Genomic DNA, 57,671 nt, shown 5'->3' with positions numbered 1-57,671 from the left:
GCTGGAGGTAAGCGGATTGCCGGACGGAATCAATTTCAATGCTTCGAACCGGACCGCGAGTGGAAAACCGCAAATTGCCGGGGATTATACGGTGACGGTAAAAAGCACGGGCTCTGATCAGAAAAGCAGCAGCATTACGTTCAGACTGACCGTGCGGGAGCCGCAATTGACCGTTCAGATGATGAAAGCGGGCAATGCCGCATCCCGCCAGATTATTCAGGAACTGACCGACAACAGCTCGATTGGTATTACTAATTTGCCCGAGAGAATCAATTTTTTCTGTACGTCCAATGTGCCGGTAGGCAGTATCTCGTTTGAATTGACGGGCAGCACGCCGAATAATTACGTCGATAATCAGGCACCGTTTGGATTGTTTGGTGACGACGATGGTTTCAAGCCCCAGACCGGCGCGTATGTGCTTCGGCTTTCGGCTTTCACGGGGGCCAACGGTAGCGGAGAGCTGATCATTACCCGGAACATCGCCTTCTCGTTTGTGCCGGGTGGTGGCCGGATTGGCGTTCAGAGCGATTTGACCAGTGCCGAAAAACCGGGTGATGTCTGGAACGTTTATCCGAATCCGGTTCGGGATGTCATCAACCTGACGCTCCCCGATCGGTCGGGTTCGGCAACGCCCTACCGGTATTCCTTGTCGTCCGCAACGGGAAATCAGTGGGAATTACAGGGAAATCACGTCGATTCCAGCCAGCTTAAAACCGTACTTGATGTCAAAAACCTCCATCTGCCCTCCGGTTTATATTTCCTCCAGGTTCTGGGCGAAGGGGGCGTTTTGAAAGTGATTAAAGTGCTGAAACAGTAATTTCTTAGGATATTATAGATACGAGAAGTTAGAAAAAAGACTTTATCCAGTTTCGGGTAAAGTCTTTTTTTGTGGGATGAAAAGCAGTTTTTGAGAAATTATGTTTCCTGGCAACAACTAGGCATCCTGATGATAGAGCGTCAATCCGGCGATGGGCGTTTCCAGAATTCGACGCACCGTCAATCCTTTGTCGTTGGCAATTTGCCGCAAGATATCGCTGTAATAAAACGCCACCGAACCGACAAAGTGAATCGGAAGTTGGGCCGCATCCGGAAACTTGCGAATATACGTGTCGAAAAACAGCGAGAAAGCGTCGTGAACCAGCTGGTAAGCCACCGGATGGCTGCGGTTATCGAACAGAAATTTTGAAAAGGAAGCAAAATACCGGTTCGGAAAGGGCTGTTTATAAGCCTGCTCCATCACCGTGATCCGATCAACTTTGGGGAACCGTTTCCGGAATTTCTCCGCCAGTTCAACGGGCAACTGGTCGTGTAAAAACCGCACCACCAGCGTCTTGCCCAGATACCCGCCACTGCCTTCGTCGCCCAGCCAGAAACCCAGCGAACCGCTCAGTTGGGCAATATCGCGTCCGTCGTACAGGCACGCATTGGAACCGGTTCCCAGAATACAGGCAATCCCGGCTTCGTGGTGGCACAAGGCCCGGGCCGCGCCCAGCAAATCGCTGTTGACCTGCACATTCTGCGCATCCGGAAAAACCGTCCGAATCGCCTGCTCGACCACCCCGCACGAATCGACACTGTTGCAACCGGTGCCGTAATAAAAAACCTCTGCTACCGTTTCTTTAACGGTTGGCAGCAGAGCGGTTTGCAATTCGGCAGCAATCGCGGCACTATCCTGGTAATACGGGTTGAAACCAATGGTTCGGGCCTGATTGACCTGGCCCTGGGTGTCGATGGTTCGCCAATCGGTTTTGGTGGAGCCGCTATCTGCAATGAGTATCATTTTTCGGACTGGAATTTGCGGGTTAACTGATTAATTTTCCGACGGCCTGGAAACGCCCGAAAACCCATTCTCCGTGGGGCGCATCGGGCAGTTCGTCGGTGAGATCCTGACCGGCCCAGTGTTCGTAATGTTTGCCATTGCGCCAGAGCCGACTCGGAGAAACATCGTAAATAATACCCTGGTAAGCACACCAGATTTCGTCGCGGTCGGAACCGTTGCGAAGCGCCAGTTGCGAGCGGGTGTATTCTTTTAACCGATCGTTATTACCGATATACATGGGCATTTAAACAGTTCAGTCAGCAAAAATGCAACTTTACGGATAAGTTTGAATAGGGTTTTCGTAAAAACGCTTAACTTTATCCGCTTACTAATGAACAGGAATCGAGTCTATAAATTTTATTTTTTATGAAAAGAACTACTCTTATCGCCTTTTTTGCCGTGCTGGGACTCTTCACGGTTTTGACCGGCTGTAGCAAGAAAAAGACGGCACCGCTTTCGGACCGGATTAAAAAGGCCTGGACGGCGCAGAAAGTGGAGGAAAACAATGTGACGGTTTATACCAAAGGAGGAGCCAATAACGTAAAACCGGGTTATTCGCAATATTCGCTGGATCTGAGCAACCCGCCCACGGTCGTTATCAAACAGGTCGATGGGTTTACCTCGACCGGCCAATATGAATTACAGGGTGATACGAAGCTCATTCTGAAAAGCCTGAGCCCGGCCCCCACCGATGGCCCAACGATTGAGTTTACGATTGGCACCGTTACGGATAATTCGCTGGAAATCACCCGGACAACGGCGGATCGTAAAACCGGTGGCACCACCAATAAATACACGTTGGCCAATCCGTAAGGAAACCGCCGAACGGTTTTTGCCGTATAAATTTCGCCGTTTTCGAACCGAAGGCGGCTTTTTTGCTTTTATATCGCTATGAATACACGTACTGAACTGGATTCGTTGGGTGAAATTGCCCTGATCGAACGCATTAACCAGACTTTTGGCTCCCCGTCGCTCCCCGAAACCGTGCGCGGCATTGGCGACGATGCCGCCGTAATCGATACCGGCGGCCCCGACTACTGGCTCATTTCGACCGATATGTTGCTGGAAGGCGTTCACTTTGACCTGGCCTATTCACCGCTGAAACACCTCGGTTTCAAGGCCGTTGCGGTCAACGTCTCGGATATTGCCGCCATGAACGGAACGCCCCTGCACATTACGGTCAGTGTCGCCCTCAGCAACCGGTTTTCGGTCGAAGCCGTGGAAGAGTTATACGACGGAATCAAAGCCGCCTGCGAAGCCTATCAGGTTGATTTGATTGGCGGAGACACGACGTCTTCCCGCTCTGGTTTGGTTATTTCCGTAACGGCCACGGGGCGCGTAGCCAAAGATAAGATCACCTACCGGAGTACCGCCCAGCCCAACGACGTCCTTTGCGTAACGGGTGATTTAGGTGCGGCTTTCTGCGGATTGCAGGTACTCGAACGCGAGAAACAGGTTTTTTTGGCCGACCCAAGCATGCAACCGGAAATCAACGAAGAAAAGGCTTATTTGCTGGAACGTCAGCTTCGGCCTTCGGCCCGCACCGACATTGTTTACGAACTTCAGGACCTCGGCGTGGTGCCGACGGCCATGATCGATATCTCGGACGGACTGGCCTCCGAACTGATTCACATCTGCAAGCAATCCAAAACCGGAGCGGTTATTTTCGATGAAAACCTGCCCATCGACGACGCCACCTATCTGGCGGCTACCGAATTGAATATCAGTCCCATAACGGCGGCTCTGAACGGTGGAGAAGATTATGAACTGTTGTTTACCGTTCGGCCGCAGGAGTTTGAGAAACTAAAAAACCACGCCCGCATCACGCCCATCGGCTACCTCACCGACAAACCGGAATCGATTTTGCTGGCCACCAAAGCCGGGCAATATACCGATATTAAAGCCCAGGGGTGGAAACACTTTTAAGGGAATAAACAATTAACAATGGATGATTGAGCGCGCCTGCGGTTCATTATTCATTGTTAATTGTTCATTTTATTTGTCTACACAAAGTGCGTCCCGTGATGCTTGGCATCGGCGACGAATTCTTTTACTTTCTGCTCTTCATCTTTGGGGCAAATCATCAGAACACCGTCGAACTCGGCAACAATAAACCCTTCTAATCCACTGATCACGACGAGCTTGCCTTTTGGCGTTTTGATGATGCTGTTATTGGTATTGTACAGCATGTGGGTGCCATCCGTGACGTTTTCGTTCTCGTCTTTTTCGGATACTTCATACAACGATTTCCATGTTCCCAGATCCGACCAGCCGAAGTCACTCAGCACAACGTACACATTCTTGGCCTTCTCCATAATGCCGTTGTCGATGGAGATGTTTTTGCAAAGCGAGTAGGCCTTATTGATAAATGCGTGTTCTTTTTCGGTAAAATACCACTCATTCCCCTCCGCAAAAATCTCTGCCGTTTCGGGCATGAAGCTTTCAAACGCCTGGCGGATGGCCTGCACGTTCCACACAAAAATCCCGGCGTTCCAGACAAACTCACCACTATCCAGAAATTGCTGGGCCAGTTCCAGGTGCGGTTTTTCGGTAAACGTCTTTACTTTTTTGATGCGCTGCTCGCTGGCGTCCTGAATATACTGGATGTAACCGTAGCCGGTGTCCGGACGGCTGGGCTGAATACCGAGCGTAACCAGAACGTTCTGGTGGGCAGTGGCTTCCAGGGCAATGCGGATTGTGTCCCGAAACTCTTCTTCTTTCAGAATGATGTGATCGGCGGGAGCCACCACTATATTGGCTTCCGGATCCTGCTGAGCAATTTTATAGGCTGCGTACGCAATACAGGGTGCGGTATTGCGACGGACGGGTTCACACAAAACCTGGTCGTCGCTGAGGTAGGGAAGCTGCTCTTTGACCAGGGATTGATATTCGGTACTTGTTACCACATAAATATGCTCCTGAGGACAGATACCGTCAAAACGATCTGCCGTTTGTTGCAGCAGCGACTTACCGGTTCCGAGAACATCGTGAAATTGCTTGGGGTTGTTCGTGCGACTAAATGGCCAGAAGCGGGTTCCAACTCCGCCCGCCATAATTACTACATAGGTATGGTTCATAAAAAAGAAATTCGTATACAGCCTTAACCTGCTAAATTGAAAAAGGGGTTCCTAAACTACTAACGAATGCACTAAAAAGTTAGAGATAGAATCAATTTCTTATCAAAACCGCCGGTCAAAACGGTTTTTGAAGCAATGAATGACACAAAGGTATCAAATCGGGTAATTTGTTCGGAAATGAAAAGGTCAAGGGTTTGTTCATTAAAACCGGCGGGACTGATCAGCATCGGGAAAGCCCGATCGGGTAGAACCAGACAGAACCGGCTACACTTGTTCCTGCTTCACGAAAATTAATGCATTGAAAGCCAAATCGTAACGAATATTTCCAATCATTTTACGGGTACACCGGTGGTAGTTTTTAGCAATTATCGTAATTTTCTTCCCATCATACTGATTCCCTGATTGATCGTAACGGCTCCCCGCTTATGGAAAAACGATATACCCGCATCGCCCTTTTTGTTGGGTTAGTTCTCGTAACGTGCATAGAATGCTATGCACAAACAAAAATTACCGGAAGTGTCACCGAAAATACCACCAAAAAACCGCTGATTGGGGTGAGCATAACGGTAAAAGGCACCGTTGCCGGCACCATTACCGACAACCAGGGCCAATTCGCCTTAACCACCACCGCCCCGTTGCCGCTGACGCTGGTGGTTTCGTCGGTCGGGTTTCAAACCCGGGAAGTGGCGGTTCAAAGCCAGTCGGCTCTGGCCATTGAACTTCAGGAACAGGTAATGCTGGGGCAAGAAGTGGTTGTATCGGCGTCGCGGGTGGAAGAAAGCGTGATGAAATCACCGGTTTCGGTCGAGAAAATGGACATCCGAACCATTCAATCGTCGCCAGCCGCTACCTTTTACGACGCTCTGCTCAACATGAAAGGTGTGGATATGAGCACTCAAAGTCTGATGTTCCGCTCGGTAAACGTGCGCGGATTCAGTGCCAACGGCAATACGCGGGTGGTGCAGCTGGTCGATGGAATGGACAATCAGGCTCCGGGGCTCAATTTCTCCGTAGGAAACATTGCGGGTCTCTCCGAACTGGATGTCGAAAGTGTTGAATTGCTGCCCGGTGCGGCTTCGGCGCTGTACGGTCCGAACGCGATCAACGGTTTGCTGCTGATGACGAGCAAGAATCCGTTTCAGTATCAGGGCCTGAGCGCCTATGCCAAAACCGGTATTATGTCGGCCAGCAACCGCAGTAAAGCAACCACCCCGTTCTACGACGCGGGCATTCGGTACGCCAGAGCATTCGGCAACCGGCTGGCTTTCAAACTCAGCGCATCCTACATCAGTGCCGACGACTGGCAGGCCAGCGACACCCGCGATCAGGGTTTTGCCAACGGATTTACACTCGGGACCGGTAACCGCCAGAATAATCCGGGTTACGACGGAATCAATACCTACGGCGATGCCAGCGCCAATTTGAGCGCCTTCCAGAGCACCGTTGCGCAGCTTTTGCAGCTTCCTCCGGCCCAGATCGCCCTCATTTCGCCGGATCTGGCCCAGATCATCGGGGGAGTCAATCAGCTCTCCGCAGCCACGAAAATTCCGGCAACCCAAATCATCAACGATGTGTTGTTGCCCAACGTAACGGTTTCCCGGACGGGCTATTCGGAGAGTCAGCTGGTTAATTACAAAGTCAGTAGCCTGAAACTGAATGGTGCATTGCATTACCGCATCAACGACAATCTGGAGGCTATTCTGCAAGCCAACTGGGGAACGGGCACGACGGGCTATACGGGGCAGGACCGGTTTTACATCAAAGGGTTCAGCATCGGTCAGTACAAGGCCGAATTGCGCGGTTCCAACTTTTTTGTGCGCGGCTATACCACCCAGGAGCGTTCCGGCGATTCGTTTTCCATTGGCATTTTGGGGCAAGGCATCAACGAAGCCTGGAAACCAAGTCTGGACGCGAACAATTTAGTGGGGTCCTGGTTTCCGCAATACGCCTTTACGTACGCCGGTGGTGCTTTGCAAACGTTCAGCACGGCACTGCAGCAGGCGTTGGCAACAAATCCCGCAACGGCCTACCAGACGGCCGTTAATGCCGTTAATTCGGTATCGGCAAACCTCCACACGGCCGCCCGCGCATCCGCCGATCAGGGGCGGTTTTTGCCGGGGACACCGCAGTTTGACCAGGCAGCCGCCACGGTTTCCGGCCGGCCGCTGCCCGGCACCCTGCCAAATCTGGGAGCTAAATTTCTCGACAAGACGAGCCTTTACCACGGCGAGTTTATGTATAATTTCAGCAAGCTAATCGACCCCAAAACCGTTGAACTGCTCGTTGGGGGTAATTACCGGCAATACGCACTGAATTCCGGGGGAACCATTTTTGCGCTGGACGAAAAAAAACAGGAATACAACATCACCGAATACGGCGGCTACGCCCAGGCCGCGAAGACCATTGCCGACATTCTGAAACTGACGGGTTCGGTTCGGTACGACAAAAACATGAATTTCAAAGCCCAGTTTAGTCCCCGTCTGTCGGCGGTTTTAACGCTGGCGAAAATCCATAACATCCGGGCGTCGTTTCAGCGCGGTTTCCGGATTCCGACCGCTCAGGCGCAATACATCGACCTCAACACGCCTACCAGCCACCTGATTGGGGGTTTGCCGACGTTTCAGCAGAAATATAATTTTGCGTTCAACCCGGTTTACACGCTGGAATCGGTTCGGGCGTTCGGCGCAGCTTTGCAGGGCGGAGCGGCTGTGCCGGTGGCGGCTCAGTCGCTGCAGCCATACCAGCGCCAAGAGTGGAGCCCGGAGCGGGTAGAAACCTACGAAGTCGGCTATAAGGGATTACTGAGCAACAAACTGTTTATTGATGCCTATTATTATTACAACCGGTTTTTGAATTTCGAGGGTGCGCAGGTGGTCGTGCAGGGCCTGCAACCCGCCACGATCGACAACCCGGTTTCGTTGCAGCAACTCGTCAGCGGAACAACCCGTACGATCTACAGCTTTTACGTGAATGCGCCCATTCAGGTCAAAAACCACGGCTGGGCCGTTAGCGCCGATTACCTGCTGCCGGGCCATTTTACGATCGGTGGCAACGTGTCGTTCAATGATCTGGCCAATCGCGGCTCCTTACCGAGCGGTTTTGTCACGTTCTTCAATACGCCCAAATACCGGTATAACCTGTCATTCGGTAACCGAAATATCCGCAACAGCGGTTTTGGCTTCAACATCCTTTACCGGCATCAGGACGGATTTTTGTGGGAGTCGAGCTACGCCAATACAGAAGCGACGCTGCGCCAGCAAACCACCATACCGGCATTCGGTTCGCTCGACGCCCAGGTGAGCAAACGCATTCCGGGTATCAAATCCATTCTGAAAGTGGGTGGCACGAATGTACTCGGCAAGCTGTATACGCAGGCGTGGGGCAATCCGAGTGTGGGCGGAATGTACTATGTTTCGCTGACGTTCGATGAACTGATGAACCGCTAGGCCATTTTTAAAAACCGGCATCCGTCGAACCTTATGTAGAAAATGGTGCTGTTTTTAGGCACTCGCAATGCGAATCAGATCTTCCGTTGTGTTGATAATCAACGTATTGGAAGGAGTACGAATATCCTGCCCAACGACCTGATAGCCCGTCAGCAGCAGTTGTGCTTCGGGAAAAAGGCTGGCTAACCGATCCACGTAAGGCTGCACTTCGTGATTGCTTGGCGAAGAGGTGATGGACGCAAAAAGGTAATCCGGTTTGTGCTGCCTGTACGCAAATTCCAACTCGTTCAGCGGCAGACTTTGCCCCAGGTAAATAACCCGGTTTTGTCGCGCCCGGATCATGTAACTGGCAAACAGCAAACCGATTTCGTGTAACTCACCTTCCGGTAAAAACAGCAGGTATTTTTTTCCCGTCGGTCGTTGTTTATGCACCTGCCCGTCGATGGCGACAATGATTTTCTGGCGAATCAGGTTCGACATAAAGTGCTCCTGCGCCGGACCGATGGAACCGGTTACCCAGAGTGTACCAATCCGGCTGAGAAAAGGATAGATGATGTAAATCATCGTCTTTTCGAAACCAAACTGAAGAATATTTGTGCTGATGATTTTTTCAAACCGATCTTCATCCAGATCGATCATCGAAAGGGTCAGGGCGTGAATCTGGTCAGGATAATTTAGTTTTCGGTCTGAGATCGTGACGACTTCGCGGGTCATTTCGACCATCGACATTTTCGAAATCTCGGAAATTTTAAAACCGTGGTCCTTCAGCAACGATATATTCAGAACCAGTTTCAGATCGAGGTCATCATACGTACGGATGTTGGTGTCCGTCCGTTTGGGTGAAATAATGTTATAACGTTGCTCCCAGATCCGAAGCGTATGGGCTTTGATTCCAGAAAGTTGCTCCAAATCTTTAATTGAGTAATTACTCATGGGAATTGCATAAATAATAGTTATCCCAAATCCTGCGTCCTTAAAAAGAGGCTATTGTTATTCCGCAAACCGCATAGATGCGGTACAAGATACCTAAAGATTAATTATATGATTACAATGGTGACTAATTTAGAATTGTAATAATCGAATAAGAAACTAGCGTTGTTTAGCCCTTTATAACTGTAGGCAGTTCCCAATTGTTTAGTCTCCAGACAGGAAAATGAGTGCATTGAGAATCGCGAAAAATAAGAATTGCAGAGTGAGTAAGGGCAACGCCAGGCGGTTTTGCTTCCGAAACGGTAACCCGTACCAGATCGCCAGCAAAACCAGCGATACGATCCACCAGCCCAAATAATTCCGGATCGGAACGGGGGCTCCGAACCAGTTCCAGAAATCCAGCCGAATGGCAACGGGTTCGATCAGCAGATCCAGCAAGACCATCAACGATGCCGCCAGAATCGTCTTTAAATAAACCGGTACCAGGAATCGGTCAAAAATCACCCCGCAACAATACGTCAGCATAAGCCAGTTGAAGCCAATCACCACTGGAACCTCCCACAGTTTCCAGCCCAACGTTTCCCCATAAACGTAATTACCAAAGACAAAACCGGTATGAACACCCAATACTTCGATCAGAAAACCGAGTTTGATGGCCAGAATACCGTAAAAAAGAAAAGACGGTTTCCAGTCGGTATGAAAAAACAACAGCAACAAAAGCGAACCCAACAGGTTATACGGCACCAGACTCCGGAACAGCGGGGATAGCGACGGCATTTGCAAACCGATGATGCCAGCCGTATAGGCCAGGATCAGGAGCGTCAGCACGGGGCGGTAAAATCGATCGGGCATGACCGGGCTCTGGGTGGAAAAGGCTGAAACGCGAATGGTAAAGACGTAAAAAAGGCCCTGTCAAAAAACAGGGCCGATAAGAGGGAGAAAGACGGGTCTTTTAACACCCCCTTTAAAACCGCAAAAAAGGCGGTTTTCTCCTTGTCCCTTTTGTCCCTTAAAAAACAGGTTTTTCTTTAAGCCCTTATTATAGTGTAAAATATTTATAATCAACGAGTTGTCTTGGGACAAAAGAGACAGATTTAACATCTGCTACTTTTTTGCAAGGCTCATTAAAATTTCAATCATTTGTGTCTTCTCAAGTATTAGTTTATCCTTTTCTAAAATCCGATCATCTAAAATCTTGTTTATTCCTTTCAGGTGTTTAAGATCTTTATCTAAATCGGAAATCTTCTTTTGATATGAACTAATGTCTTCACTACCTTCTAGTTCCAATTCTTTGATTTGAGCTTTTAATCGCTCGTTCTCTTTTTGCAATGAATGGATTTTTGCAACGAGTAGTCTTGGATCTTCTTCTAGAAGATTTTCTCCCTTTTGAATGATTTGTGTACCATCTACTTCAAAGATTGCCGCAATTTGGTCTAAACGTTTTAGAGTCAATTCTGTCTCCCCTCTCTCTAATCGGGCATAGCTTCCTTGGTTAATTCCAAGCTTCTCAGCCATATCTTCTTGAGTTAGACCCTTTTCAGCTCTAAAGCTGCGGATATTTTCGTAGATGTTTGCCACGATGCAAATTTAGATTTGACACCCCTATAAATAAAACGACAAAATACATTACGATAATTTGCATATTAAGTAGTGATTATGTTATTTAGCACCACATCTAAATAACATAACACTATGACTGCGCAACATACGCACAGTAAAATTGCAGATGCAATTTTATCACAATTCCCCGAAGGAATTGATTTCAAGCCTCAAAAGAGCTTTTATGAATCGGTAAAAATCAATAAGCACCGGTTTGCGAAAATTTATCGTGGTGAAACAGTTCCCACGCTGAAAGAAGCTAGCGCAATAGCGTCGCACTTTAAATTCAGTATCACAGAATTAATTTAAAAAAGCACCCTGCCAAAGTGCAACAAAGAATTATGTGATTATTAAATAAAAAAGGCACTTGCCCCCTAAGCAAGTGCCTTCACTAATTACTCACCAATAACCCCAAAACAATGAGCAAAAATAATAATGAATCGCAAGAAAACAAAAGAGGACCAATTCTAAAATATAAGCAAATTCAAAGTTATTTGTTTGATAAATATGATTTAAGATTTAATTCAGTATCAGTTGATATTGAATACAAATTGAAGGGAGAAATTGAATGGAAAGTAATGAATCCTGCCCATCTATCGCATGAGCTTTACATGATGGGTTTTACTGGATTTGACAAAATGCTTTCTACGCTTATTACTTGTCCGGAGGTCGAAAAATACGATCCTATAAAAGAATACTTTGAATCTTTACCTGCATGGAATTCTACAATGCCAGATTATATTGATGAATTATTAAATTACATTGAAGTTGGTAATAATCAAGATGAGATTAATTTCTTTAAGCATCAATTTAAAATGATGCTTGTAAGAGTAGTAGCACTAGCATTAGATAAAATAAGTTTTAATAAACATTGCTTCACACTTGTAGGGCCACAAAATGACGGAAAAACGTCATTTTTTCGATTTTTATGCCCTCCTAAATTGAAAAAATACATGAAAGAGAATATTGAATTTGAGGGTAAAGACGGTGAACGGTCTTTAGCTGAGAATTTATTTATTAATCTTGACGAGTTGGCAACTTTTAGTAAGTACGATATTAATAAAGCCAAATCTTATTTTACAAAGGATCAAATAAAAGTGCGACTTCCTTATGATAAAAGTGATAGTTATATGAGAAGAAGAGCATCTTTTTTTGCTTCAACAAACCAGCAAGAATTTTTAACTGATAGCACTGGAAGTGTTCGATGGTTAATATTTGAAGTTAAAACTATCAAACACGATAATGGAGGTCCGCAAGGATACTGTTCTTTAGATATTAATAAAATTTGGAGTCATGCGGTGGGATTACTTAAATCTGGGTATAGGTATAATTTAACCCAAGATGAAATAACATACTCTGGAAAAAATAACGTACAATATCAGAACCAAACAAATGAAATGGTTTTGATCTCAAAATATTATATAGGTGCAGACAAAAACACTCCTAATGCCAGATTTATGACTGCTACTGAAATTGAACTTGATCTAAGGGTCAAAACCGAAAATAAGATAAAGTTAGGTAGCCAATCAATTGGAACTGCACTCTCACAATTAGGTATAAAGAGAGACAAGAAAAGAATTGGACCACTTACCCCATTTGGATACTATTTACTTGAGCAAGTTCAAACGTAATTTTTAGCTTGCTTTCCAAAATTAAAAGTTTACTTACTTATACTTACCACAGTTACCACAACATCTTAACTGCTTGATTATTAACGTATAATATGTGGTAACTTATACCTACCACATAGTTACCACAACCTTACCACAAATGAAGGAGAAATTTTAAATGTGGTAACTTGAAATTTCCCACTTACCACATATAAATATCTGATTATCAAACAGAAATGGCTGTGGTAAGAGTGGTATGCATGACTTGAACATTTTTAATTCTCTAGAATGATTCATGTAATACTAATAATTGAATTATTCTAATATTTAGCCGATAAGAAAAAAGAATTGGTTTTTGGAAATTTCCATTCTGAGTTACATCGATCAACATGTATAATCTTTTAGCATTACTCATATGATTTCATTAAAAGAAATAGCGAGAATTAAGAAAGAGATTTCAATCGTTGCATACTTACAAAAGCTCGGACATGAACCGGTTGCAACTGGAAGTAAGTTTCTTTATCGCTCTCCACTCACAAATGAACGAACAGCTTCCTTTTACGTCGATCCAGTTGCTAATACCTTCGCAGACTTTTCTTATGGTAAAGTAGATGGGTATTTAGGTGGTGACATTATTGATTTGGTCGCGCGGCTGAATCGCTTCAGTTTTCCCCAAGCAGTAGCCGCTTTACAAGCAGACTCGAATAAGCCTTACTTTTTCCTTATCGGCCAAAACTCTTATAGCGTCGAATCAGAAACCAAACTTGAAATCGTCGCTATAATCCATCTCCAGCACCAGGCATTACTTAAATATCTAAATCAACGCGGCATTCCTGACGCCTACGCATCGAACTACTGTAAAGAGATACATTTTCTAAGTAAAGGACAAAAACGCTTTGGTATCGGGTTTTCGACCAATTGTGGCAGTTGGGCAATCAGAAGCGAAAAGTTCAAATGCTGGATTGGAAAAGGTGACTACACTTTTATTGAAGGAGCCAGCAGCGTGAACGCAAATGCACTGAATTTATTTGAAGGATTCTTTGACTTCCTGTCGTGTCTGGTTTACTGCAAGACTAAACAGCTTCACAATCCATCGCTCATTCTCAATTCCACAACTCATTTAAACAGGGCAATGGAACAAATACAACTTGCACCGGTAGTCAATTGCTTTCTTGATAACGATAAAGCAGGTGATAGTGCATATCAAAAACTACTTGAAAAGGGAGTAAATGTGATAGATCACCGAGGGATTTATGCGGGGTATAATGACTTCAATGACTTCCTAATGCGCTACACTAATACATAGACCGCTTTTTAGGCGCTTTTAGACCGCTTTTTAGGCGCTTTTAGACCGCTTTTTAGGCGCTTTTAGACCGCTTTTTAGAGCACTTTTCGACTACTTTTAGGGCACTTTTAGGACACTTTTTGACCACTTTTAGGGCACTATTTTCGACCATTTTGAAAGCAAAATCATAACCTACAAAAAAGACCATGAAAACTAGCAACACCATTCAGACTAGCACCCAATTTCAATCTAATTCTGCAAACGAATTAGTCAATATTTATCAAGAGATTAATTCATTTATGAAGTCGATGGACAATCGTTTACGGCAATTGCTTAATGGACAAATATCAATTCCTGACACAATCACGCAACCAGATACAGAAGTTGTTTCAAATGAGCCAACGATCATTTCTTTGATGGATGATTTTATACTCTCTCGACGGAATGTAAAACGTGCTGAATCAACTGTAAAAGGCTATCGTATACGGGCAAATGTAGTTGCCTTTTACGCCCAAAAATCAGGTATGGAATTGGTCCCTGCAAGGAATTTAAAGGCAGGTTTCATGCGTAAGTTTACAGAATGGATGATAAGTGAAAATTATGAAGGAAGTACAATAAACAGTGTACTCGCATTTGTTAAAACCGTTTTCCATCATGCCGTTGGAACCGATATTTTACCAAGCTCTCCAATCCTAGGATTTAAGCCAGATAAGTTTACCCGCCCTGAGCCTGAGCCATTATCCAGCGATGAATTATTAAAAATGTTCACTACTAATTTTCCAGAGGATTTGAGAGATGCTGTAGAATGTTTCTGGTTTCAACTTTATACAGGGTTCCATTATGCAGACGCGAAATCGCTTACTAATAAAAATATAATAGAGAAAAACGGACAAAAATACCTTAAAAAAAACAGACAGAAAACCGCTGTTTTAGCCGTCGTTCCCTATTCTGAACAAGCGCAAGCAATTGCAAGATACTATGGGGGGATTGATAAATTGCCTTTTCCGTCGCGTGGATCGGCATATAATAAATTGCTTGTAAAAGCTGGAAAAATTGCAAGCACTAAACACCTATATTGTAGTCGAGCGCGAGATACATTTACAGATTACTATTTAAATACTGAAGGCTATACGCTAGAATCGGTAGCATTGATGTTAGGGCATACTGATACTGATTATGTCAAGAAATATGCAAGACTCAGGGAAAACCGCTTAATTAATGAGTTTGAATCAAAACAAGTCTAAAAAAACTCTAAACTTTTTGATAGCTACAACTATCAAAAAGTTTAGAGTTTTCTCTACTAAAATAGAATGTTATCGGATATATTTTACTGGAATTCAAATATTTTTGATACTTTGTAATGCTATAATGTGTTTGTTATCAGTTCATTAAGGAATATTGTCAACTTTTAAGACAATTTAATATTTTTGAATCAACTAAAAAATATTGGATGAAATCTCTAAAATTTACTTGATAACGCTATTAATTATTTGATTATCAGTTCCTCTCTTGTTAATGGCTCTCCCAAATAATCGAATATAATCCTGACAATCTTTGGCGAGAATAATTGTTTCCCTTCTTTCCACCCAATTTGTTCCTTTATTGGCTCAATCGCTAAAGAAAAAGAATGATAGTTTGTGCAGTATAGTTGAACAAGACCAGCTTTAGAGATAAAACTTTCTGTTTTCATATGTATGATATTTGCGAATAATGATATTATAAAAATAGTGTAAATTATTTAAAATTGTGAAAATTTGTATATTTACGTGTTATTTTTGTCCATTAAATATCACATTCATGGCTATTCGATTGTTTGGAAAGAAAATAGGTAAAGGCAAAGTAGTTGCTGATATATTCAGCAAACCAGAAGCCCCTAAAGTTACCTTAAAAGATGCAAGTGGAACTGTTGTTGCCACTATTGATCCAGCTAATAAAAAGAATCCATTTACGGTTATAAATCCACAAATTTTCTATAAGCCTTTACTCGGTATTGATCCTGTTCAACAGCATGAAATTGCAGAAATGGATTATGGTAAAGGGAAGTATGAAAATCGTAAAGTATTTGTCAATGCACAATTAACAAGGATCAAAAACTTAGCTGATCGCTATGTCATAGAAATTGACAGAGTTGCGAACAAAGCACAAGTCCCAAATTGGCAAAGTTATGCGGGGTCGATTGTTGGTACCGTTGGAACAACTGCACAATTAGCGCAACCATTCGGATTATTAATTAAAGGAGCTGCTTACGTGTTGTCTAGAACTGGGGCAATTAAACAAGGCGAAGCTCAAAGCGAAGCTGCGCAGGCTATACCTTATTTAACGGGACAAATGGAATATTTGCAAGCTGAATTCAATGCATATAAAATCGAATTGGAAGATATTGAATCAGAAGCAGCAGGAAATAAGGCTTTAGATAATTTAGTGCCGATGTTCATTATTCTATTATCTTTTATTATTTATAATAAAAAGCATAAAACTGCCAACCATTAGACTTTTTGATTATTTGCCATGATTGATTTTAACCCCCAAGTATCTAATTACTTGGGGGTTTTTGTTGTATCGGGCCGAGTTAACTGTGAATTATCGATCACGCCCATAGTCCGGACAATCACATAGCTGAAATTTTCAACACTGCAACTTGACCTTCTAATTTGCCCCAAGTGAATTATATAAGTTTGTATCATTACGGCAGTTCTGGTAATATTGCCCAAATTGAACGTCTAAAGCCAAAACAAATGAGAGTCTATCTGTCTATCATATTCTTCTGTTTCGGTATGTCTGTCGCAATAGCGCAACAATCAGCAATCTATAGTGGTAAAGGTCCAGACGGAAATACATACATTATTACATTCAAATGTTACAGTCCTCAATACGCTTTAGCTGTTTTAGAGCTGGGCAATTCAAATAATGCAATGACACCGCTCTTTTTTGCAGGGAAAGAGAAATTCTTAGGATCAGATGCATTTAAGTTCTCTTCTAGTATAAATCCGCGAGATTCTGATTACATATATATTCTATTCACAAGTATTGAATCCATTCGATTTGTCGCTAATAATGGCCTGAATGTAGAACTTTCTCATACTTATAAACCGTATGTGAAATTGGCTACCCCTTGTTTGTGTATGAACCCAAATCAAGCGTTGATAACAATTAAAAGTAGCTTGGAAGGTATGTTAAAAAGCAATAATTACCCTTCCAAATAAATTCAACAAGTACTTGAATAATCATGTTTTTTAATTTAACTCATAATATAAATTTTGCTTCTTATGAAAAATAACATATTGCGCAGAGTAACATGTTTCTATGCAGGCACAATAAAATTACCTACTTCTAAATTATATGCATTAGATAATATTAAAAAAGATAAAATTGAATTTGGTATATTAAGAAATTTTAAAGCATTAAATACTATTGATTATGAAAAAGAATATAGCCTAAATGGAGACTCATATACTATTAAAACGAATAATTCAATTATTCCAGAAGGCACAATTGAATTAACTGGAAAATTTAATAACTCGTCAATTGCTATGGTGGCTCAAGTGCCGATCCCAATTAAAGGTGTTATGGCTAATGCTAGGAAAATATCATTTAATATAAATCAATCAGAATTAGTTTTGTTACATTATTTATTTAATGTTGATACTAAAAATAATTCTCTTGCAGATATAGATATTAAATTTTATAAAAATGCCTTTACTGTAGCTATTGATAGTTATATAAAGGCAGCTGCTGATTATCGTATAACACCAATGTCTAATTCAGGTGATCCATTATATTTCGAAATTGTTGAATATATATTTGACACCAATGTTTCACAAAATGAAATGCGAAAAAGATTTGGAGATGATCCGTATGGTACAAAAAAATTTGAAGGCTACAGAGGCCAATTTGATGAAAATGGATTTTTTACCAAAATAAATAGAGATATTCCTATTGAAACTCCTAATGTAGAAAATAATTTTATGGCTGTGATAAGTAGTAACGACCCAGCTGGAAAATTAGAGCTTTCTGATATTTTTTCTAGAGTATTGAGAGAAATTCATATAAATAACAATTATAAATATGCACTATTAGAAGCTTTCACTTTTGCCGAAAGTGTCACATATAGATATATAAAGATGTTTAAAATAAGAGCAGGTATAGATGAAAAAATAATTAAAGAATTCGATAGACCAGAGGTAACATTTAACTATAAACTTAATTTAGAAATTCCAGTATTATTTAGCCTTACAAAAGAAGAAAAAGAAATAATAAAGGAAATTGATAAAATTAAAGGCAGGAGAAATAAAATTATTCATGGAAGCGAAGGAGTCTTGCCTGTTACAAAAGCAGAAGCTTTGAACTCTATTGCAAAAGCACATGATTATTATTTAATTTTACAGAAAAGATTTCAATAGAATTTTTGTATTTTAATCGCCCGGAAATCATAAATAAAGTGAACAATAAATATAAAAAACACATTAAACCCGCTTTTAATACCGTAACCTTTTATTAAGAAATTGTTGGAAAAAAATTCAATAATGCTTCACTTTCTAATGCCCCAAGGCCTTTTAAATACTTGTCAGTTTCTTCTAACGAGTGATGTCGCATTTGTAACTGAAGGGTTTTTATATCCTTCGTTTGCCGATAGAACATTACTGCTCCTGTGTGTTTCCAACTATATAATGAATAATTTCCAGTAATTCTAAGCTCCTTTATTATAATGCGGAAAGTATTACCAAAGTGATTTTTCCCCCTTCTGAATTTATCGGGTTTACCATCTTTTCCAAATAAGAAATAGTCTCTTGGATATTTATCTACCCCCCAACTTAATAAATTTTTTCGAAGCTGGGAAGGTATTACAACTTGCTCACTTTTTTTATTTTTTGATATCTCACCTCGTAATAAAATTGTATTTGATTCTAAATCAATATCACCTATTCTCAAATCTCGGATTTCTTTTGGTCTAATGAAGCAATAGTAAATAAGTTGAATACAAAGCCACATTTCAGGATATTTAGCTGAAACGTGGCTTTGTAGCTGATTCCGTAGCAGGGTAGAAAAATACTGTTTTGGAGTCTTGGTAGTGGGTAGTTTCTTAATACCTACAAATGGATTTGTTAGTATAACCTCTTTCTCCATCAATAAGCGGAACAAGTGACGCATATTAGCTGTGTAAGCGTTTACTGTTGTGTTATGTTTTTCTAGCTCTCCAACAAACTGCTTTGCATGCTCTTTCGTCAACTGAGTAATTTCTAAGCTCCCATATCCACTTTTTTGTAGCCATTCCTGGAATATTCTGATTTGTGACTGATAGGCTGAAAAGGTTCCTTTTCTAATTCTCTTCTGCTCATCCTTCAGTACAGTAAAGAGGTGTTCGGAAATTGTAATTTGTGGTTGCTTAAACTCTGGTTCTTTTGGCCCTGATTCCTTGTATAAGACCTTTTTACTATCTAAGTAGGGATTCCAACCATTGTTGAGTTTTCTACGGTAGAAATTGAGCAATTCTTTCACTCGCTCCATCCGTTTTTTATCGTCTGAAATCTGGTTAAGATTGTCGTATACCTTTTTTCGGGAAAGTTTTCCAGTAACCGGATGGGCTACAGAAAAATATACAAACCATCGCGTGTCCTTAGAACCGCGTTTTGGAGTGTAAAGCTGTGGCTGAATACAGGACTTTTCAAGAGTTTTCATTTCTTCTTCTTCTCTACACCCTGCCAAAGTGCAACAAAGAAAAAATGTCCTTTTTGTCCCTTTTGAAGAAAAACCCCTAAAACAAGTCGTTTTAGGGGTTTAGGGAGAAAGACGGGTCTCGAACCCGCGACCTCCAGAACCACAATCTGGCGCTCTAACCAACTGAGCTACATCCTCCGTATATGGACTGCAAAGATAAGGAATGAACAATGAATAATGAACAATGAACCCTATTTTTTACATCAGAATATTCATTGTTCATTATTCATTGTTCATTCATTGCCATTAAACCGCCTGCGAATACCGGGCGTCGGCACCGGCCCAGTCGACCAGGTTCCACCAGGCCGCGATGTAATCCGGGCGTTTGTTCTGGTATTTCAGGTAATACGCGTGTTCCCATACATCCAGACCCAGGATGGGCGTTCCTTTTACTTCGGCAATGTCCATCAGCGGGTTATCCTGATTGGGAGTCGACGTAATGGCCAGTTCACCAGCCGAAGTCACGACTAACCACGCCCAGCCCGAACCAAACCGGGTGGTAGCCGCTTTGGCAAATTCTTCTTTGAAAGTCGCAAATGAGCCGAATTTCTGATCGATGGCTTCCGCCAGTTTACCCGTTGGTTCACCGCCACCGTTCGGTGACAGAATGCCCCAGAAAAAAGTATGATTCCAATGACCTCCGCCATTGTTCCGAACCGCCACCGGATATTTGCTGATTTCAGCCACCAGTTCTTCGATCGACTTACCTTCCAAATCGGTGCCTTTCACCGCGTTGTTGAGGTTGGTCACATACGCAGCGTGGTGCTTGTCGTGGTGAATTTCCATCGTCTGTTGATCGATGTGGGGTTCCAGCGCATTGCTCGGATAAGGCAGGGGAGCTAATTCAAAAGCCATATTATGAATCTGTTAGAGTTAGACATACGTTTAAGTTGTCAAACGCGATAACAGCGACTTTTTAATTTATGTTCGTAAGCCCCGAAAAAAGTTACTCAGCAAATGCTGACTTTCGTTGGCCAAAACGCCCGTCGTCAGGCGCGTTTTGGGATGAAGCAGTGACGGTTTTACGTTGGAAAAACCCCTTTTCGGATCGGGTGCGCCCAAGACGATATGGCCGATCTGCGCCCAGAACAAAGCTCCGGCGCACATCACGCACGGTTCCAGGGTAACATACAAGGTACAATCGGTCAGGTATTTGGAGCCCAGAAACTGGGCGGCTGAAGTCAGGGCGAGCAGTTCGGCGTGGGCAGTTACGTCGGTCAATCGCTCGGTCTGGTTGTAACCTTTGGCAATGATGCGGTTTCGGCAGACAACAACCGCTCCAACCGGAATTTCGTCTTCGTCGAACGCATTCCGGGCCTGGTCAAGCGCCATTCCCATAAAGTAATCGTCATCAAGCATTCGGCTGGAGTTTTGGTACGACAAAACCGGTTCGTGGATTTGTCGTACCAAAAATTACTGTTTCATGATTTTCCGTACCGTGGTTCGGTCGCCAATCTGGATTTGCAGGAAGTAATAACCGGCGGCCTGCTGACTTAAATCCAGCTTGGTTTGCCGCTGGCGCGTCGATAGTTCTTTTGAGATTCGTCCGCTCTGATCGGTCAATTGTATCCTGGCCGGATCTTTCTGCAACGGCAAATCAATGTCGATGGTCAGGCTATTCTGAGTCGGAACCGGGAAAACCTTGACGGCGGTGATGAGCGGATCGGGTTCCAGACCGAGCAGCGGAAGCACCCGAATAACGGCAGTTCCCGTTGCGGTACCGGTACCGCAGGAATTGGAAATCGACGTCACTTTATACGTCGTGGATTTAATCGGCGTTACGGTGATGACGTGCGGATTGGTGCTGGTCGTTATTTTGGTCGTTTTCAGGCTGTCCGAATACTCAAACGTCCAGGGGCTATCACCCGTCAGGGCAAAGGAAATCGGCGTACCCTGGGTGTCGTAAATGTCCTTTGAACCCGTTAACGTAACGGTCGGCAGCGCGCGGATATTCAGAATCGTTGGGCTACTGCTACCCGGAACCGGAACCTGTGGATTGGTGGCCGTCACCCGAACGCGATACAACCCCTGCGCCACCGTGGTCGGAATCGGGGCGGTTATCGGGCTCTGCATCGCCCCCGTTGAAATTTCGACCTTATTAACAAAAGCCGTATCGGCAACCGGAGCCAGTTCGACCCGGTACGTATTTCCGGCCGTAAACTCCCCGGAGGTGGTGAAAGGCACCTGAACCTGAGTTCCGACGCAGATCGTGGTTACCGACAAGGCATTGGTCGTAACGGCCGGAATAACCGCGTTAACCGTAAAGGTTCCAACGGGCGTTCCGGCACCGCAGGAATTGGTAATGTTGGTGACGGTATAAATAGTGGTTTTTTTGGTCGGTAAAAGCGTAATATCCTTTTGGTTGGTCTCCGAGGTGCCGGTCGTACCGTCGGACAATGTGTAACTAAAAGGCGGAATGCTCGTAAACGAGATCGTGACCGGTACGGTATTTCCGAGATTTACCGTCTTTGTGCCTTCAATTTTAGCCGTCGGTGGCGCATTGACAATCAATCTGATCTCGGTTTTCCGGCTTTCGCAACCATTGGCCGCCGTCTGGGTAACAAAGTAGGAGTCGCCTTCCGGTTTGGTGGAAATGTTCGTCGTGGGCGGAGTGGGCGCGGTCGTGGTTACGTTGCCGTACGGATTGGTCCACTTCAGATTCTGCCCCGTGGCTTCCAGCGGTTTTGCGGCTGCGTTCTGGCAGTACACAACCGGCGTTACAGTCGTTGGTTTGGGCGTAACGTTGACGGTAAACGTGATTGGCGCTTTCTGGCTTTCGCAACCGTTGCTGGTTTGCGTCACGCTATAGGTATACACTCGTTGTTCCTCAATATTGGTGGAGGGCCGGGGGGCTCCTCCCAACCCATTGCCGTTGGCATCGAACCATTTGAGGGATTCGCCGTTAGCGGCCAGCGTTTGTTCGGGCGCATCCTGGCAGACACTTTTGTTTTCAACACCCGGCAGAGCGGGTTGCGGTTTCACGACAACTCGGGCGGCTGTGCGCGGGCTTTCGCAGAGGTTAACGGTCTGACTGACGTAGAATGTAAATGTTCCGGCGGTGTTGGTATTCTGAACCGGAGCCCCTCCCAACGCCGAACCGCCGGTTTGCCCACTATACCATTTCAGGCTTTCCCCACTGGCAGCCAGCGTGATTGGTGATGTATTCTGGCAAACTTCGGGTGCAGTCGGAACGCCCGGAACGCCGGGAATTGGAAAGATCTTCACTTTAATGGCTCCCCGATCACTTTCACAACCGTTAGCACCGTTCTGGCTGACGTAATAAGTGAAATCGGCCGGTGCCTGCGTACTGGGCGTTGGAGCCGCCGTCAACGAGCTGGGGCCGCTGGCCGAACTGTACCATTTTAACGAACCACCAGCTTCGAACGTGGCCGTCAGCGGAACGGCGGTTTCGCTTTGGCAGTACCGAATGTCCTGAACACCGGGAATGGCCGGTTTGGCCTTGATCGAAACCACGACGTTGGCGCGTTCGCTTTCGCAGCCGTTGACGGTTTGGCTAAAGTAATAGGTAAATGTTCCGGGCGCATCGGTCGATGGCGTTGGTGCTGTCCCCGAAGCGGTTCCGCCGGTCGCGCTCGTGCCGTACCAGTTCAGGCTGCCGCTGGTCGAGGCCGATAATGGCACAGAAGTCGAAGCCTGGCAGTAGCTCAGGCTTGCTGCTGCTGTGGGAGCCGCTGGTTGCGGTTTTACGGTTACGGCCAGACTGGCCCGTGGCCCTTCGCAGCCATTGATGGATTGGCTGACATAATACGTAGTTATTCCCGGGGTAGTCGTCGGGGGAATGGGGGCCGTCGTGGAAGCGGTGCCGCCCGTTGCGCTCGTCCCATACCAGTTTAAAGTCCCTACACCCGTTACTGTTGCGGAGAGTGCCGGACTCGTTATGTTTTGACAAAGCGAAACCGGAGAAACCGCCGGAATCGTGGGCGTTGCGTAGACCGTTACGGAAATGCTGGCGCGGTTACTTTCGCAGCCGCCGACGGTTTGACTGACGTAGTACGTTGTCGTACCGGGATTGGTCGTCGAAGGCGTAGGGCCGGCAGGCGTTGACGTACCGCCGGTTGGGTTGGTACCGTACCAGTTCGCGGTTCCGCCACTTCCGACCACCGCCGTTAGCTGGCTGGCTGTCATGCCCTGACAATAACTAAACGAAGCCGTAACGGTTGGAACAGCAGGTTTGGACGTGACAGTTACGGCTATCGCGGTGCGGGGACCTTCGCAGCCATTCACCGTTTGACTGACGTAATAATTGGTTGTTCCGGCGGCACTGGTCACAGGGATGCTTGCGGTTTCCGAAGGTGTTCCGCCCGTGGCATTGGTACCGTACCAGTTCAAGGTTCCACCGGACGTGGGCGTGGCAACCAGACCGGTTGCCACTACATCCTGACAATAAGCAGGAGGTGTGGTCGTATTGGGGGCTGCGGGTATATTTCTAACCGTTACGACCAGTGAAGCACGAGGCCCTTCACATCCATCGACGGTTTGGCTGACGTAGTAGGTGGTTGTACCTGTTGCACTGGTCGGCGGTGAAGGGGCCGTTGCGGATGCGGTTCCGCCAGAAGCATTCGTTCCGTACCAATTCAGACTGCCTCCGCTCGTGGGTGATGCCGTCAGGGCGGATGCGGTTTCATTCTGGCAAAAACCGACCGGACTAACACCCGGAGCCGCTGGTATAGGCTTAATGGTAACGGCAATCGCAACCCGATCGCTTTCGCATCCACCCGCATTCTTCTGACTCACGTAATAGTTAATCGTTCCGGCCGTCGTCGTTGCCGGTGTTGGGGCTGTTGTTGTACCGGTTCCTCCGGTGGCACTGCTTCCATACCACGTCAGCGTGTTCCCACCGCCTGACGTTGCGGATAGCGCGGGAACCGCTGTGCCCAGACAAACCGTAACTGGCGTGGTAACGGTTGGAGGAGCCGGTTTGGCATTGACCGTAACCACAATGCTGGTGCGCGGTCCTTCGCAGTCGCCGATGGCCTGGCTGACATAATACGTAACCGCACCGACGGTATTGGTTAAGGGAGTTGGGGCAATTGCCGAAGCGGTTCCGCCCGTTGGACTGGTTCCGTACCATTTCAGACTGGCACCCGCCGATGCAGTGGCTGAAAGAGGAGAAGCGGGGGCATTCTGGCAATAAACCGGGGCGGCTCCGGTGGTGGGTGCCGCCGGAACCGCACTAACCGTAACCGTAATCTCTGCTCGCGTGCTTTCGCAGGTTCCAATGGCCTGACTGACGTAATAATTGGTTGAACCAACGGCTGCCGCTGAGGGTGTTGGAGCTGTTGATGACGAACTTCCACCGGAAGGACTTGTTCCCCACCATTTAAGTGTTGCACCTGGGCTTGTTGTGGCAGTTAGGGCTCCCGGGGCAGCACCCTGACAGTAAGTCAAATCGGAAGTGCCCGGAGGACCCGGTATGGCGGTAATGGTGAGCGACGTTGAACTGTTGCTGCCGTTTACGGCCGGGTTGGTCGAGACAACCCGAACCCGGTAGCCCGCGCCACTGGCTCCGCCCGGAATGGTGCCGGTTAATGGGCTGGTGGCTCCGCTGCCGATGTCGTTAAAGGTTCCGGATGCGGTGGCGAGCTGGACTTTAAATTGATTTCCCGCTCCGAATGTGCCTGATGAAGTAGACGTTGTGAACGGAACGGAAATGGTACCACCCGCACAAACCGAAGAAACGGATAAGGCCCCCGTTGCAATGGTCTGGGCCGATACCTTTCCCAAACTTCCCAAAACCACAACCAGCAAAAGCCAATACAGACGTAATGATCTATTCATACGGAACCAAATTAAGGAGAAACGAAGTCGGTTAACTTCGTATTATTCTGACTATTTACCCAAAAGTACAAATTACATCGACTGATAAATAATCTCGTGAATTTGCCGCCGAATTTTTTGGGTATTGATGACGGTATTACCTGCGCTGGGGTTGACGCGATTGGATAGAAAAATGAAGACAAGATCGTAATCGGGATCGACCCAGATCACATTGCCGGTAAAACCGGTATGGCCAAACGACCGGGGCGAAACCTGCGTAGCGTGATACACGCTGTTGCCATCCACCTCGGGTTTGTCCCAACCCAGGACGCGGTGGCTGCGATCACTCTGGGTGCGGACAAAAAGCGGCACAGTTCCGGGCATCAAAAACCGCCGACCACCGTAATTCCCCCGTTGCAGGTTCATTTGCAGAATTTTGGCAATGTCGTTGGCATCGCCGAATAGTCCGGCATGACCCGATATGCCGCCCTGTAAAGCCGCTAACTGGTCATGAACCGTTCCTTGCAGCAGCGAATTACGGAAATACGTATCCTGCTCGGTAGGTGCAACCCGGCATCCTGCGTGGCATTGGAGCGGATTGAAACAGAGCGTCGAAATGCCCAGTGATTTGTAGAGATTTTCGTTTAGGAAAATGTCGAGCGGTTGTTTGGCCACCCGTTCAACGAGTTTTTGCAAAATCACGAAACTTAAATCGCTGTATACATAACTGTAACGACCGTCTTCATCCGCGCGGGCAGTGAGGGGAGTACGCACAATCCATTGCCAGATCGAGTCGCGCAGGGCCGGAGCAGCATACAGATTCGGGCCAACCTGCAACGAATAGGTCGTGTCGCGAACGGAGCGGAAGGCCGACATGGCCGGTGATTTCGACCGCTCGATGGCCCGCGATAAACCCGCCGGCAAACCGGTTTGGTGCAGCAGCACGTCGCTGACGGTCATATTCCGTTTGCTGTTGTTCTGAAATTCGGGCAGGTAAAATGCTACTTTCTGGTTCAGGTCGATGGCGCCACGCTCATTCAGCAACATTACCGCCTGGAGTGTCGCCAGCACCTTCGTAAGCGAAGCCAGATCATAGAGGGTTTCGTCGGTTACGCGCTCGGCATTGTTATACGCCAGCGTACCGAAACTTTTATCGAAAACTACTTTGCCTTTCCGCGCCACCAGCACCTGACAACCGGGAAAAGCGTGGTCGCGGATGGCTTTCTGAACGACGGTTTCAATGTGTTTCAACTGCCCCGAACGCATGCCGACGCTTTCGGGCAAACTGTACGCCAGCCGCTGATTGGGCGCGGTCAGCAATCCGTTGCCGATGCGCCATTCGCCGATGGTAACCGGCATGACACCTTTGGCGGGGACCGCCCCGAAAATGATCTGCGGCACCACGCGCTGCATTTCTTCCCCATCTTCGTAGGCGCACAAAACCGCATCGGCTTCCGTGCCGACAAACGGCCGGAGCGCGTAGGCCGGGCCAAATGCGCAGACAACGACCCGAACGCCCCGTTGCTTCAACCGGTTAATCAGACTCAGTGACGCATTGGTAACGCCGTAATTCCACTTGGCCGACGGACTCATCCGGTGAAAGCTCACCACCACCAGATTGGCATCGCCAACCTGACTCAGCATTTCGTCCACATTCTGATCGCCCGACGGTTTTTCTCCGTACGTAATCTGCTTGAACGGCGCATACCGTCCCAGCATTTTCTGGAATGCATTGCCGTAATCGGTTCCGATGGAAACCGAAGCCAGGCGTAATGTATCCAGGGCACTGACCGGTAATAAATTATTAGTGTTTTTAACGAGCGTAACCGCCTGTTCGCAAAGCTCCTGTTTCAGTAACTGGGCTTCCGACGAGTTCAGATCGCGGTTGAGGTTTTCGAGTTGAATCGGCTTGTATCGGTTCAAACCGGCCCAATACTTGGCCCGCAGAATTTTCTTAACTTTTTCATCGATCAGTTCCTGCGAAATCCGCTTCTGCTCCACGGCTTCGGCAATGCGGTGAACCGCGTCGGGCACATTTTCCGGGTACAACAGCACGTCATTTCCGGCCATCAAGGCCCGCAGGTTGATTTCCTCGGCCGGTAGTTTACCAATTCCACCCATGTTGAGCGCATCGGTGAACACTAGTCCACGGAAGCCTAATTCCTTCTTTAACAGATCGGTTACAATTTTTTCGGATAAAGTCGCGGCCAGGCGCGGGGTGTTATCGACCACCGGAACGTGTAAATGGCCGGTGACAACGCCCATCAAACTATCCGCGATGAGTTTACGGAACGGATACAGGTCGATGTCGTTTAATTGCGTAACGGAGCGGCTGATCGTGGGAAGCGTCAGGTGCGAATCGCTACTGGCGTCGCCGTGACCGGGGAAATGTTTGGCAGTGGCGATGACGTGGGTATGCTGTAACCCTTTCATGTAGGCCGATGCTTTCAGCGCTACATTTTCCTTCGATTCGCCGAAGGAGCGGTTACCAATAACCGGGTTGGAGGGATTGCTGTTGATGTCGGAAACCGGGGCAAAATTAATGTGAATGCCCAGGCGCTGGCACTGGCGGCCAATTTCGGCACCCATGCGGTAAATCACGGCGGTGTCGTTGATGGCTCCCAGCGTCATTTGTTTCGGGAAATCCATCGTGCTGTCGAGCCGCATGCCTAGACCCCATTCGCCGTCGATGCCAACGAGCAGTGGAATGCTGGCGGCTGCCTGATACCGGTTTGTCAGAATAGCTTGCCGGTTTGGCCCGCCCTGAAAGAAAATAAGTCCGCCGATGTTATAATGGCGAACCAGCGTTTCGATGTATTGGTAATGCGCTTCGTCCCGATTGGAAAACGTGGCGACCATGAAAAACTGACCAATCTTTTGTGCCTGCGTCAGGGTGCGGAAAACACTGTCGACCCACCGTTGCTGCTGCGGAGCCGAGCCCCACACCTCAACCGGATGAGCGGCTATTTTGTGGTGCCATACTTCAGCTTTGGCCACGCGCGCCGGTGTCTCCTTTGAAAACGAAGTCAACAGATTCGCTGATAGTAAGGCATGACGCCAGCCTGAACCCTGCCACACAGGCCGGGCCAATCCGGAATGATTCCACCCAAAAGCTGTCAAAAAAACGGCCAACAACAGAGCCAACACTACCCGGGAGACAACTTTAGTACGCATTTTGGTCAAGAAATACAGTTACGTCAGGTTGTACAGTTTATTCCATTCAAACGATAAAGTTAACCAAATAACGAAAACATGCCTAATAAAAACACACGACAAACCCCCTATTTATTCATAAATTTTAACCGTTTGACCTTTATAAAATTCTGAAATAATTGGTTTAGGGAAAAATAAGGGCGATTTGATCCGTTATCTCCCTCAATTAATCCGGCAATTCCTGTGCCATAAAAAAATAGCGGTGTCACGACCTGAGGTCATGACACCGCTATTTTTTGCGATGCAGCTATAATTTGTCTTAACCCAATTTCTTACGTAGCAGAACCCACGTTTGTAATACGGAAGGAGCGGCCACCTTGACACAATTTGTGAGGGTACGCTTGTCAGTAACCGTTGTCGTTTTGCACACAACCGCCTTATACTGCTTCGCCTTGCGGTGAGCAGAAAACAGGTTGTGCGGATGACCCATGGCTGAAGCATTCAGACCGGCACCAATCAACAGGAGGAAGATTACTAATTTTTTCATACTCATCACGGGCTTGCCCCTTCTTAAGTTCTTTACAAAGATATGGGTTTTCTCTTGTACCTTGCAATACATAGTACCTTGTTTTTTCGAAAAACTTTTTAAACGGTACTATTTATTGATGAACGGTATTGACTTGCCAAACTGGATACAACCAACTTACCTTAAGACGCGGTTTACTTTAAAAGGTAACGTAAAGGTAGCCGGTCTTTTTCCTATCTTTTAGTAAAAGTAGCTGAACTGCTCAAAACAACCGATCAACCATCTGAATAAAAGGACGAAATCCATTCGTCGTCCGACAATCAGCCGGTTTTAGGGGATGAAATTACGGGATCACAATCCGCTTAACCGCTCCATCGTCTTTCTGTGTGACGTTAACGAAGAAAACACCCTTCGCTTTTTTGTCGATGTCGATCTGACCAGCGTAGCTTCCCGAGAAGTCCTTCACCTCTTTTTTGGCAATTTCCTTGCCATCGGCGGTAGTAACCCGAATGCGAATATCACCTTTGGCCGGTGCCGTAAAACGAACGTTTAACTCGTTGGTTTCCGGGTTGTTCGAATATACCTGGAGGTTGCGGATGGTCGGAGCTTTCTCGTCGTCCATCGACCAACTCCAGTTGCGGAACGAATCTTCCATGCGCTGTCCGAAGTTTTCCGGCCAGTGGAATTCGAAGCGTTTCAGCCGGTCGACCAGCGAGTCGGAGTCGAAGCGGTAGCGGTTTTGCAGTTTGCCATCCTTGTAATACCGGAACTCGCTCGGACCGCCGGGCGAGTTCGGGCCAGTTGCGCGGTTGGGCCGACGCGCCGTGATGTCGCGCTCGCTGCGTTTGGTAATCCGGTCGGCGTTGCGGTTTTCGCGGTAACTGTAATTACTATTGGAATTGTTGGTCTCGTCGATCACAATCGTGATTTGTCCTTTGCTGTTCCCGCGTTTGGTCCGGATCGAATCGACCAGCCGGTTTACCAGCGCATCCCGTTCGTCATCCCTCATGCCATCCAGGTGATAGCTGCGTTCGATTTCGCGAACTTCACCGGCGTTGGTGCGTTCAATAATCTTCACGTTGACGCTGTTTTTGTCAGCGTCTGTTTTCTTGTCGGATTGGGCCAGCGCCGTGGCCGACCAACCGCACGCCAGCAGGGCTGCCAGGATCAGGCGGTAGCGGATAACAGATGGAATACTCATTGCGTTAATCATTTTTACGGTCAGAAAACACTGCAAACCTAGGGCAAATCGAATGGTTTCGTTGTTAAAGTTTGTTAAAGGGTATGGGTATTTTAGCCAGCAGGCCGAAGGTTTTGTAATTTTAGGTGAGGATAACCAACCAATAGATGCTGGTGAAACCGAAAATGTTGCACAGGAGGAATAAAAAATGACAAAACAACGCATCCGCTGGATTGCCGTGCTGATGACGGTGGGTTTGCTGGGGCTGATTTCGCTGCAACTTTACTGGATCGACAACGCGCTGTCGTTGCAGAAAGAACAGTTTGATTATAAAGTAACCGACGGTTTGCAGGAAGTGGTTCGGACGCTGGAAAGGCAGGAGATTCTGTACCTGACCCGCCAACGCATGAACCAGCAGCAGCAGCAGCGCCAACTGATGGCCATTTCCCGGCCAACGGTTAGCAATCCGTCGACAAACACCCGCGATCAGCTGGCTAAAATAGCCAACCGGTTTTCTAAAAAAGCCCGCGCCGAAGCGTATCTGGCAAATCGGGCTAAAGAAATAAATCCGATAGTGTCGGAGCCGGAAAGCAACGCTACGGTTCCGATGAATGTCTGGCAGCAAACGCAGGTGTCGCCTTCCGACGCGTTTCATTCGGATGTGCAGAAACTGTCGGATGTGCAGCAGAAGCATTTCGAAGACCTGGTTCGGCAGCAGGATGCCCTGGGGCCGGACGAACTTTGGGATTTACAGATGCAGCAGCAACGGCAGTTCAATAATCTGGTCGATCAGGTTTTTGAACGTCAGTTGCGGCTGATGTACGCGCAGCCGGATAGTACACTGATCGTATCGAATCCGATCAAAAAGGAACAGATTACCCGGCGGTTTCGCCGGAAACAAAAACCGGTAGCTCCGGTAGTCCCCGCTGTTCAACCCGATTCCAAAGATGGCATGCAGAAAGTCGAGCAACAGTCGGAAATGGTGAAAGGCGTAGTGCGGGATTTGCTGTTTGCCAATCGCCCAATCGAAAGCCGCGTCAATCGCACCCTGCTGGATTCGTTGTTGAAAGAAGCCATTGTCGAGCGCGGAATCAGCATTCCGTTTGAATACGGTGTTCGGACCAACGTAGGCGTGGGGCTGGCCAAACCGCAGTTGTTGTTCGCGTCGCACTCGCAGAATCAGCTTTCGGAGAATAAGAAAGTGTACAAAGCGGTTTTGTTCCCGAACAATTTTCTGGAAAAAGGCAATTACGTATATATCTATTTCCCGGATCAGCAGCAGTTTATTCTGCGGAAAATGAGCGCGGTGTTGGCGGGTTCGGCGGTTTTGGTGCTGGTGATTATGGCCTGTTTCTACGTTGCGATCAACACGATCATGCGGCAGAAAAAACTGGCCGACATCAAGAATGACTTCATCAATAACATGACGCACGAGTTTAAAACGCCGATATCAACCATTTCGCTGGCGGTTGAGATGGCGCAGGAACAACTCAGCCACGGTCTCGAACCAGCCGAAGAACCGGCCACGCGCCTGACCCGCTACATGGGCATCATCCGCGACGAAACCCGCCGACTGGGTACACACGTCGAAAAAGTGCTTCAAATGGCGCTACTCGACCGGGCCACGGCGGGCAAAGGTGCGGTAAAACTAAAATTGTCGTCGGTCAATATCCACGATGCCATTGGCAACGTTCTCAATACGATCGGTTTGCAGATCGAGCAGAAAGAAGGCGAAGTTCACCTGGATTTTGAAGCCGCCGACGAAATTGTGGAAGCGGACGAAGTTCACCTGAGCAACATTCTCTATAACCTGCTGGATAATGCCATTAAATACTCGCCCGAAAAACCGGATATTACCATTCAGACACGGAATGTGGAGAACGGAATCAGTGTTACCGTCGCCGATCACGGCATTGGCATGACGAAAGATCAGGTGAGCCGGATTTTCGAGAAGTTTTACCGCGTTCCGACGGGCAATCTGCACGATGTCAAAGGCTTCGGATTGGGGTTGAGTTACGTCAAGAAAATGGTCGAAGAACACCACGGGTCTATCCGGGTCGAGAGCCAGTTGGGAAAAGGAAGTTCGTTTGAAGTAGTTTTGCCATACCAACACACTTAGACCCTTTGCTAAACTCCTTTTTCTCTGCTTAGCTCCGCGAAATAGCTTTTTATTTGTTTCGCAGAGTTAAGCAGAGAAAAAGGAGTTTAGCGGAGGAAAATACAATATGCCGAAGATTTTACTGGTTGAAGATGACCCGAATCTGGGGATGCTGTTGCAGGAATACCTGAGCGCAAAAGGATACGATACCGATCTGGCAACCGACGGCAATCAGGGCTGGCAACGGTTTGTCGATCACGCGTACGATCTGTGCCTGTTCGATGTGATGCTGCCGAAAAAAGACGGTTTTTCACTGGCGAAGGAAGTGCGGATGTCAGGCCGGGATGTGCCGATTATTTTCCTGACCGCCAAGTCGATGAAGGAGGATACGATTCAGGGCTTCCGGATCGGGGCCGACGACTACATGACCAAACCGTTCAGCATGGAAGAATTGCTGCTGCGGATTCAGGCCATTCTCCGGCGGTATCACAAAACCGATGAAACGCAGCAACCCGCCACGTACCAGATTGGCTCTTTTTCCTTCGATTTTGCGCACCAGCTCCTGACCCGCGACGGCACCGACGTCAAACTCACCAGTAAGGAATCCGCCTTACTGAAATTATTTGCCCAGAACAAAAATCAGCCGCTCAGCCGCAGTTTTGCCCTCAAGCTCATCTGGGGTGACGATTCGTACTTCAACGCCCGCAGCATGGACGTTTACATCACCAAACTCCGCAAGTACCTCAAAGACGACGAGTCGGTTCAGATCGTGAACCTGCACGGCGAGGGATTTAAACTGATGGCGTAACGGTTCGGTGTGTTATCTTTGTGGCAATAGTAGATAGTCAGACAAAAGAGAATAGAGGAAAGAGCAACTCGTTGCCTTTTAGCCATTGGTCGCTTGTCGGTTCTCTTTCTTCTTTTTTCTCGTAAATAATATATTACGTTATGCTACGAAGACCCCGCAGGAATAGAAAATCGCCCGTTATTCGGGATTTAGTTCAGGAAAACACGCTCTCGCTCAACGACCTGATTTATCCCATGTTCGTGATGGAAGGCGAGGGCGTTCGCTCCGAAATCACGTCCATGCCGGGTGTTGCCCGGTTTTCGCTCGACCTGCTGCTGGAAGAAATGCAGGAATGTGTCGATCTGGGATTGCGCACCTTTGCCTTGTTTCCCAACCTGCCCGAAAGCAAAAAAGATAAATACGCGACCGAAAGCCACAATCACGAAGGACTGTATCTGCAAGCCGTGAAGGCCATCAAAACCCGGTTTCCGGCTATTGCCCTGATGACCGATGTGGCCATGGATCCCTACAGTTCCGACGGGCATGACGGAATTGTCGAAGAAGGCCCGAACGGTTTTGAAGTGGTCAACGATGAAACGCTGGTTGTGCTGGCTAAAATGGCGGTGGCGCAGGCCCGCGCCGGTGCCGACATTATTGGGCCGTCGGACATGATGGACGGCCGCATCGGTTACATCCGCGAAGCGCTCGACAAAGAAGGGTTTACCCACGTTTCGATCATGGCCTATACGGCCAAATACGCCGGCGCGTTCTACGGCCCGTTCCGCGATGCGCTCGACTCGGCTCCGCGTTTCGGCGATAAGAAAACCTACCAGATGAACCCGGCCAACAGCCGCGAAGCCCTGATCGAAGCCGAACTGGATTATGCCGAAGGCGCTGATTTTCTGATGGTAAAACCGGCAATGGTCTACCTGGACATCATTAAATTGCTGAACGATAATTTTGATTTGCCGATTGCCGCGTATAATGTCAGTGGCGAATACGCAATGGTGAAGGCCGCGGCTGCCAACGGCTGGATCGACCACGACCGGGCCATGCTGGAAATCCTGACGGCGATGAAACGCGCCGGCGCCAAGATTATCCTGACGTATTTTGCGAAGGAAGTTGCCCAACTTCGAAAATCCTAGACTTCATAAAACCGGTAGGCGGTTCGGCTTCCCGGTTCTACCTTTGCCGCATGAGCACACTATTGATCCAGAATGCCCGTCTGATTAACGAAGGAACTATTCGTGAAACGGACGTTTATTGCAAAGACGGTTTTATCGAACAGATCGGTTCGGGTCTGACCAAACCGGCGGATACGGTTATCGATGCCCAAGGAAACTATTTGTTACCGGGCGTCATCGACGATCAGGTGCATTTCCGCGAACCTGGTTTGACCCACAAAGCCACCATCCATTCCGAAGCGCGGGCGGCCGTGGCCGGTGGGGTCACGAGTTTCATGGAAATGCCCAATACGGTTCCGAACGTGCTGACGCAGGAATTGCTGGCCCAGAAATACGAGATTGCCGCCCGGACGTCGCTCGCCAATTATTCGTTTTTCATGGGCGGTTCCAACGACAATCTGGAGGAAGTCCTGAAAACCGATCCCGAAACTGTCTGCGGCATCAAAATATTCATGGGGTCGTCGACGGGCAACATGCTGGTCGATAATGAAAAAGTGCTGGATGCGGTATTCCGGCAAAGCCCGATGCTGATTGCGACGCACTGCGAAGATGAAGCCACCATCCGGGCGAACACGGCGCACTATAAAGAATTGTACGGCGACAACGCAACTGCGAAGATTCATCCGCTCGTCCGGAACGAGGAAGCGTGCCTGAAATCATCGTCGCTGGCGGTCGAATTGGCTAAAAAACACAATACCCGGCTGCACATTCTCCACATTTCGACGGCTGATGAACTGGCGTTGTTTACCAATGCGGTTTCGTTGAAGGAAAAACGGATTACGGCCGAGGTCTGCGTTCATCACCTCTGGTTCGATGCCGATGATTACGACCGGCTGGGCAATCTGATCAAGTGCAATCCCGCCATCAAAGCTCCGCACCACAAACCGCAGCTCTGGCAGGCGCTGCTCGACGATCGGCTCGACATCATCGCTACCGACCACGCACCCCATACCTGGGCCGAAAAGCAGCAGCCCTACTGGCAGGCGCCGTCCGGTTTGCCGTTGGTGCAACATCCGTTGCTGCTCATGCTGGAAGCGGTGCAGCAGGGAAAAATAACATTGGAAAAAGTGGTGGAGAAAATGTGCCATGCGCCCGCCGACTGTTTTCAGATCGACCGGCGTGGGTACGTCCGCGAAGGCTTCTGGGCCGATCTGGTGCTGGTCGACGCAAACCGGAAAAGCGCTGTTGCCAAAGATACCATTCACTACCAGTGTGGCTGGTCGCCCCTGGAAGGAACGGTTTTTAGCGCAGCCATAACGCACACGATTGTTTCGGGACATCTGGCCTATGCCGACGGACAGTTTAACGAATCCGTGTCTGGTAAACGATTGCGGTTTGCCCGGTAACGAAAAAAGGCCAGCTTCGAAGCTGGCCTTTTTTCGTTACCCTGTTCCGCCTTTTTCAGGCAAGCTTTCGCCTATAAAAACACCGGTTCAGAATCGAAAGATATAAATTACTAAATTTCTCGTAACACCAGGATTTTAATTGTTTCACTTCCTCGGGGATGAGGAGACCGATTGCTTTTTTTAATTCCTTCTCAAACAATTTCTTGTCAAAGCTTACTTTCTGAAGGATAGTCTTGATGTACTCCAGCATTGTTGCCATACTTCATACTACGGTTTTTTGGTTAGAGTTGTGAGGATCTACTCCACGTTAGAAAGATGTTCGACGAAATGGAAAACATCCGTCGGCATCTCCAAAATTGTAACGCATTCTACTTATTTTTGTTGCTCAAATTTAGAGATGAAATTTTTAAGATTCCAATTTTTAGTTGTATTATTTTTTCAAGGCATCCTGAGCATGAAAGCATTAGCTCAGGAGCCTTCTATTGCTATTGAATTGGGAGAAACTGACATTTCGATCCAACGGCCCTTCACCATTTCGGTTATTATTCAAAACAGCGATTCCCGCCCCGTTATTAACTTTCCAACCATCAAAGGGTTTATTAAAAAAGGAACAGCAACCAGCGTGTCACCCGTCGAAATTAACGGAAAAACCGTTGTTTCACAAGTGATTACCCAATCATATGCGGCCATTCGCCCCGGCGAATACCGTTTGCCGCCGTTTGAATTGGTTGTTGGCGAAACGACGATCCAGTCCGAAGAAGTCATCATTACCGTCCAACCCGACGCAACTACAGCCCCCGTTGCCAGTCCACCGGAAACCATCGCCAAAAATGACGTTTTTTTATCGTTGAATACGTCAAAAGGCTCTGTTTACACCGGAGAGGGGTTTTCGGTAAAATTGTCTTTTTTTGTGGCCGAATCCTACCCGTTTGAATTAACCTTTTATGAACTTGAGCCGCAGCTACAACAAATTCTGAAAACACTGCGCCCGGCCAATTGTTGGGAAGAAAACGAAGGAATTACCGATCTCTCGCGCCACCCGGTTTTCTTCAATGGCAAACAATATGCCGAATACCGCATCTATCAGGCCACCTTTTTCCCGCTCAACAAACAACCCATCCAACTGCCTTCGGTTAGTCTGAAATTGCTGCAATTCCGCCCGGCCGCCAAACCGGGGGGCGAACGGAAAAAAGAGATTGTCTCCTACACCACCCGCCCGTTATCCGTCAGCGTAACGCCCCTCCCACCCCACCCGCTTCGCGATCAGGTAGCTGTCGGACAATACCGGCTCATCGAGACGAGTTTGCGGAAAAACCCGGCCGTCGGCCAGAGTGTTCAGTATAATTTCCGGATCACCGGCGAAGGCAACATTGCGTCGCTGCCCGCTCCGGTCGTACCCGATTCCACCACCTTGGATATTTTTCCGCCCTCCGAAAAGGAAGTCATCAACCGAAGCCGTGGCGTGGTGTCGGGCTATAAAACGTTTTCGTACGCGTTGATTCCCCGCCAGAATGGCAACTTTCCACTGGCGACGTATTTCCGCTGGATTTATTTTAACCTGAAAGAGCAGCGGTATGACACCTTGCGCTCCGCCATTACGTTACGCGTGGGTGGCACGGCCCTGTCCGAAGGCGACACGGTTCGGGTCAGTTTGCCGGGTTCGATTTACACCGGAATCGAGAAAGTCGACAGTTCGGAGCAGCCGGTCAATATGCAGGAAGTGCTGCGATTGGTAGTAAATATCCTGCTGATCGGCATGATTGTGGGAATGATGTATTTATTTTGGAGAAAATGAGTTCAGACAAGAGAGATGAGACAAGAGAGATGAGACAAGAGAATAAAGAAAGGTCAGCTACGGTTTTTTAATCTCACGTCTCTTGTCTATCCTCTCACATCTAGAAAAAAATGAGCAGTACATACGGAACGCTTTTTAAAATTTCCACTTTTGGCGAATCGCACGGCGCGGCCATTGGCGTGATCATCGACGGTTGCCCCGCCGGGTTGGAAGTAGATACGCAATTTATTCAGTCGGAACTCGACCGCCGGAAACCGGGGCAGTCGCGGATTACGACGCAACGGCGCGAGAAGGACGAGTTTCAGGTGTTATCGGGCATTTTTGAAGGAAAAACCGAAGGAACGCCCATCAGCCTCGTTATCTGGAACGAAGATCAGCGGAGCAAAGATTATTCGCATATTTCGCAGCAATTCCGTCCGTCGCACGCCGATTATACCTACCAGCAAAAGTACGGCGTCCGCGATTACCGGGGCGGTGGCCGCAGTTCGGCCCGCGAAACCGCAGCTCGGGTGGCCGCCGGAGCCCTGGCCAAGTTGTTGCTGAAGCAGCAGGGCGTTGCGATTCAGGCGTATGTGTCGCAGGTGGGAAAACTGAAACTCGAAACGCCGTACCAACAACTGGATATTTCGAAAGCCGAAGAAAACGCGGTGCGTTGTCCGGACCCGGAACTGGCGCAGCAGATGTTCGACTACATCGACGAAACCCGCAAGCAGGGTGATTCGATTGGTGGCATTGTCTCGTGCGTGATTACCGGGACCCCGGTGGGCTGGGGCGAACCGGTTTTTGATAAATTACACGCCGAACTGGGCAAGGCCATGCTGAGCATCAACGCCGTGAAAGGCTTTGAATACGGCAGCGGTTTTGCGGGCGTCGAGCTCCACGGTTCGGAACACAACGACGAATTTTACATTGAACCGGGCGACGAGACCGGGCGCGTTCGGACGCGGACCAACCATTCGGGCGGGATTCAGGGCGGGATTTCCAACGGCGAAGACATTTATTTCCGCGTGGCCTTCAAACCCGTTGCGACCATCATGCAAGACCAGGATAGCGTCGATGTCGACGGCAATCCAGTGGTGGTTTCGGGCAAAGGGCGGCACGATCCCTGCGTGGTTCCGCGCGCGGTTCCGATTGTGGAAGCGATGGCCGCGCTGGTGCTGGCCGATTTTTTCCTGCGGAATAAAGTCGCGAAAGTATAACTTCTTCGGATTTGGTTCGGCATACGGTTTTCCTGGCTGTCCTATTCGCACTGATCAACGGCTGGGCATATGCTCAGCCGCTCCGGCGTTACGTCTTCGATCGGGGTCTGTTTGGAACGGAGTTTCGCCAGATTTTTTATGCACCCAACGATAGTACGGCGCAGCGCGTTCGTCAGGCGGTCAATGCCCGAATGGATTCGCTCAACGTCGTGATGAGCGATTACCTGGACGGGAGCGAAATCAATCGGTTGTCGGCCACGGCGGGATCGGGGCGTTGGGTAGCGGTTTCTCCGGACCTATTCGACGTGCTCAGTCGGGCGGTTTCCATCGCCAACGCATCCGGCGGTTTATTCGATCCGACCATTGGCCCGTTGTCGCAGCTCTGGCGCCGGGCGGTTCGGCGCAACCTCTTCCCGACCAAACCGGAACTCCGAAAAGCGCATCGGCTGGTCGATTACCGGTACATTGAATTTGACGCCAATCAACGAAAAATCTTGTTGAAAAAACCGGGTATGCGGCTCGATGTCGGTGGAATCGGGCAGGGATATGCCAACGACGAAGCGATGAAAGTACTTCAGCAATTGGGTATCAAATCTGCATTGCTGGACATTGGCGGGGATATTCGGCTAAGTGATCCGCCACCGGGCGAACGCGGCTGGCGGATTCTGACCGGTTTTGGGGCCGACACGACCACCCTGTTTTTGAGCCACGTTGGCATAACCGCGTCGGGAGCCACACACCGGTTTCTCGACCACAACGGCAAACGGTATTCCCATTTGATGAACCCGCGAACGGGTTTAGGGCTGCTCCATCACGTGCAGACGACGATTCTGGCTCCCGATGGCACCCAGGCCGATGCACTGACCAAAGTATTCAGCGTGGCCGGAATCCGGAAAAGCCGGCGGTTGGTGAAACGGTTTCCGGGCGTAACCGTCTGGATTACGGAAGAACGAAACGGAAAACCGGTCAAGTGGCATTCAAAAGAAAACCCGTAAGTTCGTCGCTTACGGGTTTTTTCTGTAAGGTTACAAAACCGCTTATTTCGAGGTCGCCATGACCATTTTGATGTTCAGCTTAGCACCGGTTTGCAACACATCGACCAGATCCTGAACGGCCAGCGTTTTATCGACCCGCACCACAATCGTTGGTTCGAGAACGTCCTTCAAAACTGACTTTAATTCCATTTCCAGATTCTCAGGCGCAATCGGGGTTTTATCGATAAAATAACGCTTCTGTTCATCGACCGACAGCGTAATCTGTTTCTTGCTCAGTTGCTGCGACGAAGCGGCTTTGGGCAGTAACAGTTTGATGACGTTGGGGTTGGCCACCGTCGAAATAATCAAAAAGAACAACAGCAGAAAGAACATGATGTCGTTCAGGGAGGAGGTGGCAACCTCCGCGGCAAACTTGGTTTTTCTACGGAATTTCATTGTTGGAGATTCTAGAGAAAAGACAAGAGAACAAAGACTGTTTTTAGTTAGTCTCTTGTCTAACTTCTTTTATCTTTCTTATCGCACTCTGGTATCTTTCTTATCGCACTCTGGCGGCTTCAGTTGGTTTCTGCAGTACTTCCATGAACTCGAACGAGTTGATTTCCAGCTTCAGCGTGAATTTCTCGATGAACATATTGAGCAGGTGATAGCCGGTGTAGGCAATAACCCCCACAATCAGACCGGCCCCGGACGTGATCATTTTTTCGTAGAGACCACCGGCGATGATCCCGACGCTGATGTTATCAGACAGGGAGATGTCGTAGAAAATCCGGATAATCCCCGAGATCGTTCCAATAAAACCGAGCATCGGCGCAATCCCGGCAATAATTCCCAAATACCCAAGATTCTTTTCCAGCCGTGATAGTTCAATTTGTCCGACGGTTTCCAGCGTTCCTTCGATTTCCCGGATCGGTGAGCCAATACGACCAATGGCTTTCTCAAAAATCCGCCCGATCGAATTCCGCTGATTCTTGCAGAACGATTCGGCCGATTTGATATTTCCCTGCATCACCATGTCCTTCACGTTATCGATGAAATTATCGTCGACTTTGGTATTGTTTCGAATGAACAGCCAACGTTCGATAATCATGTACAAGGCCAGAAAGAACAGAAGCGAAATTGGAATCATGACCCAACCGCCTTTGGCGACCAGATCGAAGAGTTGCATACTTTGGGCCGGGGCTGCGGCTGCTGCCGTGGAATCGACGGCCGGACCACCAGCCGTTGGAACTTGTAATAGAATCATGTGCGCTATGAATCAGATAATCAGTTTTATACTAGCAAAGAAACCGGAGCAGGCGAAAGCGTCTTCGTTGTTCAACGCCCTCTTCGCCGGATTTATTGTCTTTAAACCCTGTCAGCGACGGTTGTTCAAAGATAACGAAACAATAAGTAGAATGATTGGAAAAGTTACTGATTAGACTTTAAGCAAAATCTTCCCGCGCCGTCCGGCCTGTTCGCTGTGTTCAACGGCTTTTTTTATTTCCGAAATGGGGTAGGTTGCTTCCACCGGAACCTGAATCTGTCCGCTCACAAGCAGCGTAATGACGTTGCGGGCGACATTCTGCCGCGTCTGACTATCGACCCGGCGCATCCAGTCGGTCAGCCAGAATCCTTTGACGGTCAGTTCCCGGAAAATCATCAAACCGGCGTTGAACGACGGATTTTCCAGGCTCAAAACGCCGTAAACAATCATGTTGCCTCCTTTCGCCAGGCACTTCAAGGCGTCGGAAGCCGTGTTGCCTCCCACCGCATCCAGCACGCAGGTCACCCCTTTGCCTTCGGTGAGCGCTTTGACCCGGCTGGTCATTTTTTCTTTCTCCGTATTGACAATGGCCGTCAGCCCCAACGCTTTCAACTCATCGTCAAGGTCGTTGTGCCGCACGGTCCCGATGGTTTGAATGCCCTTCAGTTTGCACAATTGAATCACCAGCTTGCTGAACGACGATCCGGCGGCCGTCAGCAATACCCACTGACCCGCCTGAAGGCCGGTTTCCTCCAGCATGGCGTAGGCCGAAAACGGGTTGACAAACAGTTGGGCAGCCACTTCGTCCGACAGTGCATCCGGCACCGGAATCAGGCTCCGTTGTTTGGCCAGCACGTATTCCGACCAGGAGCCGATGGCCGTAAAGCTCACCCGAATACCGGTTCGCATCGTAACGCCCTCGCCCAATGCATCGACAATCCCGACGCCTTCAAAACCGGCACCGGAGGGCAATTCGGGCTGAATTCCGTAGAGATTCTGGACAAACATCAGGTCCGACGGATTGATCGGGCTGGCAATAACTTTAATCCGAACCTCGCCGGGACCCGGTTCGGGCAGCGGGGCATCGATAACCCGGAGGACATCGGCCGGTTTTCCGATGGTTGAAAAATGGACGGTCTGCATGGATAAGGGCGATTCAAAAAGGTGCGAAATGGCAATTACGTCAACAAAAATACAATTCCGTTCGTAGTAACGAACGGTTCAATAGGTCGGAATACGCAAACTTTCTATTTTTGCGGCACTATCGATACCGGTTCCCAAGGCGGTTTTAACTTCTGAAATTGACAGTATGAGTGAATTCTGGGCGTATCTCCAGCTGGGCTTTGCGCACATTACCGATCCAGGTGGTTACGACCACGTTCTGTTTGTTATTGCACTGTGTGCTATTTATAACCTCAACCAGTGGAAACAGGTTCTGATTCTGGTGACGGCTTTTACGATTGGCCATTCCCTCACACTGGCCCTGGCAACCTTACAACTCATTCAGTATAGCACCGCGTTAATCGAGTTACTGATACCGGTAACGATTCTGATTACCAGTATTTCCAATTTCTTCTTTAAAGTCCCCAAAAGTCGGTTTAACGAACGTCCCAACCAGCCGAAAGGCCGCTACGTGCTGGCGCTGGCTTTCGGTTTGATTCACGGAATGGGTTTTTCCAATTACCTGCGGAGCCTGCTGGGGCAGCAGTCCGGTATTGTCAAACCACTCTTTGCTTTTAATCTCGGACTGGAATTCGGCCAGATTTTTATCGTTTTCGGCGTGTTGACGATCGCTTTTGTGCTGATCGAATTACTGAAAGTCCGCCGTCATGACTGGAATCTGATCGTTTCCGGAATCGTCGCCGGAATGGCACTTTCCCTGATAATCAATAACGGATACCTCGCCCAGTCCTAACCTACCCACGGGCTTTGGTCCGTAGTAGGTAAAGTAGAAAAATAGAAAGGATTAATAGAATCTTTAGTAGCTATAACCCGCTACACCACAATGGAGTAGACATAGTTAGGCGGTTTTTAGTAACTTCATAGCCGCATTCATCTACAAATTATATTCTGATACCTAACTATGAAGTTGAGATTCTCCCTGTTGGTTGCGGGATTGACCGCAATAGTATTTGGCGTAAAGGCGCAAACGCCAGCGACGCCCACGTATAAAGCCAACGACCGGTTTGAACAAATGGGCCCTGCCCTGCCAACGCCCAACACCTTCCGCACGGCTTCCGGCGCTCCGGGTCGTGATTTCTTCCAAAACCGGGCCGATTACGATATCAAAGTAGAACTCGACGACGCCAACCAGAAGATTATCGGATCGGAGGTGGTAACGTATTTTAACAATTCGCCCGACGAACTGAAATACATCTGGCTGCAACTGGAGCAGAATTATTTCGAAAAAGGCTCAATCGGAGGTATTACGGGAACCGGGAGTGTTACCGCAACCGGAACCTCGACGGCAGCGTTGGCTGAGTTAACAACAACGGCCGGACATCGACGCGGAAAGGCTTTCGACGGCGATTTCGGCTACAAGATTACGGCAGTTAAGGACAAAACCGGCAAACCGCTGAAATACACGATTAACCAGACGATGATGCGCATCGATCTGCCCCTGCCCTTAAAACCGGGTCAGAGCTACGCGTTCGGCATTGATTGGAACTACCTGATCACCGAATACTACGGCCGGAGCGGTTACGAGTTTTTCCCGAAAGACGGCAATTATAATTACTTCATTGCCCACTGGTTTCCCCGAATGGCAGTCTATGACGATGTGAACGGCTGGCAGCACAAGCAGTTTCTGGGACAGGGCGAGTTCACGCTCATTTTTGGCAATTATAAAGTCGCCATCACCGTTCCGAACGACCACGTCGTGGCGGCTTCGGGCGAGTGCCAGAACTACAAACAGGTGCTGACGGCCACCCAATCGCAACGGTTGCAGAAAGCTGCTACCTCCAAAACACCCGTCGTGATCGTGACGCAGGCCGAAGCCGAAGCCGCTGAAAAAGGCAAACCAACCGGCAAGAAAACCTGGATTTACAAAGCCGATAACGTCCGCGATTTTGCGTTTGCGTCCTCGCGCAAATTCATCTGGGACGCCATGCAAACCGATGTTTACGGCGATGGTCATAAAATCTGGAGTATGTCGGTGTATCCGAAAGAAGGCAATCCGTTGTGGGGTCAATACTCGACGCGGGCCGTTGAACACACGCTGCGTTCGTACGGAAACCGCACGTTTAAGTACCCGTATCCGGTGGCCATTTCGTGCCACGCGACCGCTGGCGGAGGGATGGAATACCCGATGATCAGTTTCAACGGCGGTCGGCCGGAAGCCGATGGAACCTATTCGGAAGCCACCAAAGCCGGGATGATCGGAGTCATTATTCACGAAGTAGGTCACAACTTTTTCCCAATGATTGTCAACTCCGACGAGCGCCAGTGGGCGTGGATGGACGAAGGATTGAACACCTTTTGTCAGTATCTGGCCGAAAAAGAATGGGATTACAACTTTCCGACCCGTCGGGGTGAACCCTACCAGATTGTCGACTATATGAAATCCGATCAATCGGTGTTGTCGCCCATCATGACCTCATCGGAGAATGTCATCAATCTTGGGTCGAATGCCTACGCAAAACCGGCTGCGGCATTGAATATTCTGCGCGAAACCGTGATGGGTCGCGAACTGTTCGACTATGCCTTCAAAGAATACGCCAGACGCTGGATGTTCAAAAACCCGACCCCGGCGGATTTCTTCCGGACGATGGAAGATGCGTCGGGCGTCGATCTGGACTGGTTCTGGAAAGGCTGGTTCTACGGCGTCGAACCCGTCGATCAGGATTTGGTCGAAGTGGATTGGTATACGCTGAACACCCAAAATCCGGAAGTGGAAAAAGCCATTGCCCGCGCGGAAGCGGAGGCTAAAGCCAAAACCATGAGCAAAATTCGTGATGCGGCCACCAAAAACCAAACCGTCGTGGCAAAGGATTCGACGATGAAGGACTTCTACAATCGTTATGATCAGTTTGCAGTGACGGACGCGGATAAGAAGAAATACGAAGATTATCTGGCAACGCTATCGGAAGGTGAACGCAAGACGCTGGAGTCGAAAAATAACTTTTATACGCTGACGCTGAAAAACAAAGGCGGTTTGCCCATGCCGGTGATCGTTCGGATGCAGTTTGAAGACGGCACGGATTCGGTGGCGCGTTTCCCGGCCGAAATCTGGCGGTTCAACGACGTGCAGATCAACAAAGTGATTGCCACCAGCAAGAAGGTGACGCAGTGGACGCTCGATCCATTCCAGGAAATTGCCGACATCGATACGGAAAACAACTCCTTTCCCCGGGTTTCCAATCCGACGCGTTTCCAGTTGTTCAAGCAGCAGGGGACGGGTCGGGGAGCAGCTCAGGGGCCGAATCCGATGCAGCAGCAGCAACGGAGCATCCAGCCACCGGCTCGTCAAAGCGGAGCGCCTAAAAATGAATAATGAACAATTAATAATAAATCGTGAAAGGAGTTGGCGGATTCTCTGAGATTCTTTCCGCGTCATTCATTGTTCATTGTTCATTATTCATTAAGTTTGCACCCGATTCGGGATGTAGCACAGCCAGGTAGTGTACTTGCATGGGGTGCAAGGGGTCGTGGGTTCGAATCCCGCCATCCCGACAGAATTGGGCCAAAAGGCAGTCAGATGATGAATCTGACTGCCTTTTTTATTGGATACGGTTTTTGTCGTTAACTACACCCAGACAAGGTGTTTGTTGGTCAATTCATTTTCGCCCTGCCAGCGATAAGCCGCCAGAACACCCCCTTTGGCGACACTGAAATCGACACAGGCAGCCTTCGGCGAACCCAGACAAGGCGCTCCCTGAAGCCAGTAGTGTCCGAAGAAGAGCAGTTTACTCGTCTCATCCAGCATGACTCCTGTCGGGTAAAGGTCGTAATCAACGGGCAGCGCGGCAATAGCCGCCGGAGCGTCAAAAAAGTAGTCGGCATACGTCGTCTCCTCACCATGATTCGCCCACCACCGGATTCGGCTTTCGTGCCGAAGAATACCGTCTTTGTCCCGAAAGAACTGGTTATGGGGCAGCCGAGCTTCTTTTCCTTTTAAGGTTTCCTCAACCGCTTTCCAGAAAGGCGTATGCTTGACGGTCGATTTTTGGACCAACTCGGGAGGCAGCCTTCCGTTTAAAAGCTGATTATCCAGAACCGCTATGTTGTTGTCGTCCCAACTGGCATGCGCGACCCGAATCGAAGGTAAATCAAGGTAAAGGGGAATGGTCAGAAACCAGGAAACATACTCCTGCCATTCGTCAGCCTGATCTTTGAACTGATAAAGCGTCTGATAGTGCTGATGAATGTTCTTGATGGTATGTGGCCTGAGGTGCCCGCCCGTTGGGTTTTCGAGCCGAAACGCAATGGCGTTGTATTCGTGATTACCCATAACCGCCAACGCCTGCCCCCCGTCGATCATGGCCCGCACCAGCGCCAGGGTTTCCCGGATTTGCGGACCGCGATTAATCCAGTCGCCGACAAAAATTACTTTCCGTGAAGAATGGGAATAAACGCCCTGTTGTTGCTCATAGCCCATCTGCTCAAGCAGTTGACGCAGCTTGTCGGCGTAGCCGTGGACATCTCCGACAATATCATACATTTGTTCTTCCATGAAACCGGTTGCTCCTGCTCACTATACCGACTGAGGTGGCAATATGGTTCCGATACGGATTTATTACGCGGCTTGCATGGGTTGCTTCTTTCTTTTCAACAACAAAGCACAGATCAGCGAAATAATCAAACCGACCGGAAAAACCTCCAGATAGGTCAACACGATCACCCCCAGCGGATTACCATATAGTTTGGAATAACCGGCCATTTCCGCCGATTTCTGGTTCAGTTCCAACTGGCTTGCACCATTCGTTTTTGCTTCAGTCAATACGTGCGCCGTGTATTTTTCCATAAAATCCGGAATGAACAAGTAATATTCGACCAGCCAGGAAAGAACGTACATCGTAGACGCAATCAGTGTAATGTACAAACCGATTTTAAAAGCCTTTCCGAACGAGATAATCCGGTTAGTATAATTGTCTCTGTAATTTTTTATAGCAACAAAAATGAGCGAAAAGGCGAGTATCATGGCGGCATAACCCACCACCATATTGCCTTCGTACGTATTGCTGATGTAACACAGGACCGTAGAAACGACCATTACGCTGGTGAGAATGAATCCGGCAATTAGGCCGCAAACAAGGACGATCTTTTTCATAGAAAGGCGTTTAGCGTTGGTTTCAACAAAATTGAACAGACGCCTGCATTCGTCGGTCATCCTTTTGGGTGATTTTCTGAAAAAGCCGCAAATTCATGCGTAAGAGTGAGTTTGGTCAGGGAATCAGGCTGAGTCGTTTGGCTTTTTCAATGGCCTGTGTCCGGCGCTTCACCTCCAGTTTTTCCAGCACATTCGATGAATGGGTTTTGACGGTATTCAGGGAAACGAATAAGCGTGACGCAATTTCCTGATTACTTAAGCCTTCGGCAATTAATTGGAGAACTTCCAGTTCACGTTTACTCAGACCGGTTTTGACAAGCTCCATCTCGTTTAAAACAAAGCCAGCCTGGCTGATATAAACCGGTTTTTCAACAACGACGGTTTCAACTTTAGGTTTCATTAACTTCTGAGCGAGCCAGATTCCCAGCGCTGTAAACAGAAGAGCAATGGAGCCGATGTAAATTTCGGTAGCGTGGTTAATGACCAGGAACCGCAGCTCCAGCCATTTTAATAAAAACAGCAGTAAAGCCAGTGAAATGCCGTAAAGAATGACGAGTTTATTTCTGGTCAGAAAATGTACCATTCGTTCAGGAGATGCTTGCCCGCTTTTTCACTTCTAAAATACGGTATTTTGCGGAAAACCGCTGACGGAAACCGGTGGTTTTGGGAGCGAAAAAGCACAATTTTATCGGTCGGCAAACAGCGCTTCGTAATGCGCCGAAGGTTCAAAAATGCCGCCACTCTGGTCGTAAAAGGAAGAATCAGTCACATAAACCCCTTTCTTCGTTTGCGTCCAGGTAGCTCCCGCTTTAGGATGATACGACATCAGTTTTTCCCAGTTTTTGTAGTATTGATGCCCGTTGGTTTCCTGCAAACCGACCGTCATGCCCGGAAAAGGTGGCAATCGGGCGGCCACCGCTTTGTTCCAGTCGACCAGAATGGGGTTCACGGTCAAATCGGCGCAGAAACAGGGAATCTTCTTTTCGAACGCCAATTGCGTGATTTTCATGGTCATGCTCAGCGTTTTGGCAATCGCTTTCACGGCAATGGCAGAGTAGCCCTGCTCAATCCGCCGGGCAGCATCTTCGACGGTGTGCGCACTTTCGTCGGCGGCTACCCGCACGCCCAGATCGCCGACAAACACTTCGTTGTTTTCCTCGAACGGTTCTTCAATCACCGCAATCTGGTCGAACGCGCCGATCTTTTTGGCGTGATCCAGAAACCGCAATAGGGTTTCCTTCTTTTCGTAGCGCCCGTTGGCGTCGAAATAATACGGTATTTTGCCGGTTTTGGTATACGGCGTTTCGTAGTGTCCAATGGCCTTGTGGACCGCCGACAGAAACGCAATGTCTTTCTCGATCATTTCCGACTGCGTCCCGGCCGACCCGGTTTTCAGCTTCATGATGAAATAGCCCTCGTCGGCTGCGGCTTTGATTTTGTCGGCGGTGGTTCCGACGCTGAACGACGGAATACTGGCGACTTTGGAATGCCGGTACGACAAACCCGGTTGGTAGGCTGCGGGAATCATGTCGTCGAAACGCGCCATTTTGTTTTCCTGCGCGTACAGCAGCCAGGCGGCATTATCGACGCAAACCAACGCGTTGAGCGCGAAGGTTTTCCGTAAATTGGGGTTATTCGTGATCTTCTTCCCATACGCCAGCACCTCGGGCAAAACCGCATCCAGCAAATCGACCGGCGTGGTGAACGACCTGCCTTTGAGGAGCTGTAACGCGTATTCGCTCATGGCGTACATCAGCGCGTTTCCGGCACTTTCGGAATGGGCGGCAAACACGCTCGAATCCGACCAGAGCACGCCCTGCGTTCCCAATCCAATTTTCCGAACGCCGGAATCCGACTCCAGCAACGCAATGGCCTGCCAGCTATCCGTAATGGCACTGCCCTTGAACCGGTACGGATTCAGCGGTTCCCGCTCGAAATTGACGCTGACGTTTTTGATCTTAATGGGAGCCAGCGGTTTTTCGGAAGCTTCCGATTTCAGCGGAAAACCGGCCAGTCCGGCGGTTACCAGCGCGCCTGTTCGTTCGACAAATTCCCGGCGGTTCATGCGGTTTTATTTTACGTACCCACGGACTTTAGTCCGTGTTTTTTTAGTCTTTACTCAGTTAGAATCTGAAACACGGACTAAAGTCCGTGGGTACGTCAGGCCGTCATTTTCTCGAAAAGCTGCCGTTGTTCAATCAATGAAGCCACTTTATCGGCCGGATTGGTGTGACATTCGAGCAGAATCCAGCCTTTGTAATTCATTTTGGCAAACCAATCCAGTAATTGCTGATACGGATAGCCGGGGTCGTTGAACTCTCGCACATGGACCGTATCACCGAATCGGTCTTTCACCAGATTGAAGTTGTATTCCAACCCTTTCCCGTTGAAATCCTGCTTGTTACAATTCCAACAAACCGTCGCATTCTTATTCGGCGCGTGATCCATGATGGTTTTGATATTCGGCAATTCCTGCGTTTCGTTGCCGTGGACTTCCAGCCGGAGTTGCTGCCCGAAATCAGCTGCGTATTTCGCCAGTTCATTCAGCGAACGCCCGATTTGCTCCAGCGTTTTTTCGACCGGAACGTCTTTATGGAGCTGGTTCGGTTTCACTTTCACCCCCGAACCACCCACGTCGGCGCTCAGCCGGATGAATTCCTTGGTTCGTTCGATGGATTTCCGTAGTTGTTCCTGGTCCGGATAATCGTATTGTTGGTTGGTACCCAACCCCACAATTTTAACCGGGCTGTCGGCAAACCGCTTTCTAACCTCCTGCCGTTCAGCCGCCGAAAGCTCCGGCATCACCTTGTGGGCGTGTTCCACCCGCAATTCGGCCCCGGTGATTCCGGCGGTCGTGCAGTTTTTGATCAGCGTCGGAACATCCCAGTCTTTGCCCCACAAGTACGTAACCATCCCCAGTTTCATCTTCGATTTCTTCCAAACCGGGTCGGAAGCCAAGGCCGGACCCGCCAATAACGAAGCTCCGGCTAGTAATGATAACTCTTCCAGAAAGGTTTTTCGGTTCATTTTATTCATCATTCAGGAGGTTTAGGAAAGCTGATAGGGGTAAATTGGTCGAGTATATAGTTACTGAAAACCGTATACCGAAAACGAAAAACCGTAAACTAAAACCCAATCGAATTGCCGCCATCGACGGGCAACGACGCGCCGGTAATGTAGCGGGCGGCTTCGGACGACAGAAAAACGGCGGCATAACCAATGTCTTCCGGTTTGCCAAAATGGCCCATCGGCGTTCGGCGCATGGCGCGGTCGCGCCGGTCGGGGTCGCCACCCATCGCTTTTTTGCTCATTTCGGTTTCAATGAATCCCGGCGCAATGGCATTGACGCGTACGTTGTGGGGCGAAAATTCCGACGCCAGTACTTTCACCATGCCTTCGACGCCCGATTTGGAAGCGGCATAAGCCGCCACCCGGTCAATGCCGTAATAGGCCGCCATCGACGAAATCATCAGTATGGAACCGCTGCGCCGGGGAACCATCCGCCGGGCACAGGCGCGGGTCAGGGCGAAAACCGCATTCAGGTTGGTTTGAATAATCCGGTTAAAATCCTCATCCGTGACTTCCAGGGCCGGTTTTTTCATATTGATGCCCGCGTTGTTGACCAGAATATCGATGGGGCCAAGTTTTGTTTCAATCTGCTCGACCAACCCGTCTAACGAACCTAATTCGGAAACATCGTTGACAAAATAATGAGCGGTTTCGCCCAGCGATGCGACGGCTTCCCGGAGCGGTTCTTCCCGACGGCCCGTGATTACAACCGTGCCGCCAGCCTGCACCATGCAGCGCGCGATGTCAAACCCGATGCCGGTGCCACCGCCGGTGATGAGCGCCAGTTTACCGGCTAACGAAAATACATTTTTATTCACTTGATTTTCTGATGGTTGCACGTCTTTTTTGGCTTAACGTAACTGATAAATATCCACTAATTCCTTGACTTCCTGTAAGGTCCGATCTGGTTTTTTAAACGGCGCAGGAATGGGTTGACGAGCAAATTCCTGCAGGTACAAAACCCAGGCATCGCGCCACCAGATGGCTTCTTTTTGCTGCGTCGCCAGCCGCCCCGCCACATTGGCGAAGGTTTCGGGATCGATGTCTTTCTTGACCGACGCCCATTCGTTTTGCATTCCGCCAACGGATTCCGCGCCCGTATAAAACCGGGTACAGAGTTCTTCCCAGAGCGTTCGGTCGGTGTTCAGTTTTTGGGTCCACGGAACGTGGTGAAACCAGAGCAGATACGGCAGCGGGCAGGTTTCCGGATTGTTCCATTGTTTCTGCACTTCCGGGCGGTATTGCGCCAGCGCCTGACTTCCTTTTACGGTGCGGTCGAAACCCAAACCGATGGAATCGGCGCGGTGGTAATAAACCGCCGTCCAGTCGGGCCGCGAACTGCGGTTTTGCCAGGGTTCCGGCGCAAAGTGAGCGCCCGTCCAGGGCCGCGAAAGGCCGAGGGGCGTGTTGTAATTGACGTAAATTTCGCGCGACTTCAGCAGCAGATCCGTAACGGTTTTGACGGACTGCGGCTCAGGCGTCAACGTCATGGTCACCCATTCATTGGCAATAGCCTGCGAAGTGAGCGTATGATCCCAGGCCAGCCGACCGAATGCGTACCAGTTGGCCTGCGTCAGCGGGTGACCGGTCCAGTTGCGATCCGAACCGGTGTTGGCGACCCCGGCGATGGCGGTTAATTTATAATTATGCAGACTGCCGTCAACAACTTTTGCCACGGTCGAACCCCTTCCACCAGCGTAGGTATCCGACTCCAGGCATTCCTTGAACAGCGGGGCTTCGTAGACCAGGTGCGTGGCATGGCCGAGGTATTCCTGCGTAATCTGAAATTCCATCCCCAACGGCGTTTGAGGCATCGTACCAAAAATGGGCGAAAATGGCTCCCGGGGCTGGAAATCGATCGGGCCATTTTTGACCTGCACAATGACGTTTTTCTCGAACTGGCCGTCCAGCGGTTTGAATTCATCGTAGGCGGCTTTGAAGCGGTCGGATATTCCGTCAGCTTTGTAGACAAATGCCCGCCAGATGACAATGCCGTTGTGCGGAGCCAGCGCCTTGGCGAGCATGTTGGCCCCATCGGCGTGGTTGCGGCCGTAATCCTGCGGACCGGGTTGCCCCTCCGAATTCGCTTTCACCAGAAAACCGCCGAAATCCGGAATGAGTTTATAAATCTCGTTGGCCTTGTCGACCCACCACTGATTCACTTCCGGATCGAGCGGATCGGCGGTTTTCAGTTTGCCGATGGTTTTGGGCGCCGGGAAGTAAATGGATAAGTAAATCTTAATCCCGTACGGACGAAAGACGTTGGCCAGCGCGGCCACTTTCTGCAAATATTCAGCCGTTAGAAACCGGGAGCTGGCGTTGACGTTGTTGACGACGGTTCCGTTGATGCCGATGGATGCGTTGGCGCGGGCGTAATCCCGGTAGCGTGGGTCGATGCGTTCGGGCAGTTCGTACCATTTCCAGAGCGACTGACCGGCGTATCCGCGTTCGATGGAAGCATCCACATTATCCCAGTGATTCAACATCCGGAGCTGGATTTTCGGATTGCTGGTCAGCGAAAGCCGGTCGATGGATTGCCTCGTTTGCAGGTGTCGGAGCAAAGCAAAAGCGCCGTAGAGAACACCGGCATCGGTTTTTCCAGTGATCGTTATGTTTTGTTTGCCTGTAATTCGATAGCCTTCGTTGGTAAGCTCGGCTACCGGGCTGGTCGTCAGTAGAATGCCGCCGGTTTTTCCCCCAGCATTGGCGACAATCGGTACGGTTTTTCCCAATAGGCCCTGCAACCCGGTTTGCAATTCATCGGCAGCGGTTTTCAAAACCGGATTGGTGCTGTTCAGGACAATGAACTGTGCGGAGCGGGCGTACGCGGCCCGCTTCGTAGCATCTTTGATCAGATCATATTTCAGCCACAAGCGATACCCGTCGTCCGCACGGCAGAGTGTAGTAAGTAGTAAGAGAAATATGAGTTTGAAGTTCATATATTGAAGGTTGTTTCGCGGACGGGGCCGCCCGGCGGTTGAGCGGAGATTTTTAGAGGTACGCAAAGGCTCCGCTAAACTCTTCGTTCTCCGTTTAACTTCGCGAAATAATTTAACTCTTCTCCTCCAACGACCGCGAAATTCCCAGCTCAAGCCCCCGCAGTTCCGCCAGCCCGCGCAAGCGGCCGATGGCCGAATACCCCGGATAGGTTTTCTTGTGCAGGTCGTCGAGCATCTGGTGGCCGTGATCGGGGCGCATCGGAATGGTTGTTACGCCGACACCGGTTTGCGCACGCCGGTTTTGTTCCAGCACAATTTCTTTGATCACCGCGTACATGTCTACATCACCCGCCAAGTGGTCGGCTTCGTGAAAATTGCGCGGGTTTTCCTCGCGCTTGGTCGTCCGCAAATGAATAAAATGAATCCGGTTGCCAAACCGCCGGATTATGCCCGGCAGGTCATTGTCCGGGCGGATGCCCAGCGAACCGGTGCAGAAGGTGATGCCGTTGGCCGTCACGTCGGAAGCCGCCATCAGTTGCGCCAGATCGGCCTCCGTGCTCACCACGCGCGGCAAACCCAGCAGCGGTCGCGGTGGATCGTCGGGATGAATGCAGAGGTTAATGCCCACCGATTCGGCCACCGGAGCCACTTCGCGGATGAAATAATACAGATTGTCGCGTAATTCCCGGTCGCCAATCGGGGCGTATTCGTCCAGCAAACCCTGAAAGGTAGACAACGTAAAGGCTTCTTCGGAACCGGGCAAACCGAGCAAAACCGTATTCGTCAACACTGCAATTTGTTCAGGTGACATTCGGGAAAACGTCGCCCGCGCCGATTGGATGACTTCCGGTTCGTAATCGATTTCGGCACCCGGCCGTTTCAGAATGCACAGATCAAAAACCGCAAAGTCTTCCCAGACAAACCGCAACGCCAGCGAACCATCCGGCATTTCGTAGTTCAGATTGGTGCGCGACCAATCCAAAACCGGCATGAAATTATAACAAACGGTTGTGATCCCACCAGCCGCCAGATTGTGCAGCGACTCTTTGTAGCTAGCAATGTAATGCGCGCGGCTGGCCCGGCCTTTTTTGATGTCTTCGTGAACGGGGAGGCTCTCCACCACCGCCCAATGCAACGGAGAATACCGGTCGTTATCGGCTTCGATGAGCTGTTTTCGTTTTTCAATTTCCGCAACCGTCCAGACCTCGCCGACCGGAATCTGGTGCAGGGCCGTCACAACGCCGGAGCAACCCGCCTGCCGGATGTCCATCAATGAAACCGGATCGTGCGGCCCGAACCACCGCATGGTTTGTAGCATTCCCATTCGTATCCCAATAAATGCATTTCGATGAAATTGAAAGCAAGAAAAAGGCTGGAACTTTGCAGCGGCCAGGCAACAAAAAACCAGCCCGTAATGACTTGTGCATTACTGCGCAACGGTAGAAGGAATTTTTCGGGCCGAACTACTGAAAACCGCTGCTTATTGGCACAGACTTGCCATCATTAGCCGGGAAGATTTTTCCCGGCTGTTTCGGAACCGGGTTGGGGTTGGTTAGAATTTGGGGCAGGAAAGCTGTTTGCGGGCGTTGCGATTTTTGGGTTTGCCCGGAGGCCAGTTTTCAAAGGTGTATGACAAGGAGATTTCGTGCGCCCCCCCGCTGCCCGGCCCAAGCGACGAAATGGTGGCGTCGTAACTATACCCGATCGAGAACGCATCCTGACGAAAACCGACCAGCGCAATCAACGATTCGCGATTTGTCACACTCGGCGCGTATTTTTTCAGCGGCAAACCGCGGTACCACAATCCAACGACGATGGGCGAATAGGTCATGTAAACGCCCAGATCCAACTGATCGTATTTGCCCTGATAGCGGTAATTGATGGCCGGAGAAATCGTTTTTTCACGATCCCATTCGTCGCCCAGGCCGGTGAAACCCGCGAACGGAATCCGCAAACCGGCGTGGATGCTGCCTTTCATTGGCAGACGGCTTTCGTCGCTCAGCACAAATACACCCTGATTGGGCCGGCTGAGGTGGTGAGCCGCCACGCCAATCCAGTACCAGTCGGAATAGAGCAAACCGCCGGTTGAAAAATCGAGGTAGCGCAGTTGCGGAGAACCGTTGGCCACCACCGGGTCGGTGGTTGGATTACCGGTAAAACCGCCATTGTTATATTGATCGCCAAAGGTGAGGCCAAACCAGTTGATCGAACGGTTTACGTAGGAACCCTGCACGCCCAGCCGAACAAACGTTTCTTCGGCCACTTTAATCTGGTAGGAATATTGCAGGCCGATATCGGTGGAACGAATGCGTCCCTGGCCCTGGTTGTCACTTTGCAGCATCAATCCGACACCACTGTTGTAGCGTTCAAAATAATGATCGACGCTCACCATCGACGTGACGTAGTTGGTGACGGCGGGCCATTGATTCCGGTAATTGACAGTTACCCTCGGTGCCAGTGCCGAACCCGCAAACGCCGGATTCAGGTACAAAGGAGCCGCGTAGAACTGGGAAAATTGCGGATCCTGTGCCCAAACCGTTCCGCCGATCAGCAAGCCAAGGAGAAGAAAAATGTAACGTTTTAACATAACTGTATCTTTAAGCAAACAACTTGCCAAACTGGTTCGGATAAAACACTAACACATAAACGTTTTTTTGCCGTAAAATTGCACTTGGCGGGATAGATAAAGGTAGTTGCAAATGATAAACGATGAATGGTAACTTATAAAATTTTTATAGCTGCCCTTTCGTTTACAATAACGTACTGCCCACCTCAACTGTTATGCATACTACCAGAAGCCGGGCCGGTATTTACTTGATTTTTTAGCAGCGAATGACAACCTATACAGGAATGGTACGGCGGTTGGGATGGATGCTTCTGTGTTGGGGGCTGTTGGTCGGCATGGCCCATGCGCAAACGACCGTGCAGGGTATTAAGGTAAGTGGAAAACTGTGCATCGCGGACCCGACCTGCGACTCGGGCGTTATGTTTGAAGATACGGTGCCCAACGTGCGCTCCCGGACCTGGACGTTTGGCGACGGCGCTTCCGGTCAGGACACGTCTTCGGCGGCCAAGCCCAAACATTCTTACAATACACCCGGCACGTATACGGTGACACTGACCCGAACCATGCAGAATGGTTCGACGCAAACCGCTTCGAGACAGATTACCATTGGTCTTCCGCCCACCCAGTTTCAGAACTGGCGGACGGATACCATGTTGTGTAACGGGCAGAAAATAACCCTCGATCCGTATCCAAATGGCGCTCCGGCGGGAGCAAGTTACCTTTGGTACCCAAAAGGCGACACCACCCAAACCATTCAGGTCGATAGCGCCGGCTGTTATTCCGTCGAGGTCTGGATTGGTTCGCAGAAAGACAAATCAACTGTCTGTTCCATCGAAAACCGCATCAACGTGCAGGTCTGCGGGCAGCAACCGCAACAACAGGGTGCCAAGTGGTATTTTGGGAATAATGCCGGGATCGACTTTTCCGGCGGTAGTCCCAGCCCGCTGGACGATGGAAAACTGAACACCATCGAAGGGTCTTCGTCCATCTCCAACACCAAAGGTCAACTGCTCTTTTACACCGGTGGGGTTCTCATTTACGATAAAAACGGGAACCTGATGAAACCGCTCAATCCGGCCGATACGGCCCAGTTGCAGGGGAGCCAGAATTCGACCCAGTCGGCGCTCATCGTGCCGCAGCCCACCTGTAAAGGCTGCGAATACCTCTACCGGGTCTACACGACTTCCGAAATTAATGGGAAGAAAAACCTGACTGTCAGCGTGGTTGATATGCGGTATAATCAGGGAATTGGGGCCATTGTTGAGAAAAACACGCTGGTGGATTCATTGACGACGGAGCGGCTGGCGTCGGTTCGGAACGATCGGGACACCACCTACTGGGTTATTTCGCACGATTACGGTAACAACAAGTTTCAGGTTTATCACATCACAAAATCCGGTGCGGAAGGCCCGGTCGAGTATGCCCTCGGAATGCCGCACGATACGACCACCAAGGGCGAAGGGTACATGAAAATCGGCCCGGCCGATACGACCGGCAACGGAAACCGCCCCATCGCCGTCGTAGTGCCCGGCCCACCGACGAACTACGTTGAAACCTTTACGTTCAACGATTCGACGGGCGTCATGACCGCCGGACCATCCATCAACATTGGCCCCGCGCCCCCGAAAGCCTACGGGGTGGAGTTTTCGCCCGACGGCTCGAAACTCTATGTTACCTTACAGGGCGATACGGCCCATGCCTCCCAGATTCTGATTTATGACCTGACCACTCCGGACCCGGCGGCCATCGAAGCGTCCAAGACGGTTTTGGATAGTACAAAAACGCGGGAATACGGAGCTTTGCAGATTGGGTCTGATGGCAAAATTTACGTGGCCATCAAAAATGGGAAAAGCCTGGGGGTCATCGAAAATCCGAACGATGAATTACTGGCTCCCGCAACCTTCGACCCCAATGGCCTTAATCTGAACGGTCCGACCAGCCAACTGGGTTTGCCGAACATGGTCGCCAATTTTAACGAACCGTCGAGTTCACCCGGTTTTTCATACGCCGACACCTGTGCCGGTTCGCCTACCCAGTTTACGGCCACACCCCGCTGTTCGCCTT

At 49.1% G+C, this 57,671-nt stretch carries 48 protein-coding genes and 2 tRNA genes (2 of these 50 running past the window's edge); 23 read left to right on the top strand and 27 right to left on the bottom strand.

Annotated features, from left to right (window positions below; translation table 11 throughout):
- Positions 1-817, top strand: partial view of a putative Ig domain-containing protein gene (locus EHT25_RS10285; protein ID WP_124874109.1) — the 3' portion only. Its footprint begins 6,752 nt before the window's first position; only the last 817 of its 7,569 coding nucleotides appear in the window; its start codon lies beyond the left edge, outside the window; the stop codon is at positions 815-817.
- Between the two features lie 117 nt (positions 818-934).
- On the opposite strand, the gene EHT25_RS10280 is transcribed toward EHT25_RS10285, so the two are convergent.
- Both EHT25_RS10280 and EHT25_RS10275 read right to left on the bottom strand, forming a co-directional pair.
- The gene (locus EHT25_RS10280) at positions 935-1,780 is read right to left on the bottom strand and encodes an N-acetylglucosamine kinase (protein WP_124874108.1); all 846 of its coding nucleotides are present in this window, start codon (positions 1,778-1,780) and stop codon (positions 935-937) included.
- A gap of 22 nt (positions 1,781-1,802) precedes the next feature.
- A complete protein-coding gene (locus EHT25_RS10275; RefSeq protein ID WP_374756157.1) occupies positions 1,803-2,057 on the bottom strand; it encodes a cytochrome b5 domain-containing protein in 255 nt (84 codons plus the stop codon).
- Positions 2,058-2,185: 128 nt separating this feature from the next.
- Here EHT25_RS10275 and EHT25_RS10270 point away from each other — a divergent pair, with 128 nt between their 5' ends.
- Positions 2,186-2,632 carry a hypothetical protein gene (locus EHT25_RS10270; protein WP_124874105.1) on the top strand — a complete coding sequence of 149 codons (447 nt, stop codon included), beginning with the start codon at positions 2,186-2,188 and terminating at the stop codon, positions 2,630-2,632.
- 78 nt (positions 2,633-2,710) lie between these two features.
- On the top strand, positions 2,711-3,745 hold the full coding sequence (thiL, locus tag EHT25_RS10265; protein ID WP_124874103.1) for a thiamine-phosphate kinase: 1,035 nt from the start codon (positions 2,711-2,713) through the stop codon (positions 3,743-3,745).
- A 77-nt stretch (positions 3,746-3,822) separates the two neighbouring features.
- Here thiL and EHT25_RS10260 read toward each other — a convergent pair whose 3' ends face one another.
- Positions 3,823-4,896: a mannose-1-phosphate guanylyltransferase gene (locus EHT25_RS10260; protein WP_124874101.1), complete on the bottom strand. Its 1,074-nt coding sequence runs from the start codon at positions 4,894-4,896 to the stop codon at positions 3,823-3,825.
- 425 nt (positions 4,897-5,321) lie between these two features.
- On the opposite strand from EHT25_RS10260, the gene EHT25_RS10255 reads away from it, so the two are divergent.
- Entirely contained in the window at positions 5,322-8,342 is a 3,021-nt protein-coding gene (locus tag EHT25_RS10255; protein WP_124874099.1) for a TonB-dependent receptor, read from the top strand.
- A gap of 54 nt (positions 8,343-8,396) precedes the next feature.
- On the opposite strand, the gene EHT25_RS10250 is transcribed toward EHT25_RS10255, so the two are convergent.
- The 3 genes from EHT25_RS10250 to EHT25_RS10240 all read right to left on the bottom strand — a co-directional run bounded on the left by EHT25_RS10250 (position 8,397) and on the right by EHT25_RS10240 (position 10,850).
- A complete protein-coding gene (locus EHT25_RS10250) occupies positions 8,397-9,275 on the bottom strand; it encodes a MerR family transcriptional regulator (RefSeq protein ID WP_124874097.1) in 879 nt (292 codons plus the stop codon).
- A 201-nt stretch (positions 9,276-9,476) separates the two neighbouring features.
- The gene (locus EHT25_RS10245) at positions 9,477-10,124 is read right to left on the bottom strand and encodes a carotenoid biosynthesis protein (RefSeq protein ID WP_124874095.1); all 648 of its coding nucleotides are present in this window, start codon (positions 10,122-10,124) and stop codon (positions 9,477-9,479) included.
- Between the two features lie 252 nt (positions 10,125-10,376).
- On the bottom strand, positions 10,377-10,850 hold the full coding sequence (locus EHT25_RS10240; RefSeq protein ID WP_185731329.1) for a helix-turn-helix domain-containing protein: 474 nt from the start codon (positions 10,848-10,850) through the stop codon (positions 10,377-10,379).
- Between the two features lie 114 nt (positions 10,851-10,964).
- Between EHT25_RS10240 and EHT25_RS10235 the strand changes: the two genes are divergently transcribed.
- From EHT25_RS10235 to EHT25_RS10200, 7 genes are all read left to right on the top strand, one after another.
- Positions 10,965-11,180 (top strand): hypothetical protein, encoded by a 216-nt coding sequence (locus EHT25_RS10235; protein WP_124874091.1) that lies wholly within the window; start codon positions 10,965-10,967, stop codon positions 11,178-11,180.
- Between the two features lie 110 nt (positions 11,181-11,290).
- A complete protein-coding gene (locus tag EHT25_RS10230; protein ID WP_124874089.1) occupies positions 11,291-12,502 on the top strand; it encodes a VapE domain-containing protein in 1,212 nt (403 codons plus the stop codon).
- A 394-nt stretch (positions 12,503-12,896) separates the two neighbouring features.
- On the top strand, positions 12,897-13,787 hold the full coding sequence (locus EHT25_RS10225) for a DUF8464 domain-containing protein (protein ID WP_124874087.1): 891 nt from the start codon (positions 12,897-12,899) through the stop codon (positions 13,785-13,787).
- Between the two features lie 185 nt (positions 13,788-13,972).
- A complete protein-coding gene (locus EHT25_RS10220; RefSeq protein WP_124874085.1) occupies positions 13,973-15,010 on the top strand; it encodes a phage integrase SAM-like domain-containing protein in 1,038 nt (345 codons plus the stop codon).
- 553 nt (positions 15,011-15,563) lie between these two features.
- Positions 15,564-16,256 carry a hypothetical protein gene (locus tag EHT25_RS10210; RefSeq protein WP_124874081.1) on the top strand — a complete coding sequence of 231 codons (693 nt, stop codon included), beginning with the start codon at positions 15,564-15,566 and terminating at the stop codon, positions 16,254-16,256.
- 284 nt (positions 16,257-16,540) lie between these two features.
- Positions 16,541-16,969, top strand: a complete 429-nt coding sequence (locus EHT25_RS10205) for a hypothetical protein (protein ID WP_124874079.1) — start codon at positions 16,541-16,543, stop codon at positions 16,967-16,969.
- Between the two features lie 63 nt (positions 16,970-17,032).
- A complete protein-coding gene (locus tag EHT25_RS10200) occupies positions 17,033-18,166 on the top strand; it encodes a hypothetical protein (protein WP_124874077.1) in 1,134 nt (377 codons plus the stop codon).
- Between the two features lie 94 nt (positions 18,167-18,260).
- On the opposite strand, the gene EHT25_RS10195 is transcribed toward EHT25_RS10200, so the two are convergent.
- The 8 genes from EHT25_RS10195 to EHT25_RS10160 form a co-directional block, all read right to left on the bottom strand.
- A complete protein-coding gene (locus tag EHT25_RS10195; protein WP_124874075.1) occupies positions 18,261-19,442 on the bottom strand; it encodes a tyrosine-type recombinase/integrase in 1,182 nt (393 codons plus the stop codon).
- A 102-nt stretch (positions 19,443-19,544) separates the two neighbouring features.
- A tRNA-His gene (locus EHT25_RS10190) sits at positions 19,545-19,620 on the bottom strand.
- A 107-nt stretch (positions 19,621-19,727) separates the two neighbouring features.
- Entirely contained in the window at positions 19,728-20,336 is a 609-nt protein-coding gene (locus tag EHT25_RS10185) for a superoxide dismutase (RefSeq protein ID WP_124874073.1), read from the bottom strand.
- A 66-nt stretch (positions 20,337-20,402) separates the two neighbouring features.
- The gene (locus EHT25_RS10180) at positions 20,403-20,840 is read right to left on the bottom strand and encodes a nucleoside deaminase (protein WP_124874071.1); all 438 of its coding nucleotides are present in this window, start codon (positions 20,838-20,840) and stop codon (positions 20,403-20,405) included.
- 54 nt (positions 20,841-20,894) lie between these two features.
- Entirely contained in the window at positions 20,895-25,280 is a 4,386-nt protein-coding gene (locus tag EHT25_RS10175) for a T9SS type A sorting domain-containing protein (protein WP_124874069.1), read from the bottom strand.
- A gap of 72 nt (positions 25,281-25,352) precedes the next feature.
- On the bottom strand, positions 25,353-28,289 hold the full coding sequence (locus EHT25_RS10170) for a serine hydrolase domain-containing protein (RefSeq protein WP_310588744.1): 2,937 nt from the start codon (positions 28,287-28,289) through the stop codon (positions 25,353-25,355).
- A gap of 442 nt (positions 28,290-28,731) precedes the next feature.
- On the bottom strand, positions 28,732-28,959 hold the full coding sequence (locus EHT25_RS10165; RefSeq protein ID WP_124874065.1) for a hypothetical protein: 228 nt from the start codon (positions 28,957-28,959) through the stop codon (positions 28,732-28,734).
- A gap of 322 nt (positions 28,960-29,281) precedes the next feature.
- Complete coding sequence (locus EHT25_RS10160; RefSeq protein WP_185731328.1) at positions 29,282-30,139, bottom strand: T9SS type A sorting domain-containing protein; 858 nt, start codon at positions 30,137-30,139, stop codon at positions 29,282-29,284.
- 52 nt (positions 30,140-30,191) lie between these two features.
- On the opposite strand from EHT25_RS10160, the gene EHT25_RS33310 reads away from it, so the two are divergent.
- The 5 genes from EHT25_RS33310 to EHT25_RS10140 all read left to right on the top strand — a co-directional run bounded on the left by EHT25_RS33310 (position 30,192) and on the right by EHT25_RS10140 (position 35,533).
- Complete coding sequence (locus EHT25_RS33310) at positions 30,192-30,323, top strand: hypothetical protein (protein ID WP_262707824.1); 132 nt, start codon at positions 30,192-30,194, stop codon at positions 30,321-30,323.
- Between the two features lie 3 nt (positions 30,324-30,326).
- Positions 30,327-32,237: a sensor histidine kinase gene (locus EHT25_RS10155; protein ID WP_124874061.1), complete on the top strand. Its 1,911-nt coding sequence runs from the start codon at positions 30,327-30,329 to the stop codon at positions 32,235-32,237.
- A 106-nt stretch (positions 32,238-32,343) separates the two neighbouring features.
- A complete protein-coding gene (locus EHT25_RS10150; RefSeq protein WP_124874059.1) occupies positions 32,344-33,024 on the top strand; it encodes a response regulator transcription factor in 681 nt (226 codons plus the stop codon).
- A 140-nt stretch (positions 33,025-33,164) separates the two neighbouring features.
- Positions 33,165-34,148 carry a porphobilinogen synthase gene (gene hemB, locus EHT25_RS10145; protein ID WP_124874057.1) on the top strand — a complete coding sequence of 328 codons (984 nt, stop codon included), beginning with the start codon at positions 33,165-33,167 and terminating at the stop codon, positions 34,146-34,148.
- A 50-nt stretch (positions 34,149-34,198) separates the two neighbouring features.
- Positions 34,199-35,533, top strand: a complete 1,335-nt coding sequence (locus EHT25_RS10140; RefSeq protein WP_124874055.1) for a dihydroorotase — start codon at positions 34,199-34,201, stop codon at positions 35,531-35,533.
- Between the two features lie 55 nt (positions 35,534-35,588).
- Here EHT25_RS10140 and EHT25_RS33130 read toward each other — a convergent pair whose 3' ends face one another.
- Entirely contained in the window at positions 35,589-35,792 is a 204-nt protein-coding gene (locus EHT25_RS33130; protein WP_124874053.1) for a hypothetical protein, read from the bottom strand.
- Between the two features lie 195 nt (positions 35,793-35,987).
- Here EHT25_RS33130 and EHT25_RS10130 point away from each other — a divergent pair, with 195 nt between their 5' ends.
- The 3 genes from EHT25_RS10130 to EHT25_RS10120 all read left to right on the top strand — a co-directional run bounded on the left by EHT25_RS10130 (position 35,988) and on the right by EHT25_RS10120 (position 39,522).
- Positions 35,988-37,328, top strand: a complete 1,341-nt coding sequence (locus EHT25_RS10130; protein ID WP_185731327.1) for a BatD family protein — start codon at positions 35,988-35,990, stop codon at positions 37,326-37,328.
- Positions 37,329-37,438: 110 nt separating this feature from the next.
- A complete protein-coding gene (aroC, locus tag EHT25_RS10125; protein WP_124874049.1) occupies positions 37,439-38,527 on the top strand; it encodes a chorismate synthase in 1,089 nt (362 codons plus the stop codon).
- Between the two features lie 11 nt (positions 38,528-38,538).
- Positions 38,539-39,522, top strand: coding sequence for an FAD:protein FMN transferase (locus EHT25_RS10120; RefSeq protein ID WP_124874047.1), 984 nt, complete (start codon positions 38,539-38,541; stop codon positions 39,520-39,522).
- A gap of 42 nt (positions 39,523-39,564) precedes the next feature.
- Here the strand turns inward: EHT25_RS10120 and EHT25_RS10115 are convergent, their stop codons facing one another.
- The 3 genes from EHT25_RS10115 to EHT25_RS10105 form a co-directional block, all read right to left on the bottom strand.
- The gene (locus EHT25_RS10115) at positions 39,565-39,957 is read right to left on the bottom strand and encodes an ExbD/TolR family protein (protein WP_124874045.1); all 393 of its coding nucleotides are present in this window, start codon (positions 39,955-39,957) and stop codon (positions 39,565-39,567) included.
- Positions 39,958-40,057: 100 nt separating this feature from the next.
- Positions 40,058-40,765, bottom strand: a complete 708-nt coding sequence (locus EHT25_RS10110; protein ID WP_124874043.1) for a MotA/TolQ/ExbB proton channel family protein — start codon at positions 40,763-40,765, stop codon at positions 40,058-40,060.
- A 171-nt stretch (positions 40,766-40,936) separates the two neighbouring features.
- Entirely contained in the window at positions 40,937-41,908 is a 972-nt protein-coding gene (locus tag EHT25_RS10105) for a zinc-dependent alcohol dehydrogenase family protein (protein WP_124874041.1), read from the bottom strand.
- 166 nt (positions 41,909-42,074) lie between these two features.
- Between EHT25_RS10105 and EHT25_RS10100 the strand changes: the two genes are divergently transcribed.
- The 3 genes from EHT25_RS10100 to EHT25_RS10090 all read left to right on the top strand — a co-directional run bounded on the left by EHT25_RS10100 (position 42,075) and on the right by EHT25_RS10090 (position 45,436).
- Positions 42,075-42,680, top strand: a complete 606-nt coding sequence (locus EHT25_RS10100; RefSeq protein ID WP_124874039.1) for a HupE/UreJ family protein — start codon at positions 42,075-42,077, stop codon at positions 42,678-42,680.
- Between the two features lie 168 nt (positions 42,681-42,848).
- Positions 42,849-45,257, top strand: coding sequence for a M1 family metallopeptidase (locus tag EHT25_RS10095; RefSeq protein WP_124874037.1), 2,409 nt, complete (start codon positions 42,849-42,851; stop codon positions 45,255-45,257).
- A 105-nt stretch (positions 45,258-45,362) separates the two neighbouring features.
- A tRNA-Pro gene (locus tag EHT25_RS10090) sits at positions 45,363-45,436 on the top strand.
- A gap of 73 nt (positions 45,437-45,509) precedes the next feature.
- Here the strand turns inward: EHT25_RS10090 and EHT25_RS10085 are convergent.
- The 9 genes from EHT25_RS10085 to EHT25_RS10045 form a co-directional block, all read right to left on the bottom strand.
- Positions 45,510-46,436 (bottom strand): metallophosphoesterase, encoded by a 927-nt coding sequence (locus EHT25_RS10085; protein WP_124874035.1) that lies wholly within the window; start codon positions 46,434-46,436, stop codon positions 45,510-45,512.
- Positions 46,437-46,499: 63 nt separating this feature from the next.
- Positions 46,500-47,033 carry a DUF4199 domain-containing protein gene (locus EHT25_RS10080; protein WP_124874033.1) on the bottom strand — a complete coding sequence of 178 codons (534 nt, stop codon included), beginning with the start codon at positions 47,031-47,033 and terminating at the stop codon, positions 46,500-46,502.
- A 115-nt stretch (positions 47,034-47,148) separates the two neighbouring features.
- The gene (locus EHT25_RS33340) at positions 47,149-47,616 is read right to left on the bottom strand and encodes a response regulator transcription factor (RefSeq protein WP_124874031.1); all 468 of its coding nucleotides are present in this window, start codon (positions 47,614-47,616) and stop codon (positions 47,149-47,151) included.
- 102 nt (positions 47,617-47,718) lie between these two features.
- Entirely contained in the window at positions 47,719-49,098 is a 1,380-nt protein-coding gene (locus EHT25_RS10070) for a mandelate racemase/muconate lactonizing enzyme family protein (RefSeq protein WP_124874029.1), read from the bottom strand.
- A 95-nt stretch (positions 49,099-49,193) separates the two neighbouring features.
- The gene (locus EHT25_RS10065; protein WP_124876071.1) at positions 49,194-50,069 is read right to left on the bottom strand and encodes a sugar phosphate isomerase/epimerase family protein; all 876 of its coding nucleotides are present in this window, start codon (positions 50,067-50,069) and stop codon (positions 49,194-49,196) included.
- 89 nt (positions 50,070-50,158) lie between these two features.
- Positions 50,159-50,920, bottom strand: a complete 762-nt coding sequence (locus EHT25_RS10060) for an SDR family NAD(P)-dependent oxidoreductase (protein WP_124874027.1) — start codon at positions 50,918-50,920, stop codon at positions 50,159-50,161.
- A gap of 33 nt (positions 50,921-50,953) precedes the next feature.
- Positions 50,954-53,041 carry an alpha-glucuronidase family glycosyl hydrolase gene (locus EHT25_RS10055; protein ID WP_124874025.1) on the bottom strand — a complete coding sequence of 696 codons (2,088 nt, stop codon included), beginning with the start codon at positions 53,039-53,041 and terminating at the stop codon, positions 50,954-50,956.
- 112 nt (positions 53,042-53,153) lie between these two features.
- Entirely contained in the window at positions 53,154-54,347 is a 1,194-nt protein-coding gene (gene uxuA, locus EHT25_RS10050) for a mannonate dehydratase (protein ID WP_229311491.1), read from the bottom strand.
- Between the two features lie 246 nt (positions 54,348-54,593).
- Positions 54,594-55,628 carry a PorP/SprF family type IX secretion system membrane protein gene (locus tag EHT25_RS10045; protein WP_124874021.1) on the bottom strand — a complete coding sequence of 345 codons (1,035 nt, stop codon included), beginning with the start codon at positions 55,626-55,628 and terminating at the stop codon, positions 54,594-54,596.
- A 245-nt stretch (positions 55,629-55,873) separates the two neighbouring features.
- Here EHT25_RS10045 and EHT25_RS10040 point away from each other — a divergent pair, with 245 nt between their 5' ends.
- Positions 55,874-57,671: the start of a PKD domain-containing protein gene (locus EHT25_RS10040; protein WP_124874019.1), read on the top strand. 2,300 nt of this gene lie beyond the right edge of the window; only the first 1,798 of its 4,098 coding nucleotides appear in the window; it begins with the start codon at positions 55,874-55,876; the stop codon falls past the right edge of the window.

It is taken from the genome of Larkinella rosea, from assembly GCF_003858635.1.
Classification (GTDB): Bacteria; Bacteroidota; Bacteroidia; order Cytophagales; family Spirosomataceae; genus Larkinella; species Larkinella rosea.
This window is presented reverse-complemented; position numbering and strand designations above follow the sequence as displayed.

What these genes read in the sequence shown, in the direction of transcription:
- EHT25_RS10280 (WP_124874108.1), bottom strand. Translation starts at nt 1,780, where the DNA reads ATGATACTCATTGCAGATAGCGGCTCCACCAAAACCGATTGGCGAACC.
- EHT25_RS10275 (WP_374756157.1), bottom strand. Translation starts at nt 2,057, where the DNA reads ATGTATATCGGTAATAACGATCGGTTAAAAGAATACACCCGCTCGCAA.
- EHT25_RS10270 (WP_124874105.1), top strand. Translation starts at nt 2,186, where the DNA reads ATGAAAAGAACTACTCTTATCGCCTTTTTTGCCGTGCTGGGACTCTTC.
- thiL (WP_124874103.1), top strand. Translation starts at nt 2,711, where the DNA reads ATGAATACACGTACTGAACTGGATTCGTTGGGTGAAATTGCCCTGATC.
- EHT25_RS10260 (WP_124874101.1), bottom strand. Translation starts at nt 4,896, where the DNA reads ATGAACCATACCTATGTAGTAATTATGGCGGGCGGAGTTGGAACCCGC.
- EHT25_RS10255 (WP_124874099.1), top strand. Translation starts at nt 5,322, where the DNA reads ATGGAAAAACGATATACCCGCATCGCCCTTTTTGTTGGGTTAGTTCTC.
- EHT25_RS10250 (WP_124874097.1), bottom strand. Translation starts at nt 9,275, where the DNA reads ATGAGTAATTACTCAATTAAAGATTTGGAGCAACTTTCTGGAATCAAA.
- EHT25_RS10245 (WP_124874095.1), bottom strand. Translation starts at nt 10,124, where the DNA reads ATGCCCGATCGATTTTACCGCCCCGTGCTGACGCTCCTGATCCTGGCC.
- EHT25_RS10235 (WP_124874091.1), top strand. Translation starts at nt 10,965, where the DNA reads ATGACTGCGCAACATACGCACAGTAAAATTGCAGATGCAATTTTATCA.
- EHT25_RS10230 (WP_124874089.1), top strand. Translation starts at nt 11,291, where the DNA reads ATGAGCAAAAATAATAATGAATCGCAAGAAAACAAAAGAGGACCAATT.
- EHT25_RS10225 (WP_124874087.1), top strand. Translation starts at nt 12,897, where the DNA reads ATGATTTCATTAAAAGAAATAGCGAGAATTAAGAAAGAGATTTCAATC.
- EHT25_RS10220 (WP_124874085.1), top strand. Translation starts at nt 13,973, where the DNA reads ATGAAAACTAGCAACACCATTCAGACTAGCACCCAATTTCAATCTAAT.
- EHT25_RS10210 (WP_124874081.1), top strand. Translation starts at nt 15,564, where the DNA reads ATGGCTATTCGATTGTTTGGAAAGAAAATAGGTAAAGGCAAAGTAGTT.
- EHT25_RS10205 (WP_124874079.1), top strand. Translation starts at nt 16,541, where the DNA reads ATGTCTGTCGCAATAGCGCAACAATCAGCAATCTATAGTGGTAAAGGT.
- EHT25_RS10200 (WP_124874077.1), top strand. Translation starts at nt 17,033, where the DNA reads ATGAAAAATAACATATTGCGCAGAGTAACATGTTTCTATGCAGGCACA.
- EHT25_RS10195 (WP_124874075.1), bottom strand. Translation starts at nt 19,442, where the DNA reads ATGAAAACTCTTGAAAAGTCCTGTATTCAGCCACAGCTTTACACTCCA.
- EHT25_RS10185 (WP_124874073.1), bottom strand. Translation starts at nt 20,336, where the DNA reads ATGGCTTTTGAATTAGCTCCCCTGCCTTATCCGAGCAATGCGCTGGAA.
- EHT25_RS10180 (WP_124874071.1), bottom strand. Translation starts at nt 20,840, where the DNA reads ATGCTTGATGACGATTACTTTATGGGAATGGCGCTTGACCAGGCCCGG.
- EHT25_RS10175 (WP_124874069.1), bottom strand. Translation starts at nt 25,280, where the DNA reads ATGAATAGATCATTACGTCTGTATTGGCTTTTGCTGGTTGTGGTTTTG.
- EHT25_RS10165 (WP_124874065.1), bottom strand. Translation starts at nt 28,959, where the DNA reads ATGAAAAAATTAGTAATCTTCCTCCTGTTGATTGGTGCCGGTCTGAAT.
- EHT25_RS10160 (WP_185731328.1), bottom strand. Translation starts at nt 30,139, where the DNA reads ATGAGTATTCCATCTGTTATCCGCTACCGCCTGATCCTGGCAGCCCTG.
- EHT25_RS33310 (WP_262707824.1), top strand. Translation starts at nt 30,192, where the DNA reads ATGGTTTCGTTGTTAAAGTTTGTTAAAGGGTATGGGTATTTTAGCCAG.
- EHT25_RS10155 (WP_124874061.1), top strand. Translation starts at nt 30,327, where the DNA reads ATGACAAAACAACGCATCCGCTGGATTGCCGTGCTGATGACGGTGGGT.
- EHT25_RS10150 (WP_124874059.1), top strand. Translation starts at nt 32,344, where the DNA reads ATGCCGAAGATTTTACTGGTTGAAGATGACCCGAATCTGGGGATGCTG.
- hemB (WP_124874057.1), top strand. Translation starts at nt 33,165, where the DNA reads ATGCTACGAAGACCCCGCAGGAATAGAAAATCGCCCGTTATTCGGGAT.
- EHT25_RS10140 (WP_124874055.1), top strand. Translation starts at nt 34,199, where the DNA reads ATGAGCACACTATTGATCCAGAATGCCCGTCTGATTAACGAAGGAACT.
- EHT25_RS33130 (WP_124874053.1), bottom strand. Translation starts at nt 35,792, where the DNA reads ATGGCAACAATGCTGGAGTACATCAAGACTATCCTTCAGAAAGTAAGC.
- EHT25_RS10130 (WP_185731327.1), top strand. Translation starts at nt 35,988, where the DNA reads ATGAAAGCATTAGCTCAGGAGCCTTCTATTGCTATTGAATTGGGAGAA.
- aroC (WP_124874049.1), top strand. Translation starts at nt 37,439, where the DNA reads ATGAGCAGTACATACGGAACGCTTTTTAAAATTTCCACTTTTGGCGAA.
- EHT25_RS10115 (WP_124874045.1), bottom strand. Translation starts at nt 39,957, where the DNA reads ATGAAATTCCGTAGAAAAACCAAGTTTGCCGCGGAGGTTGCCACCTCC.
- EHT25_RS10110 (WP_124874043.1), bottom strand. Translation starts at nt 40,765, where the DNA reads ATGATTCTATTACAAGTTCCAACGGCTGGTGGTCCGGCCGTCGATTCC.
- EHT25_RS10105 (WP_124874041.1), bottom strand. Translation starts at nt 41,908, where the DNA reads ATGCAGACCGTCCATTTTTCAACCATCGGAAAACCGGCCGATGTCCTC.
- EHT25_RS10100 (WP_124874039.1), top strand. Translation starts at nt 42,075, where the DNA reads ATGAGTGAATTCTGGGCGTATCTCCAGCTGGGCTTTGCGCACATTACC.
- EHT25_RS10095 (WP_124874037.1), top strand. Translation starts at nt 42,849, where the DNA reads ATGAAGTTGAGATTCTCCCTGTTGGTTGCGGGATTGACCGCAATAGTA.
- EHT25_RS10085 (WP_124874035.1), bottom strand. Translation starts at nt 46,436, where the DNA reads ATGGAAGAACAAATGTATGATATTGTCGGAGATGTCCACGGCTACGCC.
- EHT25_RS10080 (WP_124874033.1), bottom strand. Translation starts at nt 47,033, where the DNA reads ATGAAAAAGATCGTCCTTGTTTGCGGCCTAATTGCCGGATTCATTCTC.
- EHT25_RS33340 (WP_124874031.1), bottom strand. Translation starts at nt 47,616, where the DNA reads ATGGTACATTTTCTGACCAGAAATAAACTCGTCATTCTTTACGGCATT.
- EHT25_RS10070 (WP_124874029.1), bottom strand. Translation starts at nt 49,098, where the DNA reads ATGAACCGCCGGGAATTTGTCGAACGAACAGGCGCGCTGGTAACCGCC.
- EHT25_RS10065 (WP_124876071.1), bottom strand. Translation starts at nt 50,069, where the DNA reads ATGAATAAAATGAACCGAAAAACCTTTCTGGAAGAGTTATCATTACTA.
- EHT25_RS10055 (WP_124874025.1), bottom strand. Translation starts at nt 53,041, where the DNA reads ATGAACTTCAAACTCATATTTCTCTTACTACTTACTACACTCTGCCGT.
- uxuA (WP_229311491.1), bottom strand. Translation starts at nt 54,347, where the DNA reads ATGCGGTGGTTCGGGCCGCACGATCCGGTTTCATTGATGGACATCCGG.
- EHT25_RS10045 (WP_124874021.1), bottom strand. Translation starts at nt 55,628, where the DNA reads ATGTTAAAACGTTACATTTTTCTTCTCCTTGGCTTGCTGATCGGCGGA.